53 protein-coding genes (2 of these 53 only partly in view) are annotated in these 55,490 nt (G+C 61.9%); 27 read left to right on the top strand and 26 right to left on the bottom strand.

The genetic code is table 11. The annotated features are described in order from the left end of the window. The 3 genes in view from rdgB to metH are tightly spaced (at most 37 nt apart) and all read left to right on the top strand, a layout consistent with a single transcriptional unit that may run on beyond the window. Window positions 1-543 carry the 3' portion of an RdgB/HAM1 family non-canonical purine NTP pyrophosphatase gene (gene rdgB / locus KUL93_RS01745; RefSeq protein WP_217125408.1) on the top strand. The gene continues 84 nt to the left of window position 1, outside the view, so 543 of the gene's 627 nt are visible here — the last part of the coding sequence; its start codon lies off the left edge, out of view; its stop codon occupies window positions 541-543. A gap of 14 nt (window positions 544-557) precedes the next feature. Next, entirely contained in the window at window positions 558-1,823 is a 1,266-nt protein-coding gene (hemW, locus tag KUL93_RS01740) for a radical SAM family heme chaperone HemW (protein ID WP_217125407.1), read from the top strand. Between the two features lie 37 nt (window positions 1,824-1,860). Continuing rightward, entirely contained in the window at window positions 1,861-5,673 is a 3,813-nt protein-coding gene (metH, locus tag KUL93_RS01735; protein ID WP_217125406.1) for a methionine synthase, read from the top strand. A gap of 26 nt (window positions 5,674-5,699) precedes the next feature. On the opposite strand, the gene KUL93_RS01730 is transcribed toward metH, so the two are convergent. Genes KUL93_RS01730 through thiL form a run of 3 tightly spaced genes read right to left on the bottom strand, consistent with a single transcriptional unit; the run spans window position 5,700 to window position 7,913 of the window. Continuing rightward, window positions 5,700-6,296, bottom strand: a complete 597-nt coding sequence (locus tag KUL93_RS01730; RefSeq protein ID WP_217125405.1) for a CinA family protein — start codon at window positions 6,294-6,296, stop codon at window positions 5,700-5,702. Window positions 6,297-6,339: 43 nt separating this feature from the next. Then, window positions 6,340-6,858 carry a phosphatidylglycerophosphatase A family protein gene (locus KUL93_RS01725; protein WP_217125404.1) on the bottom strand — a complete coding sequence of 173 codons (519 nt, stop codon included), beginning with the start codon at window positions 6,856-6,858 and terminating at the stop codon, window positions 6,340-6,342. After that, entirely contained in the window at window positions 6,855-7,913 is a 1,059-nt protein-coding gene (thiL, locus tag KUL93_RS01720) for a thiamine-phosphate kinase (protein ID WP_217125403.1), read from the bottom strand. The genes KUL93_RS01725 and thiL overlap by 4 nt, the downstream gene beginning before the upstream one ends. A gap of 60 nt (window positions 7,914-7,973) precedes the next feature. On the opposite strand from thiL, the gene KUL93_RS01715 reads away from it, so the two are divergent. From KUL93_RS01715 to KUL93_RS01705, 3 genes are read left to right on the top strand one after another with little or no spacing between them, the layout of a single operon-like run. Continuing rightward, window positions 7,974-8,942: a UDP-glucuronic acid decarboxylase family protein gene (locus tag KUL93_RS01715; protein WP_217125402.1), complete on the top strand. Its 969-nt coding sequence runs from the start codon at window positions 7,974-7,976 to the stop codon at window positions 8,940-8,942. Beyond that, the gene (locus KUL93_RS01710) at window positions 8,942-9,496 is read left to right on the top strand and encodes a hypothetical protein (protein ID WP_217125401.1); all 555 of its coding nucleotides are present in this window, start codon (window positions 8,942-8,944) and stop codon (window positions 9,494-9,496) included. The genes KUL93_RS01715 and KUL93_RS01710 overlap by 1 nt, the downstream gene beginning before the upstream one ends. Window position 9,497: 1 nt before the next feature. Next, entirely contained in the window at window positions 9,498-11,411 is a 1,914-nt protein-coding gene (locus KUL93_RS01705; protein ID WP_217125400.1) for an AAA family ATPase, read from the top strand. On the opposite strand, the gene KUL93_RS01700 is transcribed toward KUL93_RS01705, so the two are convergent. Together KUL93_RS01700 and KUL93_RS01695 are read right to left on the bottom strand one after the other, a co-directional pair. Continuing rightward, window positions 11,365-12,246 carry a polysaccharide deacetylase family protein gene (locus KUL93_RS01700; protein WP_217125399.1) on the bottom strand — a complete coding sequence of 294 codons (882 nt, stop codon included), beginning with the start codon at window positions 12,244-12,246 and terminating at the stop codon, window positions 11,365-11,367. The genes KUL93_RS01705 and KUL93_RS01700 overlap by 47 nt on opposite strands. A gap of 2 nt (window positions 12,247-12,248) precedes the next feature. Then, window positions 12,249-13,406 (bottom strand): glycosyltransferase family 2 protein, encoded by a 1,158-nt coding sequence (locus KUL93_RS01695; RefSeq protein WP_217125398.1) that lies wholly within the window; start codon window positions 13,404-13,406, stop codon window positions 12,249-12,251. Between KUL93_RS01695 and KUL93_RS01690 the strand changes: the two genes are divergently transcribed. Continuing rightward, entirely contained in the window at window positions 13,400-14,608 is a 1,209-nt protein-coding gene (locus KUL93_RS01690) for a glycosyltransferase (protein ID WP_217125397.1), read from the top strand. The two genes, KUL93_RS01695 and KUL93_RS01690, sit on opposite strands and share 7 nt — an antisense overlap. Window positions 14,609-14,644: 36 nt before the next feature. On the opposite strand, the gene KUL93_RS01685 is transcribed toward KUL93_RS01690, so the two are convergent. Together KUL93_RS01685 and KUL93_RS01680 are read right to left on the bottom strand one after the other, a co-directional pair. Further along, on the bottom strand, window positions 14,645-16,093 hold the full coding sequence (locus tag KUL93_RS01685) for an exopolysaccharide biosynthesis polyprenyl glycosylphosphotransferase (protein ID WP_217125396.1): 1,449 nt from the start codon (window positions 16,091-16,093) through the stop codon (window positions 14,645-14,647). 69 nt (window positions 16,094-16,162) lie between these two features. After that, window positions 16,163-16,732 carry a hypothetical protein gene (locus tag KUL93_RS01680; RefSeq protein ID WP_217125395.1) on the bottom strand — a complete coding sequence of 190 codons (570 nt, stop codon included), beginning with the start codon at window positions 16,730-16,732 and terminating at the stop codon, window positions 16,163-16,165. Between KUL93_RS01680 and KUL93_RS01675 the strand changes: the two genes are divergently transcribed. Then, window positions 16,731-17,519, top strand: coding sequence for a WecB/TagA/CpsF family glycosyltransferase (locus tag KUL93_RS01675; protein WP_217125394.1), 789 nt, complete (start codon window positions 16,731-16,733; stop codon window positions 17,517-17,519). The genes KUL93_RS01680 and KUL93_RS01675 overlap by 2 nt on opposite strands. Here the strand turns inward: KUL93_RS01675 and KUL93_RS01670 are convergent. From KUL93_RS01670 to KUL93_RS01655, 4 genes are read right to left on the bottom strand one after another with little or no spacing between them, the layout of a single operon-like run. Then, entirely contained in the window at window positions 17,492-18,985 is a 1,494-nt protein-coding gene (locus KUL93_RS01670) for an O-antigen ligase family protein (RefSeq protein WP_249419179.1), read from the bottom strand. The two genes, KUL93_RS01675 and KUL93_RS01670, sit on opposite strands and share 28 nt — an antisense overlap. A 5-nt stretch (window positions 18,986-18,990) precedes the next feature. Further along, window positions 18,991-19,905, bottom strand: a complete 915-nt coding sequence (locus tag KUL93_RS01665; protein ID WP_217125392.1) for a P-loop NTPase family protein — start codon at window positions 19,903-19,905, stop codon at window positions 18,991-18,993. Further along, window positions 19,902-21,389: a GumC family protein gene (locus KUL93_RS01660; protein WP_217125391.1), complete on the bottom strand. Its 1,488-nt coding sequence runs from the start codon at window positions 21,387-21,389 to the stop codon at window positions 19,902-19,904. The genes KUL93_RS01665 and KUL93_RS01660 overlap by 4 nt, the downstream gene beginning before the upstream one ends. A gap of 10 nt (window positions 21,390-21,399) precedes the next feature. After that, window positions 21,400-22,407 carry a polysaccharide biosynthesis/export family protein gene (locus KUL93_RS01655; protein ID WP_217125390.1) on the bottom strand — a complete coding sequence of 336 codons (1,008 nt, stop codon included), beginning with the start codon at window positions 22,405-22,407 and terminating at the stop codon, window positions 21,400-21,402. A 143-nt stretch (window positions 22,408-22,550) separates the two neighbouring features. Between KUL93_RS01655 and KUL93_RS11635 the strand changes: the two genes are divergently transcribed. Then, window positions 22,551-23,543: an OmpA family protein gene (locus KUL93_RS11635; RefSeq protein WP_217125389.1), complete on the top strand. Its 993-nt coding sequence runs from the start codon at window positions 22,551-22,553 to the stop codon at window positions 23,541-23,543. Here the strand turns inward: KUL93_RS11635 and KUL93_RS01645 are convergent. From KUL93_RS01645 to KUL93_RS01620, 6 genes are read right to left on the bottom strand one after another with little or no spacing between them, the layout of a single operon-like run. Next, the gene (locus KUL93_RS01645; protein ID WP_217125388.1) at window positions 23,533-24,990 is read right to left on the bottom strand and encodes a lipopolysaccharide biosynthesis protein; all 1,458 of its coding nucleotides are present in this window, start codon (window positions 24,988-24,990) and stop codon (window positions 23,533-23,535) included. The two genes, KUL93_RS11635 and KUL93_RS01645, sit on opposite strands and share 11 nt — an antisense overlap. After that, entirely contained in the window at window positions 24,987-26,021 is a 1,035-nt protein-coding gene (locus KUL93_RS01640; RefSeq protein ID WP_217125387.1) for a GNAT family N-acetyltransferase, read from the bottom strand. Before KUL93_RS01640 ends, KUL93_RS01645 begins: the two co-directional genes overlap by 4 nt. A gap of 4 nt (window positions 26,022-26,025) precedes the next feature. Then, window positions 26,026-27,255, bottom strand: coding sequence for a glycosyltransferase family 4 protein (locus tag KUL93_RS01635; RefSeq protein ID WP_217125386.1), 1,230 nt, complete (start codon window positions 27,253-27,255; stop codon window positions 26,026-26,028). Continuing rightward, window positions 27,239-28,396 (bottom strand): aminotransferase class I/II-fold pyridoxal phosphate-dependent enzyme, encoded by a 1,158-nt coding sequence (locus KUL93_RS01630; RefSeq protein WP_217125385.1) that lies wholly within the window; start codon window positions 28,394-28,396, stop codon window positions 27,239-27,241. The genes KUL93_RS01635 and KUL93_RS01630 overlap by 17 nt, the downstream gene beginning before the upstream one ends. Continuing rightward, on the bottom strand, window positions 28,393-29,319 hold the full coding sequence (gene cbiB, locus KUL93_RS01625; RefSeq protein WP_217125384.1) for an adenosylcobinamide-phosphate synthase CbiB: 927 nt from the start codon (window positions 29,317-29,319) through the stop codon (window positions 28,393-28,395). Before cbiB ends, KUL93_RS01630 begins: the two co-directional genes overlap by 4 nt. 21 nt (window positions 29,320-29,340) lie before the next feature. Continuing rightward, entirely contained in the window at window positions 29,341-30,852 is a 1,512-nt protein-coding gene (locus tag KUL93_RS01620) for a protein adenylyltransferase SelO (protein ID WP_217125383.1), read from the bottom strand. A 144-nt stretch (window positions 30,853-30,996) separates the two neighbouring features. On the opposite strand from KUL93_RS01620, the gene KUL93_RS01615 reads away from it, so the two are divergent. Continuing rightward, window positions 30,997-32,457 (top strand): cobyric acid synthase, encoded by a 1,461-nt coding sequence (locus KUL93_RS01615; protein ID WP_217125382.1) that lies wholly within the window; start codon window positions 30,997-30,999, stop codon window positions 32,455-32,457. A gap of 33 nt (window positions 32,458-32,490) precedes the next feature. Here KUL93_RS01615 and KUL93_RS01610 read toward each other — a convergent pair whose 3' ends face one another. The 6 genes from KUL93_RS01610 to KUL93_RS01585 form a co-directional block, all read right to left on the bottom strand. Beyond that, a complete protein-coding gene (locus tag KUL93_RS01610) occupies window positions 32,491-33,480 on the bottom strand; it encodes an SLAC1 anion channel family protein (protein ID WP_217125381.1) in 990 nt (329 codons plus the stop codon). A 377-nt stretch (window positions 33,481-33,857) separates the two neighbouring features. Next, the gene (locus tag KUL93_RS01605) at window positions 33,858-35,198 is read right to left on the bottom strand and encodes a sigma-54 interaction domain-containing protein (RefSeq protein WP_217125380.1); all 1,341 of its coding nucleotides are present in this window, start codon (window positions 35,196-35,198) and stop codon (window positions 33,858-33,860) included. 9 nt (window positions 35,199-35,207) lie between these two features. Beyond that, window positions 35,208-35,606, bottom strand: a complete 399-nt coding sequence (locus tag KUL93_RS01600; RefSeq protein WP_217125379.1) for a diacylglycerol kinase — start codon at window positions 35,604-35,606, stop codon at window positions 35,208-35,210. 18 nt (window positions 35,607-35,624) lie between these two features. Further along, window positions 35,625-36,764: a S1C family serine protease gene (locus KUL93_RS01595; protein WP_430408193.1), complete on the bottom strand. Its 1,140-nt coding sequence runs from the start codon at window positions 36,762-36,764 to the stop codon at window positions 35,625-35,627. Between the two features lie 69 nt (window positions 36,765-36,833). Then, window positions 36,834-37,247: an Hsp20/alpha crystallin family protein gene (locus KUL93_RS01590; protein ID WP_217125377.1), complete on the bottom strand. Its 414-nt coding sequence runs from the start codon at window positions 37,245-37,247 to the stop codon at window positions 36,834-36,836. A 37-nt stretch (window positions 37,248-37,284) separates the two neighbouring features. Continuing rightward, window positions 37,285-37,725, bottom strand: a complete 441-nt coding sequence (locus tag KUL93_RS01585; protein WP_217125376.1) for an Hsp20/alpha crystallin family protein — start codon at window positions 37,723-37,725, stop codon at window positions 37,285-37,287. 71 nt (window positions 37,726-37,796) lie between these two features. Here KUL93_RS01585 and ftsH point away from each other — a divergent pair, with 71 nt between their 5' ends. Continuing rightward, window positions 37,797-39,692, top strand: coding sequence for an ATP-dependent zinc metalloprotease FtsH (gene ftsH, locus KUL93_RS01580; RefSeq protein ID WP_217125375.1), 1,896 nt, complete (start codon window positions 37,797-37,799; stop codon window positions 39,690-39,692). Window positions 39,693-39,698: 6 nt separating this feature from the next. Here ftsH and mtnA read toward each other — a convergent pair whose 3' ends face one another. Further along, complete coding sequence (gene mtnA, locus KUL93_RS01575; protein WP_217125374.1) at window positions 39,699-40,775, bottom strand: S-methyl-5-thioribose-1-phosphate isomerase; 1,077 nt, start codon at window positions 40,773-40,775, stop codon at window positions 39,699-39,701. A 128-nt stretch (window positions 40,776-40,903) separates the two neighbouring features. On the opposite strand from mtnA, the gene metX reads away from it, so the two are divergent. Together metX and metW are read left to right on the top strand one after the other, a co-directional pair. Then, window positions 40,904-42,028: a homoserine O-succinyltransferase MetX gene (gene metX / locus KUL93_RS01570; RefSeq protein ID WP_217125373.1), complete on the top strand. Its 1,125-nt coding sequence runs from the start codon at window positions 40,904-40,906 to the stop codon at window positions 42,026-42,028. An 11-nt stretch (window positions 42,029-42,039) separates the two neighbouring features. Continuing rightward, window positions 42,040-42,681: a methionine biosynthesis protein MetW gene (metW, locus tag KUL93_RS01565; protein ID WP_217125372.1), complete on the top strand. Its 642-nt coding sequence runs from the start codon at window positions 42,040-42,042 to the stop codon at window positions 42,679-42,681. Between the two features lie 51 nt (window positions 42,682-42,732). Here the strand turns inward: metW and KUL93_RS01560 are convergent, their stop codons facing one another. Further along, the gene (locus tag KUL93_RS01560; protein WP_217125371.1) at window positions 42,733-43,050 is read right to left on the bottom strand and encodes a hypothetical protein; all 318 of its coding nucleotides are present in this window, start codon (window positions 43,048-43,050) and stop codon (window positions 42,733-42,735) included. Between KUL93_RS01560 and KUL93_RS01555 the strand changes: the two genes are divergently transcribed. Together KUL93_RS01555 and KUL93_RS01550 are read left to right on the top strand one after the other, a co-directional pair. Beyond that, a complete protein-coding gene (locus KUL93_RS01555; protein WP_217125370.1) occupies window positions 43,049-44,329 on the top strand; it encodes an AmpG family muropeptide MFS transporter in 1,281 nt (426 codons plus the stop codon). The genes KUL93_RS01560 and KUL93_RS01555 overlap by 2 nt on opposite strands. 10 nt (window positions 44,330-44,339) lie before the next feature. Next, a complete protein-coding gene (locus KUL93_RS01550) occupies window positions 44,340-44,600 on the top strand; it encodes an accessory factor UbiK family protein (RefSeq protein ID WP_217125369.1) in 261 nt (86 codons plus the stop codon). A gap of 43 nt (window positions 44,601-44,643) precedes the next feature. Here KUL93_RS01550 and KUL93_RS01545 read toward each other — a convergent pair whose 3' ends face one another. After that, window positions 44,644-45,465 carry a formate dehydrogenase accessory sulfurtransferase FdhD gene (locus tag KUL93_RS01545; protein ID WP_217125368.1) on the bottom strand — a complete coding sequence of 274 codons (822 nt, stop codon included), beginning with the start codon at window positions 45,463-45,465 and terminating at the stop codon, window positions 44,644-44,646. Window positions 45,466-45,528: 63 nt separating this feature from the next. Between KUL93_RS01545 and KUL93_RS01540 the strand changes: the two genes are divergently transcribed. The 12 genes from KUL93_RS01540 to KUL93_RS01485 form a co-directional block, all read left to right on the top strand. Next, window positions 45,529-46,062, top strand: coding sequence for a DUF3305 domain-containing protein (locus KUL93_RS01540; protein WP_217125367.1), 534 nt, complete (start codon window positions 45,529-45,531; stop codon window positions 46,060-46,062). After that, complete coding sequence (locus tag KUL93_RS01535) at window positions 46,059-46,553, top strand: DUF3306 domain-containing protein (RefSeq protein ID WP_217125366.1); 495 nt, start codon at window positions 46,059-46,061, stop codon at window positions 46,551-46,553. The genes KUL93_RS01540 and KUL93_RS01535 overlap by 4 nt, the downstream gene beginning before the upstream one ends. A 171-nt stretch (window positions 46,554-46,724) precedes the next feature. Further along, the gene (locus KUL93_RS01530) at window positions 46,725-48,347 is read left to right on the top strand and encodes a 4Fe-4S dicluster domain-containing protein (protein WP_217125365.1); all 1,623 of its coding nucleotides are present in this window, start codon (window positions 46,725-46,727) and stop codon (window positions 48,345-48,347) included. A gap of 1 nt (window position 48,348) precedes the next feature. Further along, the gene (locus tag KUL93_RS01525; protein WP_217125364.1) at window positions 48,349-48,957 is read left to right on the top strand and encodes a TorD/DmsD family molecular chaperone; all 609 of its coding nucleotides are present in this window, start codon (window positions 48,349-48,351) and stop codon (window positions 48,955-48,957) included. A 19-nt stretch (window positions 48,958-48,976) separates the two neighbouring features. Beyond that, entirely contained in the window at window positions 48,977-49,198 is a 222-nt protein-coding gene (locus KUL93_RS01520; protein ID WP_217125363.1) for a hypothetical protein, read from the top strand. Between the two features lie 46 nt (window positions 49,199-49,244). Continuing rightward, window positions 49,245-52,133 carry a formate dehydrogenase subunit alpha gene (locus tag KUL93_RS01515; protein WP_217125362.1) on the top strand — a complete coding sequence of 963 codons (2,889 nt, stop codon included), beginning with the start codon at window positions 49,245-49,247 and terminating at the stop codon, window positions 52,131-52,133. Between the two features lie 15 nt (window positions 52,134-52,148). Beyond that, window positions 52,149-52,784, top strand: a complete 636-nt coding sequence (gene fdh3B, locus KUL93_RS01510) for a formate dehydrogenase FDH3 subunit beta (protein ID WP_217125361.1) — start codon at window positions 52,149-52,151, stop codon at window positions 52,782-52,784. A 15-nt stretch (window positions 52,785-52,799) separates the two neighbouring features. Beyond that, complete coding sequence (locus KUL93_RS01505) at window positions 52,800-53,018, top strand: hypothetical protein (RefSeq protein WP_217125360.1); 219 nt, start codon at window positions 52,800-52,802, stop codon at window positions 53,016-53,018. A gap of 13 nt (window positions 53,019-53,031) precedes the next feature. Continuing rightward, the gene (locus tag KUL93_RS01500) at window positions 53,032-54,057 is read left to right on the top strand and encodes a formate dehydrogenase subunit gamma (protein ID WP_217125359.1); all 1,026 of its coding nucleotides are present in this window, start codon (window positions 53,032-53,034) and stop codon (window positions 54,055-54,057) included. A 14-nt stretch (window positions 54,058-54,071) separates the two neighbouring features. Then, entirely contained in the window at window positions 54,072-54,701 is a 630-nt protein-coding gene (gene mobB, locus KUL93_RS01495) for a molybdopterin-guanine dinucleotide biosynthesis protein B (RefSeq protein ID WP_217125358.1), read from the top strand. A 23-nt stretch (window positions 54,702-54,724) separates the two neighbouring features. Further along, entirely contained in the window at window positions 54,725-55,162 is a 438-nt protein-coding gene (locus KUL93_RS01490) for a DsrE family protein (protein WP_217125357.1), read from the top strand. Between the two features lie 6 nt (window positions 55,163-55,168). Continuing rightward, window positions 55,169-55,490 carry the 5' portion of a DUF2237 family protein gene (locus tag KUL93_RS01485; protein ID WP_217125356.1) on the top strand. 89 nt of this gene lie beyond the right edge of the window, so only the first 322 of its 411 coding nucleotides appear in the window; it begins with the start codon at window positions 55,169-55,171; its stop codon lies off the right edge, out of view.

Here is a 55,490-nt window from a genome sequence, read left to right as displayed (position 1 = left end):
CGGCCCCAGGGCGCTTTCGCGGTGCCCGCGGCAAGCGAGCCGTACGGCACGTTCCTGGAGAACGCGCTCGCCAAAGCGCGGCATGCCGCGCGCCTGACTGGGTTGCCCGCGTTGGCCGACGACTCCGGATTGGTCGTTCCAGCGTTGGGTGGCGCCCCTGGGGTGCTGTCGGCGCGCTACGCGGGAGAACCGAAATCGGACGCGCGCAACAACGACAAATTGCTGGCCGAAATGGCAGCGCTTGAAGGGGAAGCGCGCCGTGCCTACTTTTACGCCTGCCTGGTTTTCGTCGTGCACGGTGACGATCCTACCCCGTTCGTCGCCGAAGGGCGGTGGTGGGGGACGATCGCTGAAGCGCCCCGAGGCACGAACGGGTTTGGTTACGATCCGCTCTTTATCGACCCGGAGTCGAACCAAACCGCTGCGGAACTCACGCGCGACGAGAAAAACCGTCGTAGCCACCGTGCGCGCGCTGTTGCGCGACTCGTGGCGGCGTGGCCCGAACTGTCTGCGGCGCTTCCGACTGTTACCGTGCGCTCGTAAGGTCCCTGCGCATCGTGACAAAGCCCGACGCGTACCCGGTCACTCCGCCAAACGAACGGGAATCCTACCCGGCACCGAGTAAGCCCCCGCCCCTAGCCGTTTATATCCATGTCCCTTGGTGTGTGCGCAAGTGCCCCTATTGCGATTTCAACTCCCACCCGCAACGAGGCGCGTTGCCAGAACGGGCTTTTGTGGCGGCACTCGCCGAAGATCTGGCACACGAGGCGGCGCTCGTTTCCGGCCGCACTGTTACCTCGATCTTTTTCGGTGGCGGCACACCCAGTCTGCTGTCACCCGATGCCATCGCGGCGATTTTGCAGCACGTGCGCGCTACGCTTTCCGTTGCCGCAAACGCCGAGGTGACGCTCGAAGCCAATCCGGGGGCCACCGAAATCGCAGCCTTGTCGGCGTGGCGCGACGCCGGGGTGAACCGGGTGTCGATCGGGGTGCAGAGCCTCGATCCCGTGGGGCTCGCCGAATTAGGGCGCATCCATGACGCTCCCACGGCGGAACGGACTGTTGCCGCTGCGCTCGAGGTATTCCCGCGCGTCAATGCCGATCTGATCTACGGCTGGCCGGGACAGACCCCGCAAGGAGCGGAAGCGGAGGTGATGCGGTTGCTCGCCCTTGGTGTCGCGCACGTTTCGGCGTATGAGCTGACGATCGAACCCAACACCCCGTTTGCCGCAGCGCCACCGGCTGGCCTGCCGGACGAGACGCGTTTGGGGGCGATCGAAGCGGCGGTTCATGCGGTGTTGGCAGGCGCTGGGTTCTCGCGCTACGAAGTGAGCGCTTTTGCTAAGCCCGACCACCGCGCGCGCCACAACCTCAACTATTGGACCTTTGGTGATTACCTTGGGATTGGGCCGGGCGCGCATGGCAAGATTTCGTTTCCCGGTTCGGGCATTCTGCGAACCCGCAAGCGCGCGCATCCCAACGATTACCTTTCGGCAGGGCAGCATAGGAACCGCCCAGACCGTGTCCAGGGCTTGGACACCTCGTCCGTGACCAACCCCTATACCGCTGCGGCACATTGGGTGCAGGCAGACGCGTTGCCGTTCGAGTTCCTGATGAACGCGCTGCGCCTGGCCGAAGGGGTGCCGCGCCCGCTTTTTACCGAACGGACCGGGTTGCCATTCGCGGCGATCGCAGACACCTGGGAGCGGCTCGCTGCGCGTGGCTGGGTGGTGGACGATGCGGCGCGTCTGGCGTGCACGCCACTTGGTTGGCGTTACCTCAACACCGTCCTCGAAGCGTTCCTGGACCCTATGGTATGCTAATCGGTTCCCCAACGGAGCCTCTTTGACGGAAATAGCGATGCAACCCGACCGAACCGCCGAATTGACCGCGTTACTCGAAACCCGCGTGCTGCTTTTGGACGGCGCGATGGGGACGATGATTCAGCGGTACCGCTTCGACGAAGCCGATTTTCGTGGAACACGCTTTGCCGATCACCCCACTGAGCTCAAAGGCAACAACGACCTTCTGACGCTTACCCAGCCCGACGCGATCGCTGCGATTCACCGCGCCTACCTCGACGCAGGCGCGGACATCATCGAGACCAACACCTTCAACAGCACGCGCGTGTCGCAAAGCGACTACGGGTTGGAAGCGCTCGCGTACGAATTGAACCGCGAAGGGGCGGCGATCGCGCGCCGCCTTGCCGATGAATATACGGCGAAAACCCCGGAAAAACCGCGTTTCGTCGCCGGGGTGCTGGGCCCCACGTCGAAAACCCTTTCCCTGTCACCCGACGTGAACGACCCCGGTTACCGCGCGATCACCTTCGACGCGCTCGCCGACGACTATTTCGACGCGGCGCGCGGCCTCATCGACGGCGGCGCGGACCTCATCCTCATCGAAACGGTCTTCGATACGCTCAACGCCAAAGCAGCGGTCTTCGCGCTCGAACGGCTCTTTGCCGAACGCGGCCAGCGGCTTCCGATCATGATCTCCGGGACGATCACCGACGCCGCTGGGCGCACCCTTTCAGGACAGACGCCGGAGGCGTTTTGGGCGAGCCTTGCGCACGCCCGCCCGCTCACCTTCGGGTTCAACTGTGCACTCGGTGCGCGCGAATTGCGGCCGCACATCGAAACGATCGCGCGGGTGTGCGACACCTTCGTTTCGGCCCACCCCAACGCGGGGCTGCCCAACCCGTTGGCGCCGACCGGTTACGACGAAACGCCGGAGATGCTCGCTGCCGAAGTCGAAGGGTGGCTTGCCGAAGGGTTCGTGAACGTGGTCGGCGGTTGCTGTGGCACGACTCCGGAGCACATCGCGGCGTTGGCGGAGGTGGCCAAGCGCTATCCGCCGCGCAAACGCCCGGCCCCCAGCAAGACGCTGGTGTTGTCGGGGCTCGAACCACTCGTCGTCGATGCAACCACCGGTTTCATCAACGTCGGGGAACGGACCAACGTCGCGGGGTCGAAAAAATTCGCGCGCCTCATCCGTGAGGAGCGCTACGACGAAGCGCTTGCGGTTGCCGCGCAGCAGGTCGAAGCGGGCGCGCAGGCGATCGACGTCAATATGGACGACGCGATGCTCGATGCCGCAAGCGCGATGACCCGATTCTTGCAACGGGTGGCTGCGGAGCCGGAAATCGCTCGGGTTCCCGTGATGGTCGACTCCTCGCGGTGGGAAGCGATCGTTGCCGGGTTGAAATGCCTGCAGGGAAAGGGGATCGTCAATTCGATCTCACTCAAAGAGGGCGAAGCGACGTTCCTTGCGCAAGCGCGTGAAGCGCGGCGGCTGGGCGCTGCGGTGGTGGTGATGTGCTTCGACGAAGCGGGGCAGGCCGATACCTTTGCCCGCAAGATCGAAATCGCGGAACGAGCCTATCGGCTGCTCACCGCAGACGGATTCCCGCCGCACGAGATCATCATCGACCCCAACGTCTTCGCGATCGCCACCGGGATCCCGGAGCACGACCGCTACGCGCTCGATTTCATCGAAGCGGTACGCTGGATTCACGAAAACCTGCCGGAGGCGAAAACCAGTGGTGGGATCTCCAACGTCTCGTTTGCCTTTCGCGGCAACGACACCGTTCGCGAAGCGATGCACACCGTCTTCCTCTACCATGCGATCGCTGCGGGGCTCACGATGGGGATCGTCAATGCGGGGCAACTGGGCATCTACGACGCGCTCGACCCGGAACTGCGCGCGGTGGTCGAAGATGCACTATTGTGCCGACGCCCCGACGCCGCGGAGCGGTTGATCGCGTTTGCGCAAACGCTTGCCGAACGGGGGCAGGGGCAAGGGAGCCAGACGGCGCAGACGGCGCTCGAATGGCGCAACTTGCCGGTTGCGGAGCGGCTCAAGCACGCGCTCGTCAAAGGGATCACCGAATTCGTCGTCGAAGACACCGAAGCGATGCGCGCCGAATTCGCGCAGCAAGGGAAAGGGCCGCTTGCGGTGATCGAGGGCCCACTGATGGACGGGATGAACGTCGTCGGTGACCTTTTCGGCGCGGGCAAGATGTTCTTGCCGCAAGTGGTGAAGTCGGCGCGCGTGATGAAGATGGCTGTGGCCCATCTGCTGCCCTATATCGAGGCGGAAAAAGCGGCGAGCGGCAACACCGCGGCGAAAGGGAAGGTGGTGATCGCCACCGTCAAGGGCGACGTGCACGACATCGGCAAGAACATCGTCAGCGTCGTGCTGGCCTGTAATGGCTACGAGGTGATCGACCTGGGCGTGATGGTGCCGTGCGAAAAGATTTTGGCCGAGGCCAAAGCGCATGGGGCCGATGCGATCGGCCTTTCCGGGCTCATCACCCCGTCCCTCGAAGAGATGGCCCATGTGGCGAAAGAGATGCAACGCCAAGGGTTCAAGGTGCCGCTCTTGATCGGCGGCGCGACGACGAGTCGAACCCATACCGCGGTCAAGATCGCCCCGCACTACGATGCCGGTGTGGTCTGGGTGCCGGACGCATCGCGCGCGGTGGGGGTGGTCTCGGCGCTCCTTTCCCCAGAAAGCAGCGCCTATTTGGCGAACGTCCGTGCCGAGTACGACCAGATTCGCGCGCGCCATGCGCAGAAACAGGGGTTTCGGGTCGTTCCGCTCGAAGCGGCGCGGCAAAACGCCTTTGCGACCGACTGGGCGCACTACCACCCCCCGCGCCCCATGCGCGAAGGGATTTTTGCCGAAACGGTGCCCCTTGCGACGCTCGTTGGGTACATCGACTGGGCCCCTTTTTTTCAGACGTGGGACCTTTCGGGGAAGTTTCCGGCGATTCTCGACGATCCCACCGTTGGGGAGTCGGCGCGCACCGTCTTTCGCGACGCCGTTGCGCTCGTTGCCGCGCTGGTTGCGGCGGACCCGGCCTCCCAGGGCATCACACCGCATTGGCACGAAGCGGTAGAGAACCTCTTGCCGCAGGGGGTGGTGCCGCTTGCGGATGGTGTGGTCGGCACCAGTGGAACACTCACGGCCCGTGCGGTTTGGGGCCTGTTCCCGGCGCAGCGGGTGGCGCCCGAGGATATCGCGATCTATCCCCCCAACACGCAGCCGTGGCGGGAAGCGGGGGAGCCGCTCATGGTCTGGCATGGCTTGCGGCAGCAGCACGAGCGACCGGCTGACCAACCCCACTACGCGCTGGCCGATTTCGTCGCGCCTGTGGGGACGCCCGATTGGATCGGCGCGTTCGCGGTCACCGCTGGGATTGGGATCGAGCCGCTTCTTGCGGCGTACGCCGAGCGGCACGACGATTATCACGCGATTCTCCTCAAAGCGGTCGCAGATCGCCTTGCCGAAGCGTGCGCCGAGTGGTTGCACGAGCGGATTCGGCGCACGGAGTGGGGGTACGCGCCGGATGAGCACCTGACCAACGACGAGTTGATCGCCGAGCGGTATCGCGGCATCCGGCCCGCACCGGGGTATCCGGCCTGTCCCGACCATACGGTGAAGCGCAACCTGTTCGCACTGCTGGAGGTACCCCAGCGCATCGGCGTGACGCTCACCGAAAGTTTCGCGATGCATCCCGCCGCGAGCGTCTCCGGCTTCTACTTCAGCCACCCCCAAGCGCGTTACTTCGCGATCCCCAAGATCGGCGACGATCAACTGCGCGATTGGGCGCGCCGCACCGGGATGGCGGTGGACGAAGCCGAGCGGTGGCTTGCGCCGATTCTCTGAATGGGCTTGAGCGAGGCGTTGGCGCGTTACCCTTCGGGTGGTCGTGCGCTGCGCGCAAGCATCTCGAGGAGCGTTGCGAGCGCCCATATGACCGTCTGAATGCGCACCGCTGCGCGGTTGCCGCGGAAATGGCGGGTCGTTGCCGTGACCCCGTTCGGCCCCGCCCACGCAAAGCAGACCGTTCCCACCGGTTTCTGCGCCGTTCCCCCGCTGGGGCCAGCGATACCGGAAACTGCCACGGCCCAGGTGGTCGCAGCGCGCGTGCGCGCGCCATTGGCCATTTCGCAAGCGGTTGCCTCGGAAACGGCGCCGTGCGCGGCGAGCGTCTCGGGCAAAACGCCCAGCAGCGCCGTCTTTGCCCGGTTGGCGTAGGTAACGAACCCCGCTTCGAACCACGCAGAGCTACCGGCGACGCTGGTGATCGCGGCGGCGATCAAACCTCCGGTGCACGATTCGGCGGTGGCGAGCGTTTCACCGCGTTCGCCTAATAAGCGACCGACGCGCGCAGCAAGGTCATACAGAAGCGGCGGGACGTCGTGCACCGCATCGTAGGTCTGGGCATCGTCTAAGGTCTCTTCGTCTGGGAGCGCCTCGTTGGCTGGTCCGATGCGGGACTGCTGCATTGTCTCTTCCTTTCGTGTGCAATGCCATTTCGCAGAAAATGGCTTACCGCGGCAGCACGTCGTAATGGACCGCAACGGCGAGCACGAAGAGCGTCATCACCGCCGCGATCAGATCGTCGATCATGATGCCCAACCCCCCCTTGACGCGGCGTTCCACCATGCGAATCGGCCACGGCTTCGTGATGTCGAAGAGGCGAAAGAGCGCAACCGCAGCCCCTTGGGCCAGCCAGTTCGCGGGCGTGAAAAGCAAAACCCACCAAAGCGCGACGATCTCATCCCAGACGACGGCCTCTGGGTCGTTGTCCCCCAGCGCGTGTGCTGTGACGCCGCATGCCCAGACGCCAAAGCCCGTGCATGCGATGAGCCAGGCAAGCAGCCATTCTATGGGGAGCTGATGGACGAGCAGTGGCCACAGGAACCAACCCGCCAAAGTGCCCATCGTACCGGGTGCCCAACGCGAAAGGCCGCTGCCCAAGCCGAGAGACAGGAAATGGACGGGGTGCCACAGCAGCGCCGTTGGGGAACGCGCGTGTGCCGGGGCGCGCACGGATGTGCGTGTCACGAAAAAGACTCCGGTTGAATGTCCAAATCCAAGGGCTCAGCGACACGGAACGGGTCCCACCCTTGGGGAGGTAGCGTGGTACGGGTGCCATCACGCCGCAAAAGCACCAGCGGCGACGCCTCTGGGATGAAGCGTGGCACGACCGAACCGATGCGGTGCACGGAGACACCCGCGCGTCGTGCCGCTTCCGCGACGGCTGTTCGGTGCCTCGGGTTCGCAGTAAACAGTAACTCATAATCGTCTCCGCCGCCCAAAAGCGCTGCCCATGCCTTTTCAGCAGGCGCGCCTTGGGCCACCAAAGGTGCCAGCGGCAATGCGGCCTCTTCCACGCAGAGCGTCAATTCGGGTCGCGTCTCCACCAGATGGTGCGCGTCCTGCGTCAGCCCGTCGGAAATGTCGAGCATCGCCGTCGCGATGCCGCGCAGCGCAAGCCCAAGCGCGATGCGCGGTTGCGGCCGTTCCAGCGCAGCGATCCATTCGGAACACCCCGGCAGATCACCTGAGAGGCGTCCCGTGCGCACCGAAAGCCCCAACGCGGCGCGGCCCGGTTGGCCGCTCACCCACAGATCGTCGCCAACCTGAGCGGTCGAACGGCGAATCGCCGCTTGCCACGGAACCACCCCGAGCGCGGTGATCGTGATCGCAAGTGGTCCTCGCGTCGTGTCGCCTCCGATGAGCGCGACACCATAGCGCTGCGCGCACGCTTGCACGCCGCGTGCAAACCCTTCTAGCCATTCCGGATCGTATCGCGGGAGCGTCAGCGCAAGGAGGAACGCCGTCGGCTCTGCCCCCATCGCTGCAAGATCGGAGAGATTCACCGCAAGCGCTTTCCACCCCAGGTCCTGCGGGGCGAAGTCCGGCAAAAAGTGGCTGCCCGCAACGAGGGTATCGGTGGTGAGCGCGAGCGTCGCAGAGGCATCGTCGCGATTTCCACGCAGCGCAGACGCGCACGGCAGGAGCGCGGCATCGTCGCCGATTCCCAAGATGGATGGCTCGGGCGGAGCGCACGATCGGAAAAAGCGCGCGATCAGCGCAAATTCGTCTATTTTTCCCATAAAAAAATTGGCTGTCCGAAACGGTTATTGTTACAATGGTAGCAAAAGGTGGAGTGGATCATGTCACTTGGACTGCCACAGGGCAACAAGGTATTGGTGACGGGCGGAGCGGGGTTCATCGGCTCACACCTCTGTCGTCGGTTGTTGGCCGAAGGGTATGAGGTGCTCTGCGTTGACAACTTCATCACCGGACAAAAACGCAACATCAAAGCGCTCTTGGACGATTACCGTTTCGAATTCATACGGCACGATATCAATGAGCGCCTCTATGTCCAAGTGGATCAGATCTACAATCTGGCGTGCCCCGCTTCGCCGATCCATTACCAGTTCGACCCGGTGGCGACGGTGCAGACTTCGGTCCTTGGAACGATCAACATGCTGGAATTGGCGCGGCGCACCCGCGCGCGGATCCTGCAGGCGTCGACCAGCGAAGTCTACGGTGACCCCGAAATCCATCCGCAACCCGAACACTACTGGGGGCGCGTGAACCCCATCGGGCCACGCGCCTGCTACGACGAAGGGAAACGGTGCGCTGAAACGCTCTTTTTCGACTACCATCGCGAGCATCGCGTCGATATCAAAGTCGTGCGCATCTTCAACACCTATGGTCCCAACATGCACCCCAAAGATGGGCGCGTCGTCTCCAACTTCATCGTCGCGGCGCTCACAGGCGAGCCGATCACCGTCTATGGCGATGGATCGCAGACGCGATCGCTCTGTTACGTCGATGACTTGGTCGGGGGCTTGCTCAAGATGATGGCGCAACCAAAGGAATTCACTGGGCCGGTCAATCTGGGCAACCCACACGAAATCACGATCTTGGAATTGGCAGAAACCATCCGCGATCTGGTAGGGTCACGGTCCGAAATCGTCTTCCGTCCGCTACCGCAGGACGACCCGAAGCAGCGGTGTCCTGATATTACGCTGGCGAAAACCCACCTGGGGTGGGCGCCTACGGTCCCTTTGGAAGTGGGTCTCGCGAAAACGATCGACTATTTCGACCAGTTGTTGCGCGAAGGAACTGGGTGATGGGGTACGGATCCAACCGGTGGCAAAAAGGTCTCTGGATCGGGGGGGTTCTCGCACTCTTTTGGGCGAGTCAGCCCGCAGATGCTTTCGTCGAAGACGAATTCCGCCCGCCTGAGGAAGATGCGCCCCCTTTCGATGTCCCGGAAACCGGACTCTTTTTTCCGCGCATCATTTATGACGAACAGGGCGACGACGTGACCCGCGTACCGTACCACCCCACGGGCTACAACGACACTGCGTTCATCAAACGGGAAAAGTTTCAGATTCTGAAGTGGCAGCAAGATCCGCCCAACTTCGTGATCGTCTTCGTCGAAGATGCCACGCCGTATCAATACGAGACCGCGGAAGTCGACATCATGGTGCGCATCGGTCACTTCGATCGTTTGAAAAATCTCATCGAAGCCAGCCGTGTGGTGCGCACCAGTATCCCCATTCAGAAAGGGATCAACCGGATTCCGATCAATGTGATGAATTACAAAGGGGATATCGTCCAGGCGAAACTCATCGGGGTGCGGATGAAGCAGGCCTACCAACCTGTCGAATTGGGAGATTGAGATGTATTTCGAATTTTTCCATTTCACGCGCCCCCCTTTCGCCAATACCGCCGACCCCGGTTGTTTCTACGCGAGCGCGGCACACCGCGAAGCGTTGGCGACACTGCTTTATGGCGTGCGGGAGCGCAAAGGATTGTGCCTGCTCACGGGGCCGGTGGGGAGCGGCAAGACCCTTTTGCTGCGTAAACTGGCCGCGGACAACCCCACGTTTCGGTGTCTCTTTTTGACCAATCCGTGGTTGTCCGAACAGGAGTTTTTTTCCCTGTTGTGGCAAGCGTGGGGTGAGGGGGACGAACCAGCGTTCGTCAGAGAGCCCCTTTCCGCGATTCAACAAGCGCTGGCGCGTCAGGCGAAAAAAGACGAAGCGCTGCGTTTCGTACTTCTGGCCGATGAGGCGCATCTGCTGCCCGAGCGCTTACTCGAGGCGGTGCGTCTGCTCCTCAACCTGGAAGACGAACGCGGAAAATTGATCCAGATCGTTCTGAGCGGACAAGAGGAGCTCGCGCTCATTCTCAAACAACACCACATGCGACCGCTGTTGCAGCGCGTGGCGCTGGTCGAGCATCTGCGTCCCTTCTCGTTGGACGACACCATTGGTTACGTCCAGCACCGCTTGCGCGCGGCAGGGGGAGACCCGTATCTCTTTTCCCGCCCGTGTTTGGAGTGGATTCATCAGGTCAGCCGTGGCGTGCCGCGGCTCATCAATCAGATCTGCGACCATGCTCTGATCTTCGCGTTTGGGCGCCAGTCGCGAACCGTAGAACGGCAAGATATCGAAGCCGCATTGGCAAAGCTTCCCCTGGGTGCGGTCTTTCTCGAGGCAGAACCGGTTTCGGCGCCCCAAGAAGCGGCAGCCGACGGCGCGGCAAAAGCCGAGGAGCCCGTGGTCGACGCCACGCCCCCTTCGCCCGAATCGGCTTCTTCTATTACCGCAGCCGATACACCGCCGGAAATTCCCGGTTTGAACCGGCAGCAGCAAGCCGCTCCTGCGGTAGCGCCGCCGTTTCCGCAGACAAACGCAGCTCCCTCTCCTTTTGATGTGGCTGCGCTCACGACCCACGCCGCTGCCGGTCCTGCCGCACCACCGTCTTCGCCGTCGCCAAATGGGAGCGGAGAGCCAGTTGCGCGTCATCCGCTTGCCTGGAGACAGTGGCTTTTGAGTGTCGCCATTGCGTTGCTGCTTGGCGCAGGGGGCGCTTATTGGTGGCTGCAGAGCCGCTTGCCGGCGGAATCATCGGCTGGGCGCGTATTGGGCACGCAACTCAGCCGGTCAGCAGGTGAAGCGAATCGCACGGCGCCTTCGCGCACCGCCGATCCCTCGATTCCCAACCGCGTCGAGGGGGTTCCGCCTGATCGCAGTATGCCCTCTGCGCCTTCTGGAGAGTCTCTCTCTCTTCGTGACGGCGCACCAGCAACCGGTTCGCAGTCTGTGCCAAACGCGCATTTTCCCTCAGCGCTGCCGTTGCCGGTGGCAACGCACAGTACCGAGCAAATGGTCCATGACGCCAAGGCGGCCCTCACCGCGATCAGCAACCATTTCGGCGCGGACAACACCACGGTGCGGGATCTTTTCGCCGCAGCAAACCCGGGGGTCAATCTCGATCGGGTGACCGCAAATACCCGGATTCGGCTGCCACAATTTCGTCGCACCGACATGATCGTCGCTGATCAACGTGGACGGTTCTATCTCTACTACGCCACGCTTGCCGACGACCAGCAGGCCGCAGCGGTCAAACAGCGGTTGGCACCGATGGGCGCTGCGGTGGTGCAATTGCCCGCGATGCTTGCGGGGCAGACTGTGATCCGACTCTATCTGGGCCCCTTTACCGATTTCGACGAAGCGGCACGGGTTGCCGATCTGGTGCGGTTTAGCTACCTTCCCCTCTTGGAACGGCCTGGTGCAACCGGGTCTTAACGAGGCGCTTGGCTAGGTTCAAGGGGCGGTCGGTTGCGCCGATCCCGACTCGGGGGAGCACGCGCGGGGAAGGTGCGCTGCGCTGCCAAGTCACCCACCCCGGTTGCGTGGTGAAAATGGCCTGGAAACCGAGCTCGGCAAAACGGTTGATCTGATCGCGGCGCCAGTCGCCATTGGGTGGCGCAATCCACTGGGGCGCTACGCCAAGCCGTTCGGTGAGTAAGCGCTGACTGAGGGTGAGGGTGTGCGCAAGCGCTGCCTCGTCCAGGTGCGCGAAAATTTCATGGCAGTGCCCATGGTTGCCGATTGCGACACCGGGTAGCCGCGCGAGTTGCTGCGCTTCCGCCCAGGTGAGGGGGCGAAGCGCCGGTGTGGGGGGTAAAGCGGCATGGGCGCCGCACGCCTCGAGAATCGCTGTCACTTTCGCTTCGACAGCAGACGGGGCGAGCGCTTTGATCTCGGCAACGAGCGCAGCCGAAGGTTTTTTCCCCACCGTGGCAAGGCCAGCGCGAAGGCGGTCCCACCAAAACCACGGAGTTTCCAGGTAGCCGGTAGCCAGGAAAAAGAGTGCGGGCACCCGGTACTCTTGGAGAATGGGTGCGGCGACGGTTAGGTTGTTGGCATAGCCGTCGTCGAAGGTGACGAGGAGCCTTGGTTTCTGCCATGCTTTTCGTGGCGTGGTGAAAAACGTTTCGACGCAGACGGGCGTAAACCAGCGGGTGAAGAACGCCAATTGATCGCGAAAGCGCGACGCGGGGACTTGGAGCCAATCGTCGAGCGGTTCGTCGTCTGGTACGACGCCGTGGTACATCACGATGAGGTCGGCGGTAAACATCTTTAGTCGCGCTCCGTCCGTTTCCACCCCAACCGGCGTTCCGTCACCATCGAATGCAACACAGCCCACAGTTTTTCAAAAATATAGCGTGGTGCGTGCATCAACGCGCGGGCAAAGAGTGGCAGGAGTCGATAGCGATGCGCGGCGTGTAGGTAGTGGATCAGGATTGCGCCGAAACCGAGCAACGCGGCAATGCGGACCGGTTGCGGCGCGATCCATGCAAGGAGCGCCAAGAGGATCGCCACCCAGGCGATTGGCGGGATCAGCAGATCGAACAGTTGCCCGACGGTTTGCCAGGGGCGGCGAAGCAGCTGGCGGAGAACCTGTGGCGCGTAGTGGCGAATCGTCCATAACTTGCCCCGTTCCCAGCGCGCGCGCTGGGTAGCCAACTGGTGGCGCGCAACCGGCATCTCTGCCCACACCGCTGCCGCATCGGTGAAGTCGACCCGTTTTCCCGCAAGAAAGAGATGTTGGTGGTATTCGATATCCTCGACGATACCGTGGGCACGGTACGGGACTGCGGCAACGGTATCGCGCGCCAAGGCAAAGCCGTTGCCGAAAATGCCCGCCGACCACCCGAAACGGGAGCGCGCGAGCGGGCGCACGCCGTTGAGTGACGCCAGTTGAATCGCTGCGATCTCCGTGCGCGCATTGACACGCACGTTGCGCACTGCGTAGCGGAGCTGAACCGCCTCGGCTCCGCATTGGAAACAGGCGTCCAGCACGGTGAGCGCATGTGGGTCGAGCACCGAATCGGCGTCGAGCACGAGCACTGCGTCCCACGACGGGTCGCGAAGGAGTTGGTTGAACGCATAATCGAGCGCACCCCCTTTTCCGGGGGGCGGGTAGCTGAGCACCGCCGCCCCTGCCGCCTGCGCCACTTCAGCGGTTTCGTCGGTGCAGGCGTTGGCAACCACCAGAACCGAAAAGTGCGAACGGGGATAATCCAACGCCAGCGCCGCGGTGACCGTCGTCGCGATATGTTTCGCTTCGTTGTGTGCCGGGATCACGATGCGAAAGCGGGTTTGGCCCTGCGCACGCGACGACCGGGCTTTTTCCGGTAGCCACGGGTAGGGAAGGGGCGCAGCGACCCAGGTCAGAAGGAGCAGATAGAATGACGGTATCCCACCCAAAAGCCAGACGAGCCACCACCATGTCATCGCCGCAGCCTCATTATCTCTTCGTTCATTCCCGTTTCCCATGTTTGAGCGAAACGTTCGTCGTCGCACAAGCTGAATCGTTGGCGCGCATGGGGGTGCCGGTTTGCCATATCGCCAACCGCCGCCCGGCGTTCGACGAGGTCCATCCGCCGATGCGTCCTTGGCTGGAACGGGTATTGTACCTGCAATCGCAGCGCCTCTCGGTATGGGTACGCGCCCACCGTTGGGCGATTGAGCGTTTTGCGCGTCGCTATTGGCAAACGCTTGCCGAAACACTACGGTACGAAGCGCCGCTACCTACCGCGTTGGCGCACTGGGCCGGTGCCGTCTTGTTGCTGTACCACTTTCGTGGGCAACGGGTCCATGTGCACGCCCACTTCACGTACGGTGCTGCGGCGGTCGCTCATTGGTGTCACCGTTTGGCAGACGTGCCCTATTCGTTGACGTTACACGGCTCCGACGCGCTCTACGACAACCCGCCCGATTTGGCGCGCAAATTGGCGGCAGCCGAGGCGCTTGTGTCGATTTCGGCGCACAATTTAGCGGTGCTCAGCACCCGTTTTCCGGGTCTATTGCCGCGTAACAGAGCCGTGATTCCGCTGGGCGTCGAACCGCTGCCGTACCAGCCGCCGCCACCGATCGCGCGACCGCTGCGTCTCCTCAACGTTGGGCGTTTGAGCGAACACAAAGCCCAACATGTGCTCATTGCCGCGTGCGCGCAGTTACGGGAAAAAGGTGTTCCCTTTTTGTGCGACATCATCGGCAGTGGCGAGCGCGAAGCGGCGCTGCGCGCGCAAATCGCCCAGGCCGGGTTGGGCGACGTGGTTCGGTTGCTGGGCGCCAAATTTCACGACGAAATCCTGGCCAGCTATCGGCGCTACCACGTCTTTGTCTTGACGAGTGTGGTCGAAGGGATGCCGCTCGTTTTGATGGAGGCGATGAATGCTGGTATACCCATCGTGACGACCGCGGTTGGGGCGATCCCAGAATTGGTGGGGCCAGAGGGGGCGTTGTTGGTGCCGCCGGAGGATCCCGACGCGGTTGCCGAAGCGATTCTTCGGATCGCAGAAGGGAAAATCGACAGCGCGCGCATGACCCAGGCCGCGCATGCGCGGCTGACCGAACGCTTCGATCTGCGCCGCAACCATGCGTGCTTTGCCGAGTGGCTGCGTGCGCAACCGACGGCACTGATCCCGCAATAGCCGTGGGCGAGCGTCGTAGTCCGCGTTATTGATTCCCTATTGATCCCCTTTGCCGCGCAGCGTCACCCAAACGGTCTTGACGAGCAGCAACAGGTCGGTGTGAAGACTCCAGTCATCGATGTAGGCCAGATCCATCCGCATCCATTCGTCGAACGGAATCGACGCGCGGTTGGGGGCGATCTGCCACGTGCAGGTGATGCCGGGGAGTACGCTCACCCGGCGCAGGTAGGTGATGCGGTCCATTCGGGCGTAGTCGTCGAGCGGCAACGGGCGGGGGCCAACCAGGCTCATATCGCCCCTGAGGACGTTGAAGAGTTGGGGCAGTTCGTCCAAGTTGAGTTTGCGCAACCAACGGCCGAGCGGGGTGATGCGTGGGTCGTTGCGCATTTTGAACGCCGCGCCGTCGCGGTCGTTGTGGGCGCGTAAGGTTTCCCGCAGCGCGTCAGCATTGGGAATCATCGTCCGAAACTTGTAGAGCAGAAAGATGCGGCGGTGGTACCCCAGCCGCGGTTGGACGAAGAAAACCGGAGAACCCATCGTCACGCGGATCGCCAGCGCGATGAGGAGGAAGAGCGGCGAGAGGATCAAGATGCCGAGCGCGGCGGCAGTGACGTCCAGTAGGCGTTTGACGAGCAATGCCCGCCCCATCTGTGGGCCGGAGTCGAAGCTTAAAAGTGGGACGGCCCCGCTACCGACCGACCAGCGAATCAGATGGGTTCGTGGCGCCAACGGCTCTGGCAGAGGGAGATAGGGCGCAAGAAGCGGCACTGGGAACAACACCTCGATACCCTCCGCTTCGGCCGCGCTGAGCGCGTCTCTGACCGCTGGATCGAGGGTGGCGAGCGGCAACGTCACGACCACTTGATCGACGACCGATTCGTGCATCCAGTAGGCGAAATCGTGCAGTTGCCCCAAACAGGGAACCAAATTTAGCCCGTCTGTTTCCGTTGTTGGCGTACCGAAGTAACCCAGGAGCCGAAAATGGGCGTTCGCTCGCAGCGAGGAAGTTATCTCTGCCGCGAGCGGCGTGGCGCCAAGAAGCACGGTATGGTTTAGGTAGTGTTGTTCCGGATCGAGAAAACGGAGCACCCGGTTGTAGAGCCAGTGCAACAGATGGCTGGCTACGAAATAGAGGAGCGCGAACGCCACGATATACTGCGGGGTGATGAGCGCGATCGCAAAGAGTTGGCTGCTTGCCGCAAGCACCAGCACCCCAATTCCGGTCATCACGGCGATCTGCACGGTGGGTAAAACGAAGCGCCTAGTTGTTTTGGTACGCGTCTGCGCCAGGTAGGAGAGCAGCAGCCAAAAACCGCTCCAAACAAGGAGCAGCAAAAGGTTCTGTAGCGAGATCCGCCATTCCAGGAGGCGGAGGAACCGTACGCCCTCGAACGCGGGCCCGGTGAAATAGGCCGCAAACAACAATGCGACCCAGAGCGCGACGAGATCGACGAGGGGCAACGAGCGCAAGACGAACGGGGGCACGACTGCGTCACCGATCGGATCAAAAAGGGGGACAATGATACCATGCGTGCAGCAATGTTTTGGGCAAGCTTACTGTGATAACCAGCGCCAGCGGCAGAGGCGCTGTTGCCACGCGAAACCTGCTTTGCGAATGCCGCTGAGCGAGGCGCAGTTTTGTGAGGCGCAGTAGATCCAAAGAGTGGCAGTGGGAAAATGGTCGCAGAGGCAGCGCAGCGCAACGGGATAATGGCCGCGCCCACGGGCAGCACCGAGCGTGTAGCAGTCGTAGATCACCACCGATTTGGGCGGAAGGGACCAACAGGCATCTCGCCCCAGTTCGTAGGAGAGGTCCAGCCACCCGTCGTGGCGCGTCCAGGCGAAATGGACTGGGTCGCCGTGGGCACGGAGAACCCAAAGGAGGTCGCCGCGCGCGAAACGGGAAGGTGCGACGCGATCGACCAGTGCCAAATGGGGGTCGGTAGCAAAAAAAGGGGCGAGGTGTGCGTGACAAGCGGTGGGCGTATCGATCCATGCCAGGGTCACTTCCCGAACCCGAGGCTCGGGGGGGGGATCGGATGCCGCGCGGTCACGCGGGGCGGCGAAGAGTTCGATACAAACGCGTCGCGGGACGACAGATCGAAGGAAGGAGCGCAGGGTCATGAATGGAGACGGTGTTGTCGCGGCACCACTGCCGTCAGTCGAGATGATGGGGGTACGGATCCATCGTGTCAACCGCGAAACGCTGCTGGCGTGGTTGGGGGATGCCCTTGTTGGGGAAGCCTGCCGGTTCGTCGCCAACGTCAATGCTCATGCGATGAACCTCGCCTGGGTCCGCCCATCGTTTCGGGCGGCGCTCAACCGTGCCGATCTGGTCTTCGTCGACGGCTATGGGGTGGTGCTTGCCGCACGCCTGCTTCAGATGGAGGTGGGTGAGCGGTTGACCTTTGCCGACTGGATGCCCGATTTCTTGCGGCTGTGCGCAGCGCGCCAAGCGCCGCTCTTTTTCTTGGGGGATACCGAGGAGGTGGGCGCTGCGTTCGCAACATGGGCGCAGACCCACTTTCCGGGGCTGCTGTGGGCCGGACACCACCACGGTTTTTTTGCTCGCTCAGGGGCGGAAAACGAGGCGGTGGTTGCGAAAATCAACGCAAGCGGCGCACAGGTGCTCCTTGTCGGGATGAGCATGCCCATTCAGGAGGAGTGGTTTGTGGCAAACGGCGATCGGCTCGCTGGGGTCCGCGTTGCGCTGATGTCTGGAGGGTACGCGCGCATCGCAACCGGCTTGATCCCGCGCGGGCCGCGCTGGATGACCGATCATGGGTTGGAATGGCTCTACCGATTCTTCCAGCAGCCGCGTTACACCTGGCGGCGCTATTGGGTAGGTAATCCTCTGTTTTTGATGCGTGCAGTAGCGTGGCGCTATTTTGCGGTTTCACCCCGCGACTGACGTTCCCATCGCCGCGCCGCGAGCATTGCACCCCAGATGACCCACAGGTAGTAGGGCATGAAGATGTAGTCCGGGTTCGCCTGTTCTTGAATTGCCCACGCGAGCGTACCACCCATTGCGGTCAGCCCGATATCGGCAAAAAAGCCGGTGCCTCCGCGAAACGTCTGCCAACTGTACCAGCTTATCAAAGCCAGAACGACCAGATGGACGATGAGGCCAGGAATGCCGGTTTCGGCCGCAGTCAGCAATGCAAAATTGTGCACCGGTTGGTTGTACCACGAAGCGACTTGGAGGTAAGTACGGTCGTAGCGGTGCATTTCACGGGTATATTGTCCAAGTCCAACGCCAACAAGTGGCCGGTCGGCGATGATGTTTGCGGCCGTTTCGGCAAGGGGAATGCGCACCAGCGCCGAACCGCGATCCTCTTTGGTCAACCGGTCACGGAACGTCGCCGATGTGGCGTACAACGCGGCAAATACTGTGCTCACTGAAAAAATCATCACGAGTGCGCCGATGATGACGTTCTTGCCGTTTTTCTTCATCCACAACAGCATTCCCAAGGCCAGCGCAAAGCCGAAACCCAGCCACCCGGCACGTGAACCGGTCAGCGTAAAGGTAGCAAACCCGACGATCAGTGCGAACACGACGAAAGCGCGTTGCCATCGTCTTCCCTTGAGTGTGGGAACGAAGAACCAGAGGTAGAGCAACGCGACTGCAAGAAAATTCGCCAGGGTATTGGGGTGACCGAACGTGCCGCCGAAGCGCAGGAGATAACCGCTTCCCGCGGCGCTTTTGAGCGCAAATTCCGTTTTGAGCAATTTTTCCGTGAAAATGGCCTGGACGGTTCGTTGGTCCAACACCGCGATCGCTTCGAGGATCACCTCGGCAGCAAGAGCCAATCCGAGCCAATGGAGGTGGTAGGGGCGGAGGTATCGTGCCAGGATCCAAAGAAAAAAGACGGCCTTGATTTCGCGCCAGTAGAGGCTCCAGGCAAAGAACGATTCCTTGGCGACCAGGAGCGCATTGGCGCCGTCCCACAAGAGCATCGCAACGAGTGCGATCGCCAGGGGCTTGGGAATCGCGGAGGTCGCAGACTGGTACGTGCGATCGAACCACCACAACAGGGCAAGGAACAGCAACAACAGATCACTGAGCGAAACGCGAAAACCGTTTGCCAAAACGGTGTACGGCCAGTTTTCGCGGAACGCGAAGTTGTTGTCGATGAAGGTGAGCGCCAGTGCGAAAACGGCCACCGTCCACGCCAGCTGGTCGATCGCTTGACGCGAGAGAAACAGAAAGAGAACGGGAAAGAGCGCAATACCGAGTAGCCCCGCCAGCGTTGCCAAAAGCGTAGCCGTATCTTGCTGAGCAAAGGCAATCGACAGCAACCAAGCGCTACTGGCGCCAACAAGCAGCGCCGCGGGAAAAGTGAGCAAGGCGTGTGGGTCGGAGGCGCCAGCGCGCATGGTCGTCACAGCAAGCGAATCAACCAACGGGGCAAGGGATATTCACGGAAGGTGAGAACCGACCCCAAGACCGGGATGCTCAAGCCGTTGAGCTCCTTGACGAGCGCTGCGACAGCTGGCTTGCGCACGGCGCCGCTTTTGAGCACCAAAACCACGCCGTCGGTTTCGCTTGTCAAGAGATAGCTATCCGGACAACGGTTGAATGGCGGGGTATCGATCACCACCGTCGCGTAGAGACGACGCGCTGAAGCCAACAGGGATCGGTACCAGCGGACTTTTTCCGCAACCGAATAGTTTTCACCGCTGTACAAGGTGAGGATGTTGAGCGCTTGGTCCGAAGGCAGTTGCTGCCAGGAAAAAGGGTCGCCCACAGCGAGTGTCAGCGAATCGTGACGCATCGGTTGGGGTTCGAGTACGAGGCGAAGCAGGAGGGTCTGCCCGTCTGGGGTGCTGCTCGCCAGGTGGTGGGCCAGAAGGAACGTGAGGGTGGAGACGCCACTTTGTGGAATCGGTGCCGCAAAAAGGACGGTGTGAGGCGCTTGCGCATGGCCAAACGCCAAATGGTGCGCGATGCGTTGCACCTCCATGCCCCAAGCGCTGGGCAGTTGGCGAATAGGCGGCGGAAGGATCAGCCGTTTTGGCGCGCGTGCTGTCTCCGAACGGGATGGCTGGGCGACTACGCCCAAGTCGTCCGGGCGCGTGGTGTGGGCCGGCTTCGCCTGAGCTGCGTCACGCACGCTCGTCTCGCGTTGCGGTTTCTGAGCATGCGGCATCGTTGGCTGGGGTTCGTAAGCGGTATCAGGCTTTTCCAGCTCATCGAAGCGACCCCAGGGGTCGTGGCTATCGATTGCGGCATCCCACGGGGTTTTGCGTCGCCAGGGGTCTGCGTTGTCACGCGCCAGAATGTCGGAAAGTCTCATGATGCTCTCCCGCTAGCGTGCGGAATGGTCTGCGCGAAGGCGCTTTGCCAGGGGTGTCCAGGCGGAGGGGCATCGAGCGCACCCAAGAGGGGCGCGTACGGTGCCGCGTCGGTGGGGGTATAGATGCGCTGTTCCACAAGGTACGCTGCTGCCGCTACGCCGGCGGCGACGAAAGGTCCGACGATGAGTGCCAGCGTAAGCATCAAGCCGGGACGGGGAAAGACGGGAGACACGGGCAGTTGGGGTTGTGCGGCGATCGAGACGTTGGCAAAGCGTGCATCGTCTTTGGCTTGGCGAATACGCGCCTCTTCTTGTTTGTCGACGTAGAGGCCGTACTGTTTGCTTGTGAGTTCGCGTTCGAGTTGCAGTTGTTCGTAAGCGAGCGAACGTCCCGTCAATTGCACCGCTTTGTCGTTGAGGTCATCGATGCGCGCCTGAAGCGCTTCGAGCGCCGCTTGACCGCTTTGCGTTTCGACCTTGAGGTCTTCGATGATCTGTTTGAGGTATTGCCGAATCTGGTTGCGCATGTTCGCGTACTGGGCTTCGGCGTCTTGTACCGGTTTAGATCCAGGTTGATAGTCGTTGCGCGCGCGCTGCAGATTGATCGTGAGCTGCGCGAGACTCTTTTCCATCTCGATCAGGGCAGGGTACTCGTAGATTGTCGTCTTCGGTAAGCCGACGAGGGTGCGACCCCCATTCTTCTCGAATCGGGTGAGCGCTTCCGAGAATGCGTGGGTTTTGGCGCGAAGCTCTTCCAGGTTGGAGAGCATCTTCATCCGCTCCTGCTCGAGGTCGCGCAACAACTGAAGCAGGGTTTGGCGTTGGACTGCGGGGTCGACCACGCCGGTTTGTGCGATCACCTGTTCGAGCTCGCGATTGAGTTGCGCGAGCCGCCGTTGCAGAAATTCGGTTTGGTTGCGGAAAAATTGGATGCCGCCGGAAACGCGGTTGATTTCGATATAGTAATCGACGAAGGTATTGACGATCGTTTGTAACACGTGCTGCGTCTCTTGTGGATCCCCCCCTTTCAACGTGACGCGCACGACGTTCGATTCGGTCAAGGGTTCGGCTTTCAGCCTTCCTTTGAGTTCGGCTACCGCTCGTTGTATTGCCGCGGGGTCGTCGCCATTGGCTACCCCCAACCGTTTGGCAACTTGGGCGAGATGTTCGCTCGATTGCAGCAAAAAGATGATGGTGTTGAGGTCTTTCAACGTGACGTCCGAGGCAAAAAATGCTCCCCCCTCAGGCGAGATCATGAACGGGCGCGTGAGCGCCGGTTTGACGAGAAGATCGGCGCTGGTTTCGTAGCGCGGCGGGGAGAGAAGGGTAATGGCCAGCGTGACGCCGATCACGCCAAGCAGTGTCGCAACGAAGACCCTTTTTTTGTAGAAAAAGATGCTGAGGACGTCGCGGACGGTTTGCGTTGGTGTCGTGGAAGGCGGAGTGCTGCTGGGCACGGGAAGATTCGAAGACGCTGTGTTCATCGCGAGATCCTTAGAGGTTCCGTTGATAGCTGAAACTGAACGGGCGGGGGATCAACGACCAGAGCTGTTCCGCAGTAAGCGCCGCATCAGCCAGTCGCGTGTTGGGGACATAGATGACATCACCTTGGCGCAGGATCGGGTCTTTCCCCAAATTGCCAGTGGTCAGGATCGCGTTGAGATCGATGACGCGACCCACGGGGTGGTTCGCTTCGTCACGGGTGATCAGCAGCACGGTGCGGGCTTCGGCGCGCGGGTCGAGCCCGCCAGCCATCGCGATCGCCTGGGTGACGGTGGTGGGGCCGATCAGTTCGACGTAGTTGGGTCGTCCGACATAGCCGAAGACATAGGCCCGGTTACCCGTCGCTTTGAGGAGCAGCGTCGAGACGTTGAGACCCGAGATGACACGGGCATACGCCGCGGTGATCGCCCGCTGGGCTTCGTCGATCGTTTTCCCGGCGACGAAGATCGGTTCGATCAGCGGGAGCGTGATTCGGCCGTCGGGTCCGACGACCGTCAACCGGCTCTGCCCGCGCGTTGCGGTGCGGATCGCCTCTTTGAGGTCGCGAATCCGTTGCCCAAAGCGCACCAGACTCACGGTGCTACGGGGCTTTGTGAGCAGTTTGCTGTAGAGGCGATCGAGGTCACGCGCCAATTCCTCCGGGGTTTTTCCTGCGGCGCTGACGTCCCCGATGTACGGAACGGTGATCCGCCCGTCCGGGCGGACGTCGACCGTGCGATCGAGCTGCGGGTAGTCGACGAATTCGACCCGGATCTGGTCGCCGATCGCCAGCCGGTATTCGGGTTGGAGTTGCGTGTCGAATTGGTAGACGATTTCGAGTTCGTCACCTGGGGAGAGGAGATAGTCGCGCCCGACGAAGAGCGCGGTATTTTCCCGCACGTCGGAAGTATGGACGGAAACCCCGTTGGGGATCTCTGGCCGTGGGGTGGCGCATCCCGTGAGGATCAGGGTTACTGTAACCAGTGCCATGAACCCTTTGCGCAGCCGAAAAACCGACATAAACGTACCCCCCTATTCGATCTGCTGATGACAGTATAGTGGATAAATCGCGCACGATCGAATTTTTGTGGGTGTTTCGTTCGTTATGGCGCAATTTGTCGTGTATATTGTAAGACATGTCGAGCGGGTAGGGAGGTCGTATCGTGGAAGTGCGAACGTCTCGTTTGCCGTTGGTCGCGGTTGGGGTGGCGGCATTGATCGCGGGGTGTCAGTCGGCAGCCTACAACGTGCCGGGAATAGAAGAGAAGGAACGGGGGGTTTTGCCCGCGACGCAAGGGGTCGCGGCGCCACCGCCGAGCGGTGCGATCGTCGAGCGCTACGCCGATCACCTCTTCGACGGACCGGCCGGGCAAGATTTCCTCGGGGCACTCAGTATGGGCTACCGCGAATTGGCGCGCGAGCGCGATAGTGCCAGCGACTTTGCCGACGCCGCAAAATTTTTGCAGCGCGCCGGCGCCGCCGCGCGCGGTGAGCGGATCTGGCCAGAAGAGATCGCCGCGCGCGTGTTGCCGAAATATGCGCTTCAGGATCTCATCTATGCGCGAACCCGTCTGATGCGCGCGTTCGATCAGGGTGCCGACCAGCGGTACCCGCGCATTGCCGCGCGGGCACAGGTGGCGTTCGACTGTTGGATGGAGTCGCAGGAGGCCAACCGGTACCCTGAGTACGTGCACCGCTGCCGCATGGCGTTCGAGGAGGCGATGAGCCAACTGGAGGCAGGTAGCGGAGGGGCTGTTTCTGCGGCTGCCTTGAATCCCTTGCCTCATTCGGCGAGCGCCCCTTCGTGTGCTGGGAACGGGTGTGTGCCCTTGTCGCTCTATTTCGAGTTGGATAAAGATCAGCTCTCTGCAACGGAACGGGAAAAACTGCGTGCGTGGGCGCTGGCGGCAAAAGCGCAACCCGGCATGATCGTTATTGCCGCGCACACCGACCGTTCGGCGAGCACACGCTACAACGACGCGTTGGCTGAGCGACGGCTCCGGCACGTGTTGGGCCTTTTGGCGGCAGAAGGGATCGGGCGCGATCGTATCGTCGAAGCGCGCGCGTACGGTGAGCGGCGCGTTCCGGTTCCGACACCAGACGGGGTGGTCGAAGCGCGTAACCGCGTCGTCGAGGTCTGGCTGCTCAGTCGTTGAGCGCGCCTTCTTTGCGCCACCACCGTTGGTGGGGGCCTGGGATACGCCACAGACCCACCCCATAGACCGACGCGCAACCGAGCACGACGATCAGGAATTCCGTGATCGGAGAAGCCGACGGCAAAGCCGTGCGCACCGCGAAAGAGAGGAGCAGCGCGGTGAGCGCCGTCGCCGCAGCGAGCGCTAAGCCTGCGCGGTTCGCACCCAACCAGGGCCGCCAATCGAGGCGCAGGAGTCCCAGTGCGACGGTTCCCATGGTTGCCAAGAGGTAAAGACTGGGGATGAGATGCGCCCACGCTGCAGCGCGCAGTCCCAATGGGGCCGCAACCAGCAAACTGACGGCAAGGAGTCCAAGATAGCCGCTTTGCAGGCGCAACTCTTTTTTGGCGCGGCCACACGCTTCGAGCAGAGGGCCAGCCAGATGGTGCGTCAAATCGAGCATCGCGATCAGCGCCAGGATGCGCAGAATGGGTGCCGCGTCACGCCAAGCATCGCCGTAGAGCGCGACGATCACGACCTCGGGAACGGCCGCGAGCGCAGCCAGGATCGGATAACAGACGAGCGCGAGCGTCTTTTGGGCGTCGAGGAGCGCACACGCCAATTTCACCCGATTCTGTTGAATCAGCGAAAACGCCGGAAACATCACGTGGCCGACCGTAGCGCCCAGGCGTTGCAGAGGGATCGATGCCAGTTGCGCGGCCCGCTGGTAGAGGCCAAGCGGTGCAGGGCCAAGGAGCCACCCCAGGATCAGGCTGTCGAGCGCACCGCCCAGATAAACGAGGAACCCTTTGGCGCTCAACGTGAGGCCGTATTGCACAATCACCGTTCCTTCCTGCACGGACCAGCGTGGTCGCCAGACGCGGATACGCGAAGCGTGCCAGCACAACAGGGTAGCAAGCAGCCACCAGGCGAAGAATCCCCACGCGAGGCTGACGGCACCCCAGCCGTGCCACGCGAGCGTCACGCTGACCGCCGCGTAGCCGAGCGCGTAGCTGAGGAGATCGATCAGCGCCAACCGTTTGAGGTGGAGGTGGCGGCGCAAGAGCGCGCGCGGTACGATCCCTAAGGTCATTACCGCTTGGGCGGTGCCGATGATCGTCAAAATGGGTTTGAGTTCCGGCGCGTCGAACCAGAGGCTCAGAATTGGCGCCGCGGCAAAAAAGAGTGCGAGAAAAAGGGTAGCGAGCAGAAGCGAGAGTAGCCACGTGGTTTCGACCGTGGCGCGTCGGATGCGCCGTTTTTGGATCAGCGCCGATCCCAACCCGGCCATCGCCAGCGCTTCGGCAAGGACGGCAAAACCGGTAGCAATCGCGACGACCCCGAAATCACGCGGCGGTAAAAGCCGCGCAAGCGCAACGCCGACACCGACGCTGAGAAAAAGTTGCAGCAACGCGCGTGCAATCGTCCAAGCCATGCCGCTGCCGGTTTTGCGTTCGCGGGGATTCATCGCGACCAACCCGTCAGCCACGTGACGAGCACGCGCCCAAGCCACCCTTTCGCGACGCGCCAGTCGGCCTCTTCGCGCACGCGCGGTCCCCATTCGAACTTGTAGGGTTCGTCGCCCAACAGGAAATCGAACTCCCGCCACCCCTTTGCGATGCCGGTTTCGAGCAGCGCGGCGATGAGCATTTTGCTGGGGCTGAAGCGCGCAAAAGCGGTGTCGAACGCCGGTTGGTAATAGCGGTAGGTGCCTTGGTCGTGAAAGCCGTAGGCGATCGCCCACGGTGTACCGGGTTCGCCGAAGGTGTAGAGCCCAAGTTGCGCCGAGGCGTGGAGGCTGTGCGAAAGGTCGTGGTGAAACGCGACGAACCGGGGGTCGTTCCATGCCGACGCGGCACCGTGCTGGCGCGTACTCCATTCAGCGAGCTGCTTCAGGGTATCCCCGATCGCGTCCGCTGGAACGGCACGAAGCGTGGCGTTCGGAGTGTCGCGTACGATGCGGCGGTGCAAGTAGGCCAGTTCTTTGCGCAGTTTGGGGCGCCAGTTTCGTGCCAGCGCGTCGATGTCTGGGATTCCCGCTAGGGGAATATAGGGGCAGCGCCGGGGTGGCCGATCCCACAGTACGAGCGTTTTCGGCCACGGTAGCGCCAACAGCGCGCTCGTGCTTCGCACCCCTTCCCAAAAGAGGAGCGTGACGTCGGCGTGTGCCACCACGTCGGAGAGAAAACTGTGCCAGAGCCGTTCCTGGTGCGCCAGAGGGGCGACGAGGTCGAGATGATCGGGGTGCAATGCGGCACCCAGCCAACGCCAGGCCGAAAAACCGTGCCAACGCACCGCTTCGAGCGGGAGCGCGCCGAGCGGTTGCTCCCCTGCGAACGCAACCCAGAGACGCAATTGGGGGCAATAGTGGCGCAGTACTGCGTCAAGCCACGGAGTATCGCAAAATAAGGGTAGCTCGGCCGCAGCAACCCATTCACGCCACCGTTCCCGTTGCGTTTGCCACCAGGGTTCGGAATAGCACCGCCACTGGACGGTCATCGCGTCACTTCCGCGCCTTTTGGTGGTGCCATTGCCACGCTGCGTGCACGGTAGCCCAGACCCGTTCCGCGTTGTGCTGCCACGTGAATTCCCTTTCGACCCGAGCCCGGGCCGCATCGCCCAGGCGATGGCGCAGCGGCGCGTCGCGTACCAAGCGTTCGAGCGCCGCAAAGAAGGTGGAGTCGTCGTCCGGGTCGAACAGCAACCCTTCGCGTTCGGCCGTGAGCACTTCCCGAACACCTGCCGTGTCAGGCGCAACCACTGCTTTGCCCATCGCCATGTATTCGAAGAGTTTGAGCGGCGAACAGTAGGGTTGGGTGTGGGGCAGCACCGCGATATCCAACGCCGCCAGGTGCTGTGGGATCGCGTCATGAGGCAGATGTCCGGTCCAGACGACCCATCGACGTTCGTGCGCGGGCAACTCCGCTAGCCTGCGCGCAACCGCTTCGTCGTGCCGCCCGATGAGCAGCAGCGCGACGGGGTGGCCTGCTGCGCGAAGCCGCTGCCACGTTTCGATGAGCCGTTGCGGCCGGTGCCAGACGATGAAACTGCCGCTGTAGCCGATCACCACCGTCTCGGTTGGCCACTGCCATTGCTGCCGCAGGGGTGTTGCGTCGATCTCGGGGTGAAAGCGGGTGGTATCGACACCGTTGTGATTGACAGTGATCGGTTTCTGGTCTGGGTTGCAGCGGTGTAACGGCGCGGCGATCGCACCCGTGACCGTAAGCGCGCCCGCTGAGAGGGCGAACGCATGACAATTGCTGAAGAGGCGATCGCACCAGGGAAGCGGTTTGACGTCGAGGTAGGTGCCTCTTAGTTCGCCGCGGTCGATGCCGTTGAATTCGGTGACCACAGGGATCCCGCGTTTGTGACACGCCCAGTGGATCGACAGCGTTTCGGCATCATAACGGGTGATCACCAGATCGGGGCGATCGGCGTCGAGCTGCGCGCCTTCTTGACGCGACCGCTGCCACTGCCGCCACAAAAGGAGCAGGTCGCGCAGATAGTAACGCCCCAACGCGCGACGGACTTTGCGCCACACCGTCTCGTTCGTCGTCGGCACCCTGGACCGTTGTGGAGGCGCGACGACACGAAAGCGCACACCGCTTTGTGCGCAGAGCGCTGCGAAAGCCGCGATGAATTCGGCAACATGGACCGCGGAGCCGTCGGTTGGACTCGATTGGTAGTGCACATACCAAAGCGTGCGAAGGGTGGGGTTAGGTTTTGGGTTCATGGTCGCAGTGGCCTGTCGCGGAGGTGCCGTGGTGAATTGTAACCGCACCACACCGAGTGGGGACTTTGGCGCTTTCGGGCGTCAGCGTCAAGAGGCGTGCCCTCAGCTCAGAGATCTGTTCCGTTGGGGCGATGCCGACACGCAACAACAGCAGTGTCGGGAACGAACGGACGAGGATCTGTCGGGTTGCGAAAAGCGTCCCGGCCGCTTCTGGATCGGGATGGGTGAGTAGGATCGCGTAGGGGAAGAGTCCATCACGAAAGGTTTGTGGGGCGGGATTGGAGGGGGTGACCGACAACCAACCTGTTTCGGTAAGAAGCGCCACCAGTTCGCGGTATGCCAGCGTCATGCGCATGAGTTGCCGTTTTTGCCAAACTGTGTCGGAAAGCGCAAGGGTCGCGGCCCAGCGTGCGGGGTGGCTGACTGCCCACGGGCCCAGGTGTGCGTCGAGCGCGGCAAGGAGTGGGGGTTCGGCAAACGCAACGCCGAAACGTAAGCCCGCCAGTCCAAAGAATTTGCCGAGCGACCGCAGGACGACCGCGCCGCGGGTTTGGGCAGCCCACGCGGGCAGCGGACTGGGGCAGGCAGTCGCAATCGCTTCGGCGTCGGCAAACGCTTCGTCGATTACGAGCAGACCGTGACGCCGCGCCAGCCGCTCGTGCCAGGCGCGGATCTGGTCGAACGACCAGCGGTGGCCGGTGGGGTTGTTGGGTTGCCCCAAAACGAGGGCGTCGGCCGTTTCGAGTGCCTGGTCGATCGCTGAGGCAGTGAGCGGTACGGTTCGGACCAAGCGGCCGGCAAGCGCCCAGGTGCGCTGGTATTCGCCGTAGCTCGGGGTGGGGATCACTACGGTGCGGATCGCGGGAAAGAGGGTAGGGAGGATTTGCAGCGCCGCTTGGGTGCCGGGAATTGGAAGCCCTTCGGCGCCGTAGTACGCGGCGATCGCCGCGGGCAGCGCGTCGTCGGGCTCAGGGAGGCGTTGCCAGACTTCGGGAGGGACCGGCGGGAGTGGGTATGGCCATGGGGCGATTGCGGTCGAGAGGTCGATCCAGCGCTCTGGAGGCCCGCCGTAACGGGCGATCGCAGCGCGCAGGCGCCCGCCGTGGCCGATCGCGGGGTTCGCGTGCTCGGAGACGCTCATCGGCTTACCCACCACGCGGTCAAAAGGAGTACGCCGATCGTGGCGCGGCGCAGGAGCGCAAGGGCGGCAAGCGGCGTTTCTGGCGTTGCATAAGCGCCGCAGCCGAGCGTGCCGCGCGGTTGCCAGACGCCGTGGTAGGGTGCGGGGCCACCGAGCCGCACGCCCAGTGCGCCCGCGCCCGCAGCCATTACCGGGCCGGCGTTCGGGCTGGGCCAATGGGGGGCTTGGCGCCGCCAACAGCGCAGGGCGTCGCGAACATGACCGGCAAGCGCGTAGGCAAGCGCGGTGAGGCGCGCACTCGGCCAGCCAAGGAGGTCGTCGGCTCGGGCGGCGAACCAGCCGAAGTCACGGTAGCGCGGGGTTCGGTACCCCCACATCGCGTCAAGCGTATTGGCGAGGCGGTGGAGCAAAACGCCAAAGCCGCCAGCGACCGCGAACCAGAAGAGTGGCGCGATCACCGCGTCATGGCCGTTTTCGAGCGCCGATTCGGTCGCAGCGGTGGCCACGCCGCGCGCATCGAGAAGCGCTGCGTCGCGGCTGACGATTCGCGCAACGGCATCGCGCGCGGCAGCAAGATCTCCACGCGCCAGGGGGTCGGCTACGGCCACGATGTGCTCTTCGAGACTGCGCCAGCCAAGCGCCACGCCCAGGATGAGCCCTTCCCAGAGCCAGCGCAGTTTCGGGAATGCGGCAAAGAGCCAAAAGGCGAGCAACAGCGGCGGGGTCACCGCCGCTAGCCAAGCGAAGAGTCCGGCGAGCCGCTCACGCCACATCGCAGTGGCAAGTGGCAAGCCGCGTTCGCGCGCCCACCGTTCGCATCGCTCCGCCCAGCGCCCGAACGCAACCAATGGATGAAAGCGCTTCGGCTCGCCGATCAGGCGGTCCCAAGCCAAACCGATGAGAAGCGCAAGCAAGTGGGTCATGGGCGCGATTATCGCAGAACCTCAGGTGCCACAGGTGGTGCGGAACTGCGCCAGGAACGCGGGGCTGGATGGGCGCGCCAGGTCGGCGTATGCGGGGTTTTCGCGAAAGGGGGCTTGGATTGCGCTCAAGAGCCGTTCGAACGGGGCGAGGTCGCCCGCTTCGGCAGCGCTCAATGCGGCGGTGACCGCTTCGTTGCGTGGGATCAGCCACGGGTTTGCTTCCGCAAGCCGTTCGGCGAGTGCGTGGTTCAGTTGCCCTGGCGCTAGGCCCACGCGGTGCTGCCAGCGTTCGAGCCATCGGGGGAGTGCCGGATCGGGAACGAGCGCGCGCAGCGGGGCTGGGTCACCGGCGCAGGTGCGGGCGAGTGCCCGGAAAGCGGCGGTGAAATCGGCGGTGTGTTGGGCCAAGAGCTCAAGCCAATCAGAGACGAGCGCTCGGTCGTACGCGATCGTTTCCGCGTCGCCGTCCGGCGTCAATCCCAATTTGCGGCGCATCGCGGCGAGCCAGGCCGCTTCGTACAAGGCGGGAAAGCGCTCGAGGACGCGGTTTGCAAGGGTCACTGCAGTGTGCGGGTCGGGGTCGAGCAGCGGCAACAGCGCTTCGGCAAACCGGGCGAGGTTCCACTGCGCGATGCGCGGTTGTTCGCGATAGGCATAGCGGCCGAAGCGGTCGATCGCACTGAAGACGGTCTGCGGGTCGAACGGTTCGAGAAAGGCGCACGGCCCAAAGTCGATCGTCTCCCCACTGATCGTCATGTTGTCGGTGTTCATCACGCCGTGGATGAAACCGACCGCCATCCACTGCGCGACCAGGTTGGCCTGCCGTTCCACTACCGCCTCAAGGAGCGCGAGCGCAGGAGGAGCCGCGTCGTCGATTCGCTCGGGGTAGTGGCGCGCCAGCGCGTAGCGCGTGAGGCGTTCCAGTTTTTCGCGTTCGCCGCGTGCGGCGAAAAAGGCAAAGGTGCCAACGCGCAGGTGGCTGGCGGCAACTCGGGTGAGGATCGCGCCAGGGTGGCGTTGCGTGCGCATCACCCATTCACCCGTGGTCGCCACCGCGAGCGTCCGCGTCGTGGGAATGCCGAGCACGTGCAGCGCTTCGCCATAGAGCACCTCTTTGAGCATCGCCCAGAGCGCTGCTTTGCCGTCGCCGCCGCGCGAAAAGGGGGTAGGGCCGGAGCCTTTGAACATCAGGTCGCGGCGACAGCCGTGGCGGTCGATGACTTCGCCCCAGAGCAGCGCGCGGCCATCCCCAAGCATCGGCGCGAACCCGCCGAATTGGTGCCCGGCGTACGCTTGGGCGACCGGTTCGGCCTCGGCGGGCAGCCGTTGGCCGGTGAAAAGCACCGCGCAGGTGGCTTCGTCGAGCATCGCGAGCGGCAGATTGAGCTCCGCTGCGAGTTCGTGGTTGAGATAGACGAGCTTGGGGGCGGGGACGGGGTCGGGTTGCCACGGGATCGCGAAGTCGGGCAGCTCGCGGACGAAGGAGTTGTCAAACGGAAACGGGGGGAGCGCAACGTGGGGTGTCGAGGACATCTCTGGGACTCCGTGGGGAACTTGGGTTCGGTTGGGATTGGTTTGGTTGGGTTTTGTTGGGTTTGGGTAAGCGTAGCGTGGGGGCGCGCTCTTGGCAACCCAACTGGGGTAGGGGGCAAGCGGCGCTACAGGTACAATCGCGCAATGCACGCACGCGCGATCATGATCCAAGGGACGACTTCGGACGCGGGCAAGAGTACGCTCGTCGCTGCACTGTGTCGTCTGTTACGCCGCAATGGGGTTCGGGTGGCCCCCTTCAAACCGCAGAACATGGCGAACAATGCCGCCGTGACCATCGATGGCGGCGAGATCGGGCGGGCGCAGGCGGTGCAAGCACAAGCGGCGGGGCTTGCGCCGCACACCGATTTCAATCCGGTGCTCTTGAAGCCGCAGAGCGATCGCACCGCACAGGTGGTGATCCACGGGCGGGTGGCGGCGCAGCTCGACGCGCGGCAGTACCACGACTACAAACGGCGCGCACGCGAAGCGGTGCTCGAATCGTGGGCGCGTCTGACCGCACAGTACGATTTCATCGTGGTCGAGGGGGCGGGCAGCCCTGCCGAGGTCAATCTGCGCGCGAATGACATCGCGAACATGGGGTTTGCCGAAGCGGTCGACATTCCGGTAGCGCTCGTTGCCGATATCGATCGCGGCGGGGTGTTTGCGCAGCTCGTCGGGACTCTTGCGTGTCTGTCGCCAAGCGAAGTGGCGCGGATTCGCGGCTTCGTGATCAACCGTTTTCGCGGTGACGTTTCGCTTTTGACGCCAGGAATCGAATGGCTGACGGAACGTACGGGCAAACCGGTGTTTGGCGTCCTCCCCTATTTGCGCAATTGGTCGCTCGACGCCGAAGACAGTTTGCAGTCGGCAGCGGTGCGGTGCGACGCCAAGCTGCGGGTGGTGGCGATCGCTTACCCCCGGATCGCGAACCACACCGACCTCGACCCGTGGCGGCTCCACCCGGAGGTCGATTTTCGCTGGTGGGCGGGCGGCCCGTGGCCGGGTGCCGACCTGGTGATCCTCCCGGGGTCGAAAGCGGTGCGTGCCGATTTGGCCTGGTTGCGCGCGCAGCAAGGGGATGCACACCTTCTGCGCCATCTGCGTTACGGCGGCAAGGTGATTGGGATCTGCGGCGGCTTTCAGATGCTGGGCGAATCGATCGCCGACCCCGAAGGGGTTGAAGGGGAAGCGGGGGAAAGCAAAGGGTTGGGGTTGCTTGCGATCACGACCACGCTCACGCGCACCAAGCGCCTGACGCAAGCGCGTGGCTGTTTGATCCACTCTGCGGTCGTCGGCGCGACGCCGGTACCCGTCGCCGGGTACGAAATACACCTGGGGGTGAGTGACGGGGCGGCACTCGGTGCGCCCCTTCTGACGAGCGACGTTGGGGCGAGCGACGGGGCAGTTTCAGCAGATGGCCAGATCGTCGGTACCTACTGGCACGGGCTCTTCGACGCCGCTCCGGCGTTTGCTGCATTCGCTCGCTGGGCTGGTGCGGAGACGCTTGCCGCGGTCGATGCCGAGGCGCGGCGCGAAGCGATGATCGAGCGGCTGGCCGACACGGTTGCGGCGCACTGCGATTGGCGCGCGCTCGTTGGCTACTAGCCGCTGCTTGCTGCGTGCTTGAGGCGCGCGCGTTCACTCCGGCAAGAAGATCGCCCGTTTCGCCGCGGCGATCGCCGTTTTCACAACCAGCCACAGAATCACCGCTGTGGTCAGCACCATGAGCGCGACGGCAAGGGTATGTAGGCCGCTGTTTGCGGTGAGGTGTGCCATCGTCATCGTCGCAACCGTAAGCGCCGCAAGCGGGAACGAATAGGCCCAGGCGGAGAGGAAAAAGGGGACCTTGACGAAACGCACCGCGTTCGTCGCAAGCACCAGCGCCAAAAAGAGGGCGACCCCGTAGAGAATGCGTGCGGTGGCGTCGAGCGTCTCACCGTCGAGTTTGAGCCACGCGAGCATTCCCACCGATGGCGGCGCAAGTAGGATGAAGAGGGTGGGGGCAAGCCGCTGCGGCAGCGGTTCGAAGAAGATGAGGCGGTGGACCACGATCGTCAGAAGCACCAACCAGAAGACGATGCCGACCGCAAAAAAGTACCAACTGGCTTCGAGATGGCCGTAACCGACCCCTGCGAGCGGCGCGACCACGTTTCCAACCACGGGGATGAACCAGGCTGGGTTGATGTGGGTCACCTGGTAGTTGGTGTGGTGCAGCCAGGTGTGCATGATCATGGGAACGAGGAGAGCATGGCCGATTGCGCCGAGCAGCCAAAAGCCGTGACCGATTCCCGGGGCAAAGCTCTGATACGCGGTGCCCAAAAGCAGCAGCGAGATCGTGATCGCCGCAAAGAAGTTGAGCCGGACCGGATGGCGCCAATCCTCGCGAATGGCTTGGGGGTTGCGCGCTGCTTTCAAAAGAAGGAGTAAGCCGTAGAGCAGGAAGAGCGCGGTTGTCGCGACCGTGATCGCCTGACCAACCCCTGCCGGCCAGTGCCAGAGGTGGGCGGCTTTGAGCCAAACGAGCGCAAGCCCGCTCAACCCCATGATCGAGGCAAAGAGCGGCAACGGAAAGTAGCGAATCACATCGGGTTGCACCGCATGAGATGGTGTGGGAGTCGGTTGGTTCATCGTGGTTTCCTCGGCGTTCCGTAGCTAGTTCCGTGAGCTCAGAGCAATTCAGAGCAATTCTAGCATCTAACCATTTTCTGATCGATCGGAAAGAAAAACGGCGCACGGGAGTGCGCCGCCAAAGAAGCGAAGTTAGGAGGAGAGACCCATGAGACCTGTGCGTTGGGGTTGGAGGTGCCAAACAGTGGACACAGGTCAAAGGTTCGCTTCACCGGACCGCTGAGCAAAAGGCGTGCCAAAAAAGAGATCTAAGACTTGATTTTGATAACCGATTGTATGGGAACTATTTTTTTGCAGGGTAGCCGAGGAGGGGATAAAAAACGACGGTCACAATACTGCCATATCATGACAAAATGCGACAACTTGGCAGTGTCTTGTCAGTTTTTGCCGGCTTTGCGGCGCCCGATTCCCAATGCCGCAAGACGCCGGTAGAGGGTGCGTTCGCTGATCCCCAGATGGGCGGCGAGGGCACGTCGCGGGCCAGGAAAGGTTTCCGCCAGTCGGCGCAGGCGTGCGTCATCGAGCGCGTCGCTTTCGTGCCCGATGCCTTGGCTGGTCTGCGGTTCGCGTGCTTCAGCCGAGCGAAAACGGACTTCGTCGGGAAGGTCTTCTGCGCGAATCGTCTGGCCGTCGCTTAAAAGCACCGCACGCTCGAGGATATTGCGCAATTCACGCACGTTGCCGGGGTAGTCGTACGCTTCGAGTAACGCCATCGCGTCTGGGGTGACCGTGGGCGGCTTCTCGGGGGCGATTCGTTTGAGGAGCGCCGCAGTGAGGAGCGGAATGTCGCCCGCGCGCTCGCGTAGCGGCGGGACGTGGATCGGAAAGGTATTGACGCGGTAGTAGAGGTCTTGCCGAAAACGGCCGTCGCGTACCATCGCCGCCAACGGTTGGTGGGTTGCGGAGATCAATCGAACGTCGGTGGTGCGCAGCTCGGTCGACCCCAAACGGCGAAAGGTGCCGGTTTCCAGTAGCCGCAGCAGCTTCACCTGCATCGACAAGGGGATGTCGCCCAATTCGTCGAGGAAGAGAGTACCGCCGTCGGCGGCTTCCACAAGGCCGATTTTTCGCTGCGTCGCACCGGTGAATGCCCCTTTTTCGTGGCCGAAGAGTTCCGATTCGAACAAGGTTTCGGGGATCCCGGAGCAATCTACCGCCACGAAGGGTTTGTCTGCGCGGTGGCTCATGCGATGGATCGTCTGTGCGATCAGCTCCTTACCGGTGCCCGATTCGCCTTGGAGCAGAACAGCCGCATTGGCACGCGCCACGCGGTCGATCAGTTCGACCATCCGGCGAAATGCAGGTGACTGTCCGATGAGTTGCGCTCCCGTTTCACCGTGACGGTCGATCGGCAGCGGCTGCTGCCGTTCGACCAACCAGCGGATGGTGCCCGTCTGGTCGGGCAACGGGGTGAGTTCGATCGTGACGTAGCGTTCGCCATCGGTGGTGTGGTGGCGGTGGACCGTGCGCGCTATCGTTTTGGTGCGCAGCGCCGTTTGGAGGGGGCAGGTTTCACCGGCGCGGTCGCACGGGACGTCGTAGTGGTGGGAGAGGCGGTAGCAGGTCGTGGCCTCGCTGAATGGACCCATGAGTTCGCGGTAGGCAGGGTTTGCGGCAACCACGCGATAGTTGCGGTCGATCACGACGTAAGGCGATTCTTGCGCGTCGAGCCACGCCACCAGTGTGCCGAGTTCGTGGGAAGGATCGGTCGCGGTCATGATGCGGTGTCAGAACCGTTCCAGCCACAGGAAGAGCCAAAGCGCCGCTGCTGCGATGAGCGTCAGAAAGACCGCGGCGCTCCCCAGGTCCTTGGCACGCGCGATCAGTGGGTGGGGATCGGGATGGACGAGGTCGCAAAGGGCCTCGATCGCTGAATTGAGGAGTTCGACGACGAGTACCGCAACGAGACTCAGCACAAGCAGGAGCCGTTCTGCCGTGGTTTCGCCCAGCCACATCGCCAGCGGTAGCGCGATCACGAGGAGCGCCACTTCTTGGCGAAACGCCGCCTCGAAACGCCACGCCGCAGCAAGCCCCTTCAACGAATAGCGCAACGCTGCGCTGAGCCGCTGGAAGCCACCGCGGCTTTTGAACGACGATCCCGGTTCCGAAGGGCGAAACGGGCGCATCAGGCACTCAGGGGGTCATCACGACGCAACGTCAAGGGTGACCGGCACGTCACGTCGCTCTCCCGCGCGTTCGACGGTTACGGTGACCGTTTCCCCGGGTTGGTGGCGCTCGAGGAGATCGAGAAGTGTTTCAAGGTTGGGTGTCGCTTCGCCGTTGAGCGCGACGATCACATCGCCTGCGATCACCAAACCGTCGCGGGTCGGGCGGAAGGGAACGATTCCAGCGCGTGCCGCAGCGCCGTTGGGGTCAAGGCCGATCACCGCAACACCCTGCGCAATGCCCAGTGCTTCCAGGAAAGCCGGCGGGGCGACGCGGATGCCCAGCGCCGGTCGGATCAAGCGGCCATCGCGGATGAGCCGCGGGACGATACGGTTCACTTCGTCGACGGGAATCGCGAACCCGATTCCGGCAAACGCGCCGCTCGGGCTATAGATCGCGGTATTGACGCCGATCAGGCGTCCTGCGGAATCGAGTAGCGGCCCACCGGAGTTCCCGGGGTTGATCGCGGCGTCGGTCTGGATTACGCCGCGAATGGGGCGTCCGGTGACCGATTCGATCTCCCGGTTGAGGGCGCTCACGATCCCAGTGGTGAGGGTCTGGTCGAGGCCAAACGGGTTGCCGATCGCATAGACCCGTTGCCCTACCTGGAGCGAGCGGCTTTCGCCAACGAGAATGGGGCGGAGTTGCTCGCGCGGCGCACCGATCCTCAGCACCGCCAGGTCTTTGTCCGGATAAGCGCCGACGATCGTCGCCGGCCAAGTGCTTTGATCCGCAAGCGTGACGTAGGCGCGGTCTGCCCCTTCGATCACGTGAAAGTTGGTGACGATGTGGCCAAGCCGATCCCAGATGAACCCAGTGCCGCTTCCTTTGGGAATCGCAAAGAGGTTGAGCGAGAAGAAGTCGAGCGCGGTTTGTGCGGTGCGGATATGAACCGTTGAAGGAGAAGCAACACGAAACACTTCGATCGCGTTCTGCTCGTCTGCCGCCAACTCGCCACGGGCAACCACCGGCCGCGGCTCGACGGCTTCCCGCGGTACCGCACGCTCTTTCGGAACCAGCCAACCGGTGAGGGCGGCCGCAGCGATGATCAGAAAAACGACCCAAGCAAGCGGCGAAAGGAGCCGCCTTTCGCTATCGGGGGGTTCGCTGAAACGCATGGGACGCATCCTCGCAGCCTTGGATGCGTCCCATTGTAGCAGCGACGGTTCCTGTGCGTCCAGAGGGAATCAGGCAACCTGGACCGCGATCCGCCGTGGCTGGGCGTGTTGCCGTTTGGGAATACGAAGCTGCAAAACCCCGTCTTGCAGTTTGGCTTCGATCCCTTCCGGATCGAGTTCACGCGACAGGGTGAATTGTCGCGCGAACCGGGGGGTGCGCACTTCGGCATAGAGCGGCTCCAGCCCTTCTGGGGTGGGCAAGGAGACGCTGCCTTCGATCGTCAGCGTTTCACCTTCGATTTTCACCTCCAACGCCTCTTTGCTGACACCAGGCAGATCGGCCCACAAGGTGATCCCTGTCTCGTCTTCGACGATATCGACACGCGGGGGTGTCACAGTGACTTTCTCCGCTTGGCGCGGTTCCGGGGTTTGCTGCGGGTTTCGTGCGGTCGTCGGAACTGTCCGTTCGGTTGGCGTGGTCATCGTTACCTCCTTCTCGATAGGCACATTCGGGCGAATCTCACTGCACCGCGATGCGACGCGGCATCAGGTGCGCTTTGCGGCCGATGCGGATGGTCAACACTCCGTCGCGGTATTTCGCTTCGACCTGGTCGGGGTCGACATCTTCCGGCAAGGTCAGCGTCCGTTTGAATTTGCCGCTGAAACGCTCGTGCGCGTAGATCGTCTCTTTCGCTTTCGGCTGCCACGGGCCGCGTTCGCCCGCGATCGTCAATACGCCTTGCTCCAACGTCACCTCGAGCGCGTTGGGGTCGACACCCGGGACAAACGCGTAGACGAAGATCGCATCGTTCGTCCGGCCGACATTGACCGCCGGAAAAAGCGGCACCCCGCTTGCTTCGCGGAGCGACAAAGGCCAACCGGCGAGCGCCTGTTCCAAATCGCGCTGCAGCCGCTCAAACTCTTCGAAAACATGCGAAGGAAAACGCAGAAGGCTCATCATCGCGACACTCCTTTTTTACTGTGCGATATTGGGCATAATAGGGGCTCAGCTCATCTTTTCAAGGGGTAGCGATGAACGAGCAACAAAAGCAGAACCTCAACGTCGGTTACTGGTTGATCGCGATTGCGCTGCTGCTGCTCTTCCAAAGCCAATGGCAAGCAGCAAGTCAGGTCGAACCGGTTCCTTACTCCGAATTCGAGCGCGCCTTGGCCGACGGGCGCGTGGCGGAGGTGGTGATCGGCGAGCGCACGGTGACCGGTATCTTGAAGCAACCGGAAGGGAATAAACGCGCGTTGGTTGCGACGCTCGTCGAACCCCAGCTTGCCGAGCGGTTGGAGAAGTATGGGGTGACCTATACCCGGAGGCTGGAAAACACCTTGTTCCGCGATCTCTTGTCGTGGGTCGTCCCGGTTCTGGTCTTCTTCGCCGTCTGGTATTTTCTCTTTCGCCGCTTCCTCGATCGTCAAGGAATGGGCGGGTTCATGACTATCGGCAAGAGCCGCGCCAAGGTCTATGTCGAAAAGGCGACCGGGGTCACTTTCGACGACGTTGCCGGGGTCGATGAAGCGAAAGCCGAACTGCAAGAGGTCGTCGAGTTTCTCAAGAATCCGCAGGAATACACCCGGCTGGGTGCGCGGATGCCCAAGGGGGTGCTGCTGGTCGGCCCTCCGGGTACCGGGAAGACGCTGCTCGCGAAAGCGGTGGCAGGAGAAGCCGGGGTCCCCTTCTTTTCGATTTCCGGGTCGGAGTTCGTCGAAATGTTCGTCGGGGTGGGGGCCGCGCGGGTGCGCGACCTGTTCGAGCAAGCGCGGCAGCACGCGCCGTGCATCATCTTCATCGATGAACTCGATGCGTTGGGGCGGGCGCGTGGCGCCTTTCCCGGGTTGGGTGGTCACGACGAAAAAGAACAGACGCTCAACCAGCTGCTCGTCGAGATGGACGGGTTCGACACTTCCGCGGGGATCGTCGTGCTCGCTGCGACCAACCGGCCAGAGATTCTCGACCCGGCGCTGCTTCGTGCAGGCCGTTTCGATCGGCAAGTGGTGGTCGACCGCCCGGATAAAGCGGGCCGCTTGGCGATCTTGAAGGTGCATGCGAAGAAAATCCGCTTGGCGCCCGACGTCGATCTCGATAAGGTCGCAGCGATGACCACCGGTTTTGCGGGCGCCGATCTTGCGAACCTCGTCAACGAAGCGGCGATCCAAGCCACGCGCCGCAAAGCCGATGCGGTGACGATGAGCGATTTCACCGCAGCGTTCGAACGGTTGGTGGCAGGCGCCGAGCGCAAGAGTCGCACGCTCGATGCGCGCGAACGCCAAGTGGTGGCGTACCACGAGATCGGCCACGCGCTGGTTGCCCGCGCATTGCCGGGTACCGACCCGGTGCACAAAATTTCGATCGTGCCGCGCGGGGTAGGTGCGCTCGGTTATACCCTGCAGCGCCCCTCTGAGGATCGGTATCTCCTGACGCGCGAAGAGCTCGAGCGCAAAATCATGGTGCTTCTGGGCGGGCGCGCCGCCGAAGTGTTGGTTTTTGGCCACCTCTCGACCGGCGCGGCAGACGATCTCGCCCGGGCTACCCAGATTGCGCGCGATATGGTGACGCGTTACGGGATGGATGAGACGTTGGGGTTCGTGGCGTTCGAAACGCAGCGCCCCCGCTTCCTGGAGGGGGCGGTGCCAGCGGATCAAGCGCTTGCGGCGGTATCAGAACGGGTGCGCGAGCAGATCGACGCCGCGGTGCGGCGAATCGTGATGACCGCATTTGCCTGTTCACTGGAAATCTTGCGCGCCAACCGTGATGCGCTCGAAGCCGCGGCGCAAGCGCTCCTTGAGAAAGAGACGCTCGAAGAGCCAGAGGTGGAAGCGCTTTTGCGCGACCTCGTCCAGCCTCCCTGTGTCCAGGGTGGTAAGCGCACAGAGGGCGCTCTGGCGGCGCCGACCGATGGGATGCCGAACGAAGTGTGACGGTTGTTAGTGGCTCCGGCACCACGGTCCCGCAAGCGGCGGCGCAATTGCACCGCGTTCGGTGAGGATCGCGGTGACGAAGCGGGCGGGGGTGACGTCGAACGCTGGGTTGGGACCAATACCGATACCGTCGGGCAGTGTGGGCAGCCGCATGACGCCGTTTGCAGCCCGAACCACCGCGTGGGTGAGTTCGTCGCTGCCCCGATCCTCGATCGGGATCGCGCCACCGTGGGGACAATCGGGGTCGAACGTGCTCGTGGGCGCAGCCACCAAGAAGGGGATGCCGTAGGCGTGCGCGGCGAATGCTTTGAGCGCGGTGCCCACCTTGTTGGCGACGTCGCCGTTGGCGGCGATGCGATCGGCTCCGACGATCACCAAGTCCACCGCGCCGTTCGCAAGTAACCACGCGGCTGCATTATCGGTGACCACCTTCGCAGGAATGCCAGCTGCGGACAGTTCCCATGCGGTGAGCAACCCCTGATTGCGCGGCCGTGTTTCGCTGGCCCAGACTTCGATCGCGATACCGGCTTGGTGCGCCAGATAGACTGGGGCGAGCGCAGTGCCAATCCCGCAGGTTGCCACCCAACCGGCGTTGCAGTGGGTCAATACCCGTACGGGTGCTCCTGCCCGCGCTTTCGCCGCGGCTTGTAGCCACGGCAACCCGGTTTCGCCAATCGCGTGGCAGAGCGTAGCGTCTTCGCTCTGCAGCCGCTCGGCGGTCTCCCACGCCGCTTCGGCGCGTTCGGCAGGCACAAGCGGCGCGAGCACCGCCCGCATCTGCGCAAGCGCCCAATGGAGATTCACCGCGGTGGGGCGGGTGGCGGCAAGGGTGGTGATCGCATCATCGAGCGCCGCGTCACTCGCGTCACGCTGCATCGCCAACGCGACGCCAAAAGCGGCGGTGACCCCGATGAGGGGGGCGCCGCGTACCGCCATCGTGCGGATCGCGTCGGCGGCATCTTCGAGCGTACGCAGCGTCCGAAAGCGCACAGCGAACGGGAGTTCGCGCTGGTCGAGGATCACAACGGTATCGCGGTCGCGACGGATCGTGGCATAGGGCGGAAGCGTGACAGTTGCGGTCATTCGAGCGCTCACGAATACTCAGCCGGCCGGAATTGTATTGTACGTCCCTTTGCAACCGCGGCAAACTTCCTTACAATGTTTGACTTCTGGGTGGGTTTGCGCTCCTTTCGGCAAACAGGGGAGAAAGGATGGCCGTACGATCGGTCGGAGTCGTGTCGCCGCAACGGATGGTCTTCGACGAACCGCTGCGGCTAAAGAGCGGCGGCGTGTTGCCGCGCTACGAACTGGTCTATGAGACCTACGGCGAACTCAACGCAGCGAAAACGAATGCGGTGCTCGTTTGCCACGCGCTTTCCGGTTCGCACCATGTTGCCGGTTACTACGAAGACGACCCGAAGAACATCGGCTGGTGGGACAATTTCGTTGGACCGGGGAAACCGCTCGACACCCGGAAATTTTTCGTGATCGGGGTGAACAACCTCGGCGGATGTTACGGGTCTACCGGCCCCAAATCGATCGATCCGGAGACGGGAGAGCCGTACGGTTCCCGCTTTCCGTTCGTGACGGTGGAAGATTGGGTCGAAGCGCAAGCGCGTCTTGCCGACCGTCTGGGTATCAGCGAGTTCGCGGCGGTGATCGGCGGGTCGCTCGGTGGGATGCAAGCGCTTTCGTGGGCGTTGCAGTATCCTGAGCGGGTTCGGCACGTGTTGGCGATCGCCACCGCACCGAAGCTTTCTGCCCAGAACATCGCGTTCAACGAAGTGGCTCGGCAGGCGATCCTTACCGACCCCGATTTCCATGGTGGCGACTACTACCGTTACGGGGTGGTGCCGAAACGCGGATTGATGCTTGCGCGGATGATCGGCCACATCACCTATCTTTCCGACGATGCGATGGCAGAAAAATTTGGGCGGGCGTTGAAACATGGCGCGTTTCGCTATTCGTACGACGTCGAATTCGAGATCGAATCCTATCTGCGGTACCAGGGGGAGAAATTCTCCCGCTATTTCGATGCGAATACCTATCTCTTGACGACGCGTGCGCTCGACTACTACGACCCAGCGGCCGAATATGGTGGGGATCTGGCACAGGCGTTCGCCCGCGCGCAAGCGCGTTTCTTCGTGCTCTCCTTTTCTACCGACTGGCGCTTTTCGCCGGCGCGCAGCCGCGAGATCGTCTCGGCGCTCGTCCATTCGGAAAAGCCGGTCAGTTATCTGGAAATCGAGAGCAAAGCGGGGCACGACTCCTTTCTCTTGGAGCATCCCCACTATCATGCCGCGGTGCGGGCCTACCTCAACCAAGTGGCGGTCTGAAGGAGGAGCGGATGAGTATGGTGATGAACCCTGCCACGAACGAAACGGCCCAGCCGGAATCGGCGTTGCGCTTCGACCTTGCCGCGATCGCCCGCTGGGTTCAACCGGAAGAGCGGGTGCTCGACCTCGGGTGCGGTGACGGGGCGCTCCTTGCCTATTTGAGCGCAACCAAGCGGGTGGTGGGCTACGGTATCGAAAACGACGTCAATCGCGTGATCGCCTGTTTGGACCGTGGCGTCAATGTGATCCAGAGCAACCTCGATCAAGGGTTGGCTGGGTTCGAAGATGGCTTTTTCGACCGGGTGATCATGAGCCAAGCGCTGCAAGCGATGCACAATACGCAGGGAATCCTGCACGAGATGCTGCGGGTGGGGCGCGAAGCGGTGGTGAGCTTTCCCAACTTCGCGTTCTGGAAACACCGCAAAAGCATCCTGGAAGGGCGGATGCCGGTTTCCGAAAGCTTGCCGCATCAGTGGTTCAACACGCCGAATATCCGTTTCTTCACGGTTGCGGACTTCACCACCCTGTGCGATCTTCTGGACATCGAAATTTTGGAATGGATGGGGTTCGACGACCAGCACCAGCCGCTTCCGCCGGATGCCGACCTCAATTTTCTGGCGACACTCGCAATCGCGCGGCTGGCGCGTCGCTGACCCGCGCGCCCGTATGAACGATAGTGTGGGCGCGCAGTGCGCACTTAGGGGCTAGCCGATGCGGTTTTGGTCGACGTCTACCAACACCACCGGACGATCGAAAATCGCCGCAACGGCTTGGGCGTAGCACTGGGCCCATTCGCCACCTTCGGCAAAGAGCGATTCGCCCGCGCAGTGCGCAAGCGCCAATGCGATATCGGCTGCAAGAATCTTGCCCATCTTGTTCGGCATGTCGCATTCGAGTGCGTCCATCTGGTGGGCAAGCCAGCTGCGCGCCGCATCGGGTTCCAACGTCGCAACGGCATTGTCGGTCAAATCGAAGGTGTATTCGCGGTCGACTGCGAAGCGGACGGTGACGGTAGTGCTCATGGTCAATCTCCCTCCAAATGTCATCCGCCGCATTGTAGACCACTTTTTGCCGTGTGTGCTCACCGGCTTTGCGTCCGGTTTGCCGCTTTATACTCTGCTGCAGCTCGTGCCCGCGTGGTTGCAGCAAGAGGGGGTCAGTTTGGCGACGATCGGTGCGCTTTCCCTGATTCAACTACCGTACACGTGGAAGTTTCTTTGGGCACCGGTGCTCGACCGCTGGGCGCTTTGGCCGCGATTGGGGCGTCGACGGGGGTGGATACTGGTCCTTTCGCTGGGCGTTGCCGCGGCGATCGCAGGCGTCGGTCAGGTCGATCCTGTGGCTTCGCTGCCGCTTGTGGTGACGCTGCTCGTTGCGATCGCTTGGGGAAGTGCAACACTCGACGTCGTGCTCGACGCCTACCGGCGGGAACTCCTATCTGATGCCGAGCTGGGTTTTGGCAACGCGGTGCACGTCAATGCGTATCGCGTGGCGGGACTCGTCCCGGGCTCGTTGGCGCTCATTTTGGCTGAAGATTGGCCGTGGCCTGCGGTGTTTGCGTTCACCGCGGCATTTCTGCTGCCGGGCGTGGTTTTGGCCCTTTGGCGGGTGCCCTTGGCGCATGGCGAGGAGGCAGCGCCCGCTTCGTTGCGTGCCGCTGTAGTCGAACCCTTTCGCGAGTTTTTTCGCCGTGAAGGACATGCGGCTGCGTTCCTGACGCTTGCGGTGGTCTTCGCGTACAAATTGGGTGACGCGTTGGCAACCGCGCTCGCCACGCCATTTTACCTCGCGATGGGATTTTCGCTCAGCGAAGTGGGGCTGATCGCGAAGCACGCCGCGCTCTGGCCGCTCATCGCAGGGAGCCTGGTGGGCGGGATTTGGATGATCCGTTTGGGGATCGTCCCTGCGTTGTGGTGGTTCGGCTGGGCACAAGCGGTGACGATTTTCGGCTATTGGGCACTGGCGTTGTTGGATGCCGGGCCAAGCGATGCGGTGCGGCTTGCGGCGTTGGCGGCGGTGATCGCAGCCGAATATTTCGCTGCCGGTTTGGGGACCACGGCGCTCGTTGCGTTCGTCGCGCAGCAGACCCACCCCGCGTATGCCGCGACGCAACTGGCGCTCCTCACCTCGCTTGCCGCCGCGCCGCGTAGCATCGTCAATGCCTTTTCCGGCATGCTCGTCGAGGCGCTGGGGTGGCCCCATTTTTTCGTGCTCTGCTTTCTCCTGGCGTTGCCGGGTATGGCGCTGGTGGGGTTGTTGTGGCGACGTGCTATAGTAAATGGCGATCGAAATACACCATGAGGATGAAGCGATGGTCCTGAAACCCCCGGCTTTCGACGAAGTGGCGCAAAAATTGCGTGAGCTTGCGGAGACGAGTCCGCTGCGCGATTTCGAAAAGAACGCAAAGCTCTTGATGGCGTCGCTCTTTGAGCGCATGGAGCTGGTTACGCGGGAAGAGTTCGAGGCGCTGCGCGAGAGTCTCCACCATTTGCGGCAAGAGACGGCGCGGCTGCATGAGCGGGTTGCGCAGCTCGAAGCCAAACTGGGCGATGTCGAGCGCGAAGGGAGTTGAGAAAGCGCCTGTTCTCAGTAGGTGCGGTGACGGTCTAACCGGGTCATCGCGCCACTCGTTCGGGGTGGGTATAGATCAGGTAGTGTTGCCCGGTGGCACGCCCAATCAGCGTCATACCCAGACGTTGGGCAACGTGGTATCCCATTGCCGATATCCCAGATCGTGAGACGACGATCGGGATGCCCATGAGCGCCGCTTTGAGCACCATCTCCGAGGTCAACCGGCCGGTGGTGTAGAAGACATGACCTGCCGCTGGAATGTCGTCGAGCCACATCCAACCGGCAATCGTGTCGACGGCATTGTGACGGCCGACATCTTCCACGTAATACCGAATCGCTACCTCTGTTCCGTTCACGGCAACGAGGGCGCAACCGTGGATCGCCCCTGCGATCTTGTAGAGCGTGGGGTGCAGACGCACTGCTTCAAGGAGCGCGCCGATGGTTTCGTGGTGAATCGGAGCGGTTTTCGGTAAGGACACGGCGTCAACCGCTTCCATGATCGACCCGAAAACGGTTCCCTGGCCGCAGCCGGTGGTGACGGTTCGTTGCTGCAGACGACCAGATTCGAGTGCGACAGACTCCGCAAGCCAGACCGCTGCCGCTTCGACCTCCCAGTCGACCTGGACCGACGTGATCTCGGAGAGCGAACCGACCAACCGTTGATTGCGTAAGTAGCCGATCACCAATGCCTCCGGAGCAGCGCCAAGCGTCATCAAGGTGACGAGCTCTCGTTTGTTCACGTACACGGTCAAGGGGCGCTCCGCGGCGATGGCGATTTCCCGTTGCGTACCCGATTCATCCCAGGCGGTGATCGTCTGGGTGAGGGGGATCTGGGCGTTGCTCAGAAGGGGTTTGGGTTTCCGCATCGTTGGTTCCTTGCGCAATCGACGGTCTTGCATTCTAACGTGCCTCAGATTACGATGGGTAATATGGAAGCGATCGAATTATCGGGTTACGTAGTGCTCGAATGGGTTTCCAGTCAGACACCGTGGAGTGACGGGAGCTGGCAGGTGACCGCGTTTCACGTTGCTATGCCAGAAGGTCTTTCATGGACGTCGCGCTCGGAAGTGGGGGGGCGAACGGTTGCGGTGCTCTATGACGATGCCAGGCGCAAATGTTTTGCGATGGGGCCGTTGCCACTGCGAATCTTTCCAGCGGAAGCCGAAGGGATCTATCTCAACGTCACGGCGCCGCAACCGATGCTCTTTGTGTTGCTGCGCTGCGACGAGGGCGAAAGCTGGCCGACGCCGCGCCATTTGACAGTGAGTCAAAACGAAGCCGCGCGCTGGATGGACGGTGGTGAATGGGTGGAATCGTGCCCATTGCCTTCACCGTTATGGGATCCGCTGCGGGGGTTTGCATTGGCGCACTATCGACCGGAGCGCAAGCGTAGGGTGAGGCGCAACGACCCACTGGGAATACTCAAGCGGTCGACAGACGAGGAGAAGGATGGCGACGAATGATCGATTGGCGGGGTTGGGCACAACGCAAACGCTTAACGCACGAAAGTGAAGCGGTCGCCCGCTGGCGTGCAACGCTTGCCGCGCTACCGCCGGACGGTGATTTGACGCCGTTCTTGGCATCGGAGGTGCCAGAAGCGGTTCGCCAGGAAGCATTGCAGCGCCTCTGGGCCACGGGGGCATTTGGCCAGCCGGACGGGCTTGACAGCGATTTCATCGATGTCACGAAAGATCCACTGCTGAGCGAAGACGAGGCCAGAGCGCTCGTCCAATGGCAAAACGTCACTTCTGGTCTGCATCGCGAAGAAGAGCAGAGCCACGATGGGGGGGATACGCGCTCTGCTTCACCAGACGACGAAGAAATGGCACCGCTCCCCGTGGAAACGGAAGCGCAGAAACTCAATGGTGACGAAGCGAAAGACCGATCACAGCCTATTGAAGAGACAGCTCGGTTCGTTTCTCCTTATCTTTTTGTGAACACAAAAGCTTCTTGATTCAAAATTTCAAAATTGAAGTTCAATTTTTCCTTGTCTATAGTACCAAGCAAACGATAATCATCGATCACAACGGAGAGACCACCCATGTGCACCGCATCCGTTGCCTTCCTCTCTCAGAGGCGTTCCAGTTGTCGCTATTTTTGTGCTTAGGGAGGGGAAGAGCGGAGAATGAGCAATTTGCCTCGCGAACGCGCTTTGGCGGCGATTGCGGCGCTTCCCTCGTTCGCACCGGTTCCCGCACTCGAATTTACAGTAGGCAATCGTCTGGCGATCATTGGGGATCCTGAAGTTGCGTTCGGTTGGGGGGAGCGCGTTCAGCAATCGTGTGCCCTCATTGTTCTGGCAACCACCCATCATCGCCTTGCCGCGTTGCGCGCGGCCCACCCCGACGCCTTGGTGCTTCCCGTGGATCGCGTGGCGATCGAAGGGCATGCAGGCGCCTACCGCGTTCTGTGGGAATGCGGTGATGAACAAGGTGAGATTGCCTGTGACTTGATTCTCGATCTGCAGGCAACGCCGCACTGGTCCGGTTTTGAATTGCCGGTGGGCTATTTTGCTCCAGGCAGCGATCCGCTCGATCAGGCTCTTGCAGCACTGGCACTCGTGCAGCTCATCGGGGAGTGGGAAAAGCCCCGTTACGTGCGCTTCTCCTCGGCGCTCTGTGCGCATGCACGGAATCGGATCGAGGGGTGTTCTCGTTGCCTTGCGGTCTGTGACACGCAAGCGATCCGACCGTCAGGGGATCATGTCGCCATTGACCCTTACTGGTGTCAAGGGTGCGGGGATTGTGTCGGGGTTTGTCCCACCGGTGCCGTGCGTTTTCAATACCCACGCCCAGCCGATTGGTCGGCCGCGCTCTCAGCCGCGCTCGACGCGTGGGCCGATGCGTCTCCGTGTACACTCCTTTGTTACGACGAACGATGGCGTGGCGCCTTGGCGCAATGGCAGGCCGAAGGTGGGGAGTTACCCGACCACTTTTTGCCCCTGCCGATTTGGCGAACCACGATTTTCAACGAAGAGTGGTTGCTCTATGCCCTTTTGCGCGGCGTTGCGCGGGTTGTGCTGGTGAGCGCTACCGAGAGGGAAAAACCGGCACTTTTATGTGCCGCCGCGATGGTGCAAACAGTGTTCGAGGCGCTCGGTGATCCGGCTGCAGCGGAGCGGGTAGCGATCGTTGGCGAAACCACACCGGAAGCGCTCGCGAAGCGTTTTGCGGCACCCCTCACTCCCTATGTCTTGCCGGGGCGGTTCCGTTTTCGCTTGCAAACGGAAAAAAGCGATTCGATGCGTCTGATTCGCGATGCGCTTGCCGAGCTTGCAGCCGAGCGTCAGGTCGATGGGCCCGTGCCATTACCGTCAGGCGCTCCATGGGGCGCTGTGGCCGTTTCGGATCGGTGCACGCTCTGTTTCGCCTGTACTGGGGTTTGTCCCACACAAGCGTTGCAGGCGGGGGGGGATACCCCAAGGCTTCAATTCACGGAGGCGCGTTGTGTGCAATGCGGGCTGTGCGCCAACACCTGTCCGGAGCAGGCAATCGAACTGACTCCGCGCTGGAATCCCACCCAGGAAGCGAACCAAGCGGTGATCCTGCAGCAGTCGGAGCCAGCCTATTGTGCCGAGTGTGGCGCGGTTCTAGGTCCTCGATCGGTGCTCGACAAAATGGTGGCCACGCTCCAATCGCATCCCCTTTTCGGCCAATCGGATCGTCAGCTTCTTTTGCGGCTCTGTGCCGATTGCCGCGTCAAAGCCCAGTTCCGCGAAACCGACCCCGTTCGCATTTGGGAGCTTTGAGATGACGGCAAAGGACGCTTTCGTCGTCGATGAAGTCGTGCAGGCGCGGGTCGAACACTATGCGATGTTCAGCGCTTTGCTGGCTGAACCACCCAGCCCTGAGTTGATGGAAGCAGCAAAACGGTTGGCCGCTCATTACGGGGGGAGTGGTGACGAAACGACACGCCTCGTGACGGCTTGGCGCCAGTTCGCGCAAGCCTTGGAGACCCAACCGCCGGCAGTCTGGGCAGAGGAATACGAACGGCTATTCTACGGTGTTTCTCGCCCCGAAGTGATCCCGTACGGTTCGTTTTATCTGACGGGGTTCATGATGGAAGAGCCGCTTGCAGAACTCCGCTCCTGGTGGGCTGAAAAAGGGTTGCGCCGACGTGCGGAAATCAGTGAGCCCGAGGATCACATCGCGGCGGTGCTCGAAGTGATGACCCACTTGATCGCGCAGCGGGACGAAACGGCACAACGTGACTTTTTCGTTCGGTTCGTCTGGCCATGGGCGGGGCGATTTGCTACTGCCCTTGCCGAAGCCCCCAATGCTGGCGGGTACCGTGCACTCGCAGAGCTGCTCGATGCCTTTTTGACGTTGGAAGCTTTTTACTGGGAACTGGACGTGTGAGGAAGAAAAGGAGTTACCCATGGGCACGATGAAAACCAACCGCGAAACACACCCATTGATCGACGCGGATCGCCGCCGCTTTTTCCGAGCACTCGGTGCGTCGGCGATTGGCGGTGGAACGTTCGTCGCAGCGCTATCTGCCGAAGCCGCACAAGTGGGCAATGAAGCGTTGCCCCCTGCCGCGCGCAAAGCGTCGCTTTCGGAGCATCAGAAAAAATATTTTCGAACCGCACGCATGTGATGGGACGGGATCAGGCGCACAGCGAGAGTGAACAAGGAGAACTAGGATGTTGACCAAGAAAAGGGTAAGCAATGCCACGGTTGGGTCTGCGCGCAGCCTCGCCACGCCGATGGTGTCGCGGCGCGAGTTCTTGAAACGAGCGGGATTGGCCTCAGCTGCTGGTGTGACTTTTCTCGGTGCCCGGTCTGGTCGGTGGGTTGCGCCAGCCGAAGCGCAGACCACCCAGGCAGTCAACCCGGCAAGCGGGGAAGTGGTACGGCGCTCCGTTTGTACCCACTGCTCCGTGGGGTGCGCGATCGATGCGGTGGTGAAAAATGGCGTCTGGATCCGTCAAGAGCCGGTCTTCGATTCGCCGATCAACCTCGGCGCCCACTGTGCCAAAGGGGCCAGTGTTCGCGAGCATGGCCACGGCGAACATCGCTTGAAATATCCGATGAAGCTCGTGGACGGTAAATGGAAGCGGATCAGCTGGCAAGAAGCGCTCGACGAAGTCAGCGCCCGCCTTTTGAAGCTGCGCGAGCAGTTTGGTCCCGACAGCGTCTATTGGGTTGGGTCGTCCAAGCACAACAACGAACAAGCGTACCTGTTGCGCAAATTCGTTTCGATGTGGGGCACCAACAACTGTGACCATCAGGCGCGGATTTGCCATTCGACCACGGTAGCTGGGGTTGCGAACACCTGGGGCTACGGGGCGATGACCAACTCCTACAACGACATGCAATTCTCGAAGGCGATCCTCTTTATCGGCTCCAATGCTGCGGAAGCACATCCGGTCTCGTTGTTGCACGTACTCCATGCGAAAGAGAATGGCGCAAAGATCATCGTCGTCGATCCGCGCTTTACCCGGACCGCCGCCAAAGCCGATTACTACGTCCGGATCCGCTCGGGAAGCGACATCCCGTTGATCTATGGGGTTTTGCGCCATATTTTTGCGAACGGCTGGGAAGACAAAAAGTTCATCGCCGAACGCGTCTATGGCATGGACGAAGTGCTCAAGGAGGTCGAATATTGGACCCCTGAGCGGGTCGAAGAGGTCACCGGGGTTTCCGATGACCAAGTCCATATGATCGCAAAAGTGATGGCGGAAAACCGCCCCTCAACGGTCGTCTGGTGCATGGGGCAGACGCAGCATACGACGGGAAACGCGATCGTGCGCACGATGTGCATCCTCCAGCTGGCGCTGGGCAATGTCGGGGTATCAGGCGGCGGCACCAACATTTTCCGCGGCCACGACAACGTCCAGGGGGCAACCGACGTGGGGCCGAATCCCGATTCGCTGCCAGGGTACTACGGCATCGCGGAAGGGTCGTGGAAGCATTGGTGCCGTGTTTGGGGCGTCGACTACGAGTGGATGAAAGGGCGATTCGCTTCCAAAGAGCTGATGGAGCGGCCGGGAATCACCGTCTCGCGCTGGATTGACGGCGTTATGGAAGATCCGGCCAAGATGGACCAGCCCACCAACCTCAAAGCGGTCGTCTTTTGGGGGCATGCGCCCAACAGTCAATCGCGCGGCAAAGAGATGATCGAAGCGATGAAGCGGCTCGATACCTTGGTCGTGATCGACCCCTACCCTTCGGCTACCGCAGCGATGGCAGCGATGGTGCGTAAAGAGGGCGTCTATCTCCTACCGGCCGCGACGCAATTCGAGACCGAAGGCTCCTGCACCGCGTCGAACCGTTCCGTGCAGTGGCGGGAAAAGGTGATCGAACCGCTCTTCGAATCCCAGCCTGACCACGTGATCATGTACGCGTTCGCAAAAAAATTTGGCTTTGCGAACGAACTGTGCAAAAACATCAAGGTGACGCAAAACGCCCGCGGGTGGGACGAGCCCAACGTCGAGGACATCCTGCGCGAGATCAACCGCGGCACCTGGACGATCGGCTATTCGGGCATCTCGCCGGAACGGATCAAGCTGCACATGAAGTACATGCACACCTTCGACGTCAAGACGTTGCGTGCCAACGGGGGGCCGTGCGACGGCGAATATTTCGGTCTGCCCTGGCCGTGCTGGGGAACGCCCGAAATGAAACACCCCGGTACTCCGAACCTTTACGATACGTCGAAGCCGGTGATGGAAGGCGGCGGCTGTTTCCGGGCCAACTTTGGGGTTGAGCGCAACGGGGTTTCGCTGCTGGCTGCCCAGGGTTCCCATCCCAAGGGGGCGAGCATCCAAGGCGGGCACCCTGAGTTCGACGACAAACTCCTCAAGCAGCTCGGTTGGTGGGACGAATTGACCGACGCGGAGAAACAGGCGGCTGAAGGCAAGAACTGGAAGACCGATCTCTCCGGCGGGATCATCCGGGTAGTGATGAAGAACCATGGATGCCTTCCCTTTGGCAACGCCCGGGCACGCGCCGTGGTCTGGAATTTCCCCGATCCGGTGCCCAAACATCGCGAGCCGATCTATTCGCCGCGTCCCGATCTGGTCGACAAATATCCGACCCATGAGGATAAGAAATTCTGGCGGTTGCCAACGCTCTTCAAGACCTTGCAACAGCAGGTGAAGGAGATCAGCAAAGAGTATCCAATCATCATGACCTCGGGGCGGATGGTCGAGTACGAAGGTGGGGGCGAAGAGACCCGCTCCAACCCGTGGCTTGCTGAATTGCAGCAGGAGATGTATGTCGAGGTGAACCCGCGCGACGCCAACAACGCCAACGTGCGACACGGCGAATGGGTGTGGGTGGAAACCCCGACGGGTGCGCGGATCAAAGTCAAGGCACGAGTGACCCACCGCGTTCCTCCTGGCACGGTCTTCCTGCCGTTCCACTTCTCCGGCCATTGGATGGGGCAGGACATGTTGCCGTTCTACCCCGAAGGGGCCCATCCAATCGTTCGCGGCGAAGCGGTCAATACCGCGACCACTTACGGCTATGACGTCGTGACGATGATGCAGGAAACGAAAACGACGCTTTGCCGCCTCAAAAAGGCATAACGAAGGAGTTCAACGATGGCGCGAATGAAATTCGTCTGCGACGCCGAACGGTGCATCAACTGCAATGGGTGCGTTACGGCATGTAAAAACGAACATGAGGTGCCGTGGGGAATCCAACGGCGTCGCGTGGTGACGCTCAACGAAGGCCAGCCGGGCGAGAAATCGATCTCGGTGGCGTGCATGCACTGTTCGGATGCCCCTTGTATGGCGGTCTGCCCCACCAATTGCTTTTACCGAACCGAAGAGGGGTTGGTATTGCATGACAAAGACAAATGCATCGGGTGTGGCTACTGCTTCTACGCCTGTCCCTTCGGTGCGCCGCAATTCCCCAATGGAGCGAGCGCTTTTGCTGCGCGCGGCAAGATGGACAAATGCACGTTCTGCGCCGGCGGGCCTGGCGAGAACGGTTCCGAGGAGGAGTTGAAAAAGTATGGTCGCAACCGTCTGGCGGAAGGCAAATTGCCGCTTTGCGCGGAAATGTGCTCGACCAAAGCATTGATCGCGGGAGATGCCGAAGTGCTCTCCGACATCATGCGGGAGCGGGTGTTGCGCCGCGGTTATGGCGCTGAACTGTGGGGGTGGCGGGTTGCGTATGGCGACGGAAAACAAGCACAGCGCGGACAGCGCGTCCATGCGCCTGAAAAGCCGTGAAGAAAGGAGAAGGTCATGTGCAATCGAAAGATCGTCGCTCTGTTTTGCGGGCTGACTGGGTTGCTGCTTACCGCTTGTACTGAAAAACCGCAAACCTACACCCCCGGGGTGAGCACCGCGGCAAGCGATCCGCCACCCTACGCGACCCCGCCCTTTGCGGGGAACCGTTCGGCTTGGGAAGCGGCAGTAAGCACCCGGATGAAGGGGCAGAACGAATACGTTCGCGTCCAGTGAAGGAGGACGTACGATGAGCCGGTTGATTGCGTGCTGGATGCGGAGGGTGGGGCGTTGCACCGCGGCCCTTCTCGTGCCGCTCCTCATGGTGACTGCTGCGTATGGAGCAGAGGTTGGGAGCTACCGCGGCGGACGGATCGATCCGCAAGCGCCAGCGGTAATGGTTGTTCCGCAAGGCCACAACGCGGCTGCCTTTTATGACGGCGTTCGGCGTTCGCTCTATGCGCCGGGGGTGACTTCGATTCAGACGCCGGAAGCAAACGTCCTCATCCAGTCCGAGGGAAACACCTGGCGGCAGATCCGTAATGGCCCGATTACCGTGTGGGGCGGATGGTTGATTCTCGCCGTGATGGTGGCGATCACCCTTTTCTATTTGGTAAAGGGGACGATCAAGCTCCATGAGCCTACGACGGGAAGGAAGCTGCTTCGCTTTACGGTCTACGAGCGCTTGGTTCATTGGGTCGTGGCGATCAGCTTTGTGCTGCTTGCACTCACCGGATTGAGCCTACTCTTTGGTAAGCATCTCATCGAGCCGATCTTCGGTACTTCGGTCAATGCCGCGCTTTTGTGGGTAGCCAAGAATGTCCATAACTATACAGGCCCTCTCTTTGGGTTCTTTTTGGTGTTGATGATCGTGCGCTGGGCAAAAGACAATCTTTTCACCAGCGTCGATTGGCTTTGGGCGAAGAAGTTCGGCGGCTTACTCTCCGGTGAAGAGATCCCGTCTGGACGCTTCAATTTTGGTGAGAAATTTTGGTTCTGGGTGGGCGTGACCGTGCTGGGGCTTACGATCACGGTGACCGGCCTGATCCTCGATTTCCCGCTCTTTGGTCAGACCCGCCAAGATATGCAACTGGCGCATATCTTCCATGCCTCGGCAGCGCTTTTCATGATCGCGATGGCGTTTGGCCACATCTATATCGGAACGATCGGGTCGGAAGGGTCGCTTGAGGGGATGAAGACCGGCTACGTGGACGAAGCGTGGGCCAAACAACACCACGCGGTCTGGTATCAAGAGATCACGGGACGGCGGCAATGAGAGCGACCGAGTGGATGGCTGCCGCTGGGGTTTTTGCATCGGAGGAAAAACCAGACGGCGGTCACCACACCGTTCCCCTAGTGCGTGCGCCAAACGGGGCGCCTGTGATCGGCTTTGCGGGATGGTCGGGTAGCGGTAAAACGACATTGGTCACTCAGGTGGTTGCGGCACTGACAGCAAAAGGGTGGAACGTCGCTGTCGTGAAACACGCCCATCACATGAGCGATATCGATCATCCCGGAAAAGATTCCTGGCGCCATCGCCATGCGGGCGCGCGGCAGGTCGTGGTTGCATCGCCGCGCCGCTGGGCGGTGATTTATGAAAATCAAAATCAGACCGAAGCGCCGATGCTGTCCGAATTGTTGGCTGCTTTGCGCCCTTGTGATCTCGTACTGGTCGAAGGCTATAAACGAGCGGCGATTCCGAAAGTAGAAGTCTGGCGCGGTGAGACCTTTGGCCCTGCCCTCTGGCCAGAAGACACTTGGGTTTTCGCTGTGGCCACGACACCCGATCTGCGCGCAAAACTATCCTGCAATCGATTGATGCTACCATTGGAAAACCCTGATGCGATAGCCATGGCTGTAGTCGATCTCATCAGGCGTAGCACCGTTACGGTGAAAATGAAAGCGCCTTTCACGCGTTGAATCGATCCCGAAGGAGAGAACCCATGAACAAAAGAACCTTTGTGCAGGCGTTGCTTGCTACCGTCGCGCTGGGTGCGTTGGCCCCAACAGCACGCGCCGACGAACCGGTGAAAGCGGTATACCATTTCACCCAAGGGGTGGAAGAGGCCGCGCGTGGGCTCAACAACATCAGTAACCACCTCGACGCCGATCCCTCGGCCAAGATCGTCGTCGTCGCAAACGGTAAAGCGGGGGTCCAATTCCTTTTGGAGGATGCGGTCGACCCAAACGGGAAACCGTTCGCGGAGCGGATCGGCGCGTTGGCAAGCCGTGGCGTTGAGTTTCGCGTCTGCAACAACACGCTGACGGCATTCAAAATCCCCAAAGAGAAGGTCGCGATGGAAGCGAAGATCGTTCCCAGTGGCGTTGCCGAAGTGGCGCGGTTACAGGCAAAAGAGGGGTACGCCTACATTCGGCCGTGATCGGGTATGATTCCGCTCATGGCGGAATACCCCGAAACCGAACCCCCCGTGGTCCTGGGTGTCAATGTGCTCGGCAAGCCATTGGCGCCCTGTTCGTTTGCGCCGCTCACCGGTTTTACGCGCAACGGCCACTGCTGTGCGCACCCCGAAGATCCCGGGGCGCACACCATCTGTGTGCGCGTCACCGACGCGTTTCTCCAATTTTCTTTACAGCGGGGTAACGACCTCATCACCCCGCGCCCCGAATGGCGTTTTCCGGGTCTCAAAGCAGGCGACCGCTGGTGTGTCTGTCTTTGGCGCTGGATCGAGGCGCTCGAGGCTGGGGTCG

This window comes from Hydrogenophilus thiooxidans (genome assembly GCF_019049855.1).
Classification (GTDB): Bacteria; Pseudomonadota; Gammaproteobacteria; order Burkholderiales; family Rhodocyclaceae; genus Hydrogenophilus; species Hydrogenophilus thiooxidans.
This window is presented reverse-complemented; position numbering and strand designations above follow the sequence as displayed.

What these genes read in the sequence shown, in the direction of transcription:
- KUL93_RS01710 (WP_217125401.1), top strand. Translation starts at nt 8,942, where the DNA reads ATGGGGTACGGATCCAACCGGTGGCAAAAAGGTCTCTGGATCGGGGGG.
- KUL93_RS01700 (WP_217125399.1), bottom strand. Translation starts at nt 12,246, where the DNA reads ATGTTTACCGCCGACCTCATCGTGATGTACCACGGCGTCGTACCAGAC.
- KUL93_RS01655 (WP_217125390.1), bottom strand. Translation starts at nt 22,407, where the DNA reads ATGTCGGTTTTTCGGCTGCGCAAAGGGTTCATGGCACTGGTTACAGTA.
- metH (WP_217125406.1), top strand. Translation starts at nt 1,861, where the DNA reads ATGCAACCCGACCGAACCGCCGAATTGACCGCGTTACTCGAAACCCGC.
- KUL93_RS01680 (WP_217125395.1), bottom strand. Translation starts at nt 16,732, where the DNA reads ATGACCCTGCGCTCCTTCCTTCGATCTGTCGTCCCGCGACGCGTTTGT.
- KUL93_RS01610 (WP_217125381.1), bottom strand. Translation starts at nt 33,480, where the DNA reads ATGAACCAACCGACTCCCACACCATCTCATGCGGTGCAACCCGATGTG.
- KUL93_RS01555 (WP_217125370.1), top strand. Translation starts at nt 43,049, where the DNA reads ATGGTCAATCTCCCTCCAAATGTCATCCGCCGCATTGTAGACCACTTT.
- KUL93_RS01545 (WP_217125368.1), bottom strand. Translation starts at nt 45,465, where the DNA reads ATGCGGAAACCCAAACCCCTTCTGAGCAACGCCCAGATCCCCCTCACC.
- KUL93_RS01635 (WP_217125386.1), bottom strand. Translation starts at nt 27,255, where the DNA reads ATGAACCCAAAACCTAACCCCACCCTTCGCACGCTTTGGTATGTGCAC.
- KUL93_RS01490 (WP_217125357.1), top strand. Translation starts at nt 54,725, where the DNA reads ATGAACAAAAGAACCTTTGTGCAGGCGTTGCTTGCTACCGTCGCGCTG.
- KUL93_RS01705 (WP_217125400.1), top strand. Translation starts at nt 9,498, where the DNA reads ATGTATTTCGAATTTTTCCATTTCACGCGCCCCCCTTTCGCCAATACC.
- KUL93_RS01615 (WP_217125382.1), top strand. Translation starts at nt 30,997, where the DNA reads ATGCACGCACGCGCGATCATGATCCAAGGGACGACTTCGGACGCGGGC.
- KUL93_RS01645 (WP_217125388.1), bottom strand. Translation starts at nt 24,990, where the DNA reads ATGAATCCCCGCGAACGCAAAACCGGCAGCGGCATGGCTTGGACGATT.
- metW (WP_217125372.1), top strand. Translation starts at nt 42,040, where the DNA reads ATGAGTATGGTGATGAACCCTGCCACGAACGAAACGGCCCAGCCGGAA.
- KUL93_RS01540 (WP_217125367.1), top strand. Translation starts at nt 45,529, where the DNA reads ATGGAAGCGATCGAATTATCGGGTTACGTAGTGCTCGAATGGGTTTCC.
- KUL93_RS01505 (WP_217125360.1), top strand. Translation starts at nt 52,800, where the DNA reads ATGTGCAATCGAAAGATCGTCGCTCTGTTTTGCGGGCTGACTGGGTTG.
- mtnA (WP_217125374.1), bottom strand. Translation starts at nt 40,775, where the DNA reads ATGACCGCAACTGTCACGCTTCCGCCCTATGCCACGATCCGTCGCGAC.
- KUL93_RS01695 (WP_217125398.1), bottom strand. Translation starts at nt 13,406, where the DNA reads ATGACATGGTGGTGGCTCGTCTGGCTTTTGGGTGGGATACCGTCATTC.
- KUL93_RS01530 (WP_217125365.1), top strand. Translation starts at nt 46,725, where the DNA reads ATGAGCAATTTGCCTCGCGAACGCGCTTTGGCGGCGATTGCGGCGCTT.
- KUL93_RS01730 (WP_217125405.1), bottom strand. Translation starts at nt 6,296, where the DNA reads ATGCAGCAGTCCCGCATCGGACCAGCCAACGAGGCGCTCCCAGACGAA.
- KUL93_RS01590 (WP_217125377.1), bottom strand. Translation starts at nt 37,247, where the DNA reads ATGACCACGCCAACCGAACGGACAGTTCCGACGACCGCACGAAACCCG.
- ftsH (WP_217125375.1), top strand. Translation starts at nt 37,797, where the DNA reads ATGAACGAGCAACAAAAGCAGAACCTCAACGTCGGTTACTGGTTGATC.
- KUL93_RS01535 (WP_217125366.1), top strand. Translation starts at nt 46,059, where the DNA reads ATGATCGATTGGCGGGGTTGGGCACAACGCAAACGCTTAACGCACGAA.
- fdh3B (WP_217125361.1), top strand. Translation starts at nt 52,149, where the DNA reads ATGGCGCGAATGAAATTCGTCTGCGACGCCGAACGGTGCATCAACTGC.
- KUL93_RS01630 (WP_217125385.1), bottom strand. Translation starts at nt 28,396, where the DNA reads ATGAGCGTCTCCGAGCACGCGAACCCCGCGATCGGCCACGGCGGGCGC.
- KUL93_RS01605 (WP_217125380.1), bottom strand. Translation starts at nt 35,198, where the DNA reads ATGACCGCGACCGATCCTTCCCACGAACTCGGCACACTGGTGGCGTGG.
- KUL93_RS01675 (WP_217125394.1), top strand. Translation starts at nt 16,731, where the DNA reads ATGAATGGAGACGGTGTTGTCGCGGCACCACTGCCGTCAGTCGAGATG.
- KUL93_RS01560 (WP_217125371.1), bottom strand. Translation starts at nt 43,050, where the DNA reads ATGAGCACTACCGTCACCGTCCGCTTCGCAGTCGACCGCGAATACACC.
- KUL93_RS01715 (WP_217125402.1), top strand. Translation starts at nt 7,974, where the DNA reads ATGTCACTTGGACTGCCACAGGGCAACAAGGTATTGGTGACGGGCGGA.
- KUL93_RS01690 (WP_217125397.1), top strand. Translation starts at nt 13,400, where the DNA reads ATGTCATCGCCGCAGCCTCATTATCTCTTCGTTCATTCCCGTTTCCCA.
- KUL93_RS01595 (WP_430408193.1), bottom strand. Translation starts at nt 36,764, where the DNA reads ATGCGTTTCAGCGAACCCCCCGATAGCGAAAGGCGGCTCCTTTCGCCG.
- thiL (WP_217125403.1), bottom strand. Translation starts at nt 7,913, where the DNA reads ATGGGAAAAATAGACGAATTTGCGCTGATCGCGCGCTTTTTCCGATCG.
- KUL93_RS01550 (WP_217125369.1), top strand. Translation starts at nt 44,340, where the DNA reads ATGGTCCTGAAACCCCCGGCTTTCGACGAAGTGGCGCAAAAATTGCGT.
- cbiB (WP_217125384.1), bottom strand. Translation starts at nt 29,319, where the DNA reads ATGACCCACTTGCTTGCGCTTCTCATCGGTTTGGCTTGGGACCGCCTG.
- KUL93_RS01660 (WP_217125391.1), bottom strand. Translation starts at nt 21,389, where the DNA reads ATGAACACAGCGTCTTCGAATCTTCCCGTGCCCAGCAGCACTCCGCCT.
- KUL93_RS01500 (WP_217125359.1), top strand. Translation starts at nt 53,032, where the DNA reads ATGAGCCGGTTGATTGCGTGCTGGATGCGGAGGGTGGGGCGTTGCACC.
- mobB (WP_217125358.1), top strand. Translation starts at nt 54,072, where the DNA reads ATGGCTGCCGCTGGGGTTTTTGCATCGGAGGAAAAACCAGACGGCGGT.
- KUL93_RS01585 (WP_217125376.1), bottom strand. Translation starts at nt 37,725, where the DNA reads ATGATGAGCCTTCTGCGTTTTCCTTCGCATGTTTTCGAAGAGTTTGAG.
- KUL93_RS01640 (WP_217125387.1), bottom strand. Translation starts at nt 26,021, where the DNA reads ATGACCGTCCAGTGGCGGTGCTATTCCGAACCCTGGTGGCAAACGCAA.
- KUL93_RS01525 (WP_217125364.1), top strand. Translation starts at nt 48,349, where the DNA reads ATGACGGCAAAGGACGCTTTCGTCGTCGATGAAGTCGTGCAGGCGCGG.
- KUL93_RS01670 (WP_249419179.1), bottom strand. Translation starts at nt 18,985, where the DNA reads ATGCGCGCTGGCGCCTCCGACCCACACGCCTTGCTCACTTTTCCCGCG.
- KUL93_RS01520 (WP_217125363.1), top strand. Translation starts at nt 48,977, where the DNA reads ATGGGCACGATGAAAACCAACCGCGAAACACACCCATTGATCGACGCG.
- KUL93_RS01600 (WP_217125379.1), bottom strand. Translation starts at nt 35,606, where the DNA reads ATGCGCCCGTTTCGCCCTTCGGAACCGGGATCGTCGTTCAAAAGCCGC.
- KUL93_RS01515 (WP_217125362.1), top strand. Translation starts at nt 49,245, where the DNA reads ATGTTGACCAAGAAAAGGGTAAGCAATGCCACGGTTGGGTCTGCGCGC.
- KUL93_RS01665 (WP_217125392.1), bottom strand. Translation starts at nt 19,905, where the DNA reads ATGAGACTTTCCGACATTCTGGCGCGTGACAACGCAGACCCCTGGCGA.
- metX (WP_217125373.1), top strand. Translation starts at nt 40,904, where the DNA reads ATGGCCGTACGATCGGTCGGAGTCGTGTCGCCGCAACGGATGGTCTTC.
- KUL93_RS01620 (WP_217125383.1), bottom strand. Translation starts at nt 30,852, where the DNA reads ATGTCCTCGACACCCCACGTTGCGCTCCCCCCGTTTCCGTTTGACAAC.